The following is a 57,671-nucleotide window of genomic DNA, read 5'->3' on the forward strand; positions in this document are numbered from 1 at the left end:
CGTTAGGGTTTATTTCATATGCAAATCTTTAAATTTCCTACACGTAGCCTTTAGAAAAAAAAGCAACCTCTACTATGATTGACGTTGTATGAGCTTAGCTTGATAGCGATGGGGTAGCACCAACAAAACGCGAATTTCGTACGCTAAGCAAAATTTTATAAAGAAAAAGCCGATTTCCTATACCTTAAGAAACTGACTTTTGGGATTTCTATTAAATTAGAATTCTACAATTAGCAAAATCATCATTATTTACCCAATTGTTTATTATAAATATTAATTGAATGTACCTTTTCTGCTAATAAATTATCTATTATTTGCTTTAATACCCTTGGCTCGCGTAGTTCTTTATTATCAAATTTCACTAGCTCATTTATATCAATCCACTTACTATCTAAGATTTCTTCTTCAAGGTACAATGAACCACCAGTAACCTCGGCATTAAAATGAAATAGGACAACTTGAGTGTTTGTACTGCTGATAAAATTATATACACCAGTTGTGCTATTAAGTTTTACATCAAAGCCTGTTTCCTCTTTTACTTCCCTGCAAGCTGAATAGAAAATGTCTTCACCATATTCAATACGTCCACTTGGAAAATTCCACTTCTCAATGGCAGTTGGTTTATTTTCTTTTATTATTAAGACTTTATCATCTTTAAATACTGATATACTAACTACTAAAACAATCCCATTTTGAGTCATTTTATTTCCTCCAGTATTTTATATTTATTGAAACACTTTACTTTGTGAAGAAGTTAATTTTAAGAATTCATTAGCATCTTTAACACATAATTTTATCCCTTTTTCCCAAAAGGTTTCTAATGTGATATCTTCTCCTAAGTGTTTCATTACTAAATCTTCTGTCGACATACTTCCTGAATCACGAAGCAATTTTAAATAGTCTTTTTCAAATTCTTTCCCTTTTTCTTTTGCGTTTGCAAATATACTTAATACAAATAAATATCCAAATGTATAAGGGAAATTGTAAAAAGGAGATTGTGTAATATAATAATGTGGTGTCCATATCCATGAATGGAGTGAAGCATTATCAAGGGAACCAGCATACCCTATATCTATTGCTTCTTGCATTATTTCATTTAAGCGTGATGATGAAACAATTCCTTTTTTACGTTCCTCATAAAATTTCTTTTCAAACAAAAATCTAGAATGAATATTCATAAAATTCATGACGCTACGCTTTAATTTCTCATCAAGTAAAAACAATTTTTCATTAGTAGATTCCGCTTTTTTCATTGCAGCATCTAAAATAATCATCTCAGAAAATGTTGAAGCAGTTTCGGCAATACTCATTGGATACTGTTTATTCATTCCATTAATTGGTTTCATTGCATGGTTATGAAAGGCATGACCTAACTCATGAACTAGTGTTAATAGATTTGTAAACGTACCGTCATATGTCACAAAAACTCTTGATTCTTTCGAAAGTGGAAACCCGGCACAAAAAGCAACAGCTGACTTATTAGAGCGATTTTCTGATTCTATCCAACCTTTATTGAAAGCCTGTTTAGCAAAATTCTCTAGTTCCGTTCCAAACTGACTAAAATGCTCCAATATGAAATCAACAATATCTTCGTATTCTATTTTTTGATCACTCTTTGTAACAGGCGCCCAAAAGTTAAATGATTTCATTTTTTCATGACCATTCATTTTTGCTTTTTGATTTAAGTAGTTAGTGAAGGGGGCTTTGAATTTATTAACCGCAGACCACATTGCATTTAGTGTTTCCTTTTTCATTCGATTTTTCATTAAGGGTTCTTCTATTACATTATCTAAGCCACAATTTTTGTAAACTTATAATCGAAATCCTGCAATATGATTTAATATTTTCGCAAATAATTCTTCGTTTTCTCTCCACTTCTTTTCTAAAGCAATATGAGATTCTTTACAAACTTCTTCGTTAGGATGTGAACGTAAATTTATAGCTTGCCCCACTGATAATTCGTTTTGTTGACCATTTATTTGAACTTTAATTCTAATATTGCTCATAAACGAATTATAAAATTGCCCCCAAGCATGATACCCATCTACCATAAGGTCTGACACTAAATCTTGTTCTTCATCTGAAAGTTTCATTTTAGTATCCTTACGCCATTCATTTAGTATGAACTTGTAATTTGCTAAAACATCAGTATTAAGTAAGTCAGCCCACAAAAATTGATTCGTTTTTATTAAAGTATTTTTCACTTTTTTCAATGCAGATTCAAAACGAGTATGTATTGTTGTTATTTTTCCTTTTAATGTTATAGCATGTTGATCCTTAGGATTTTGAGCAAGAAGACAGGTTATAAAAGAATTAGCTTGTGATATATGAATTTGAATGTCTCCTATGTAATCAAGTAAATCTGCAACTTTTTCTGATTCATTTATGTTTCGTGGAGTATTAAAAAAATTCAGTTTTTCTTCAAATTTATTGACCTCAACATCTAAATCTTTTATATGTTCACTTAATTGAGATGATTCACTTCCACCTGGGAATAGGTTATCTAAGTTCCAAACTTGTGAATATTTCTCCCCCTTTAAATTATAATAACCCTACAACGACCGAACGTATATTCTTAATTTTATCATATCCTGGGTGTTTTTGCCCATCCCTCGAAAAGGGTGAATAAGACAAAATATACCAATTAAATACTAAATAGATTGGGATTCAGCCGAGATACGTGTAATAACGGATTATAAGCTGTATTATAATTTCATCATTAGTTTTTCAAGTAAAAATGCTACATCACGATAAACAAAAAGCCAATTTCCCGCATGTTAGGGAAATTGGCTTTTTTCTCATAGTTTACGAATAGGACTAGTAAGGGCGATAATAACTTCAATGATCTTTGTAGTTGATGCCAAAACAAATATTGCAACCGGATTAAAATCGGAAATTAATCCACCTACTAATGCTCCTAATGGCATAGCCAAACGAGTAAGCACACGCGAAAACCCTAAAACTCTTCCCTGCATATCGGTGGGGACTGTTTCCTGTCGGACGGATGCTACAATAGTATTCCAGGCTATATTACAAATCATAGCAAGACCAAATGAAATCCCTGGCGCAAGCCAATATTCACTCCATATTGCATAGGTCAATCCAATCGCTCCCACAGCAAGAAGGGTTGGAATAAGGATTCCCCTTCGAAAGCATTGTTCAAGTGGAATAACAATGATACCTCCTAAAAGACCACCTACCCCGATTAAAGTATAATTAATCCCACTTTCTTCAGCAGATAGATTTAATGTAGAAAGCAAATAATACATAAGCCCACCTAATACAGCACTAGCGCCAAAGTTTCCCACCATTGCTTGAAGAGATAAAGCAAGGTTAAGGCGATCATTCATTAACCATTTAAGCCCTTCTCTCATATCGTTCCTTATAGTTTGCAATAGTGTTCTTGCTCTATCTGTAGGTTTCTTCTTTTCTAATGTCGGCAATAGTAATACAGCAACTAAAGTAGCTATAAATGAAATAGCATTTATCCAGAGAGCATTAATCCCACCTATTATAGCAATTACAATACCTGCTAATGCGGGTCCTGCTAAACTAGCAATTTGATTAACCATTTGGTATGCGGAATTGGCCCTTGTTAACGATTGACCTGTGATTTGTGGAATTACTGTAATAGTCGCTACGTCAAATAACATCGATAGTACGGCTAAAATAAAAGAAACAACATATAGATGCCAAAGTTGAAGTACACTCAAGTTATACAGGATAGGAATTAAGGCTACTAAAATAATACATCCTAAATCAGCAACCAACATTAATTTGCGCCGATCAAAACGATCCACTAATACTCCTACGATTGGACCAAATAAAACAATAGGTAATACACCGATAGCAAAAAGTGAACTCATGATTATTGCTGATCCAGTTAACTTGTAGGCAATCCAAGGAAGAGCAAACGTATAAAGGGAATCACCCATTCTGGAAATCAGTAAACCAAAAACAAAAATTACGTAGGTACTAGGGAAATGTGTAATTGTTGAAACTAGATTTCTGCTTTGCGCATTCGATTTCAACGATGAATTAAAGTTTGTTTCTTTCTTCATTATTGACTCTAATTTACCTCCTTTTTTAATAGTGAAACTTATATTAACTGGCAGTAAGCCCCTTACTTATTAAATATTCAATAAGTATAAAATTCTTTGAAATACAAAAGTATTCCTTCTTTTACCCAATTATTCATTTTGCTGTAAGTGCCTATCTTTGCTAAGTTAACCGTTGTAATAAAAACGAACATTTCTGTTACATTTTTTCTTTTTACATTCTAAACTCGATCGTATTGAATTTAGATGTAACTTACACGTAATCTGGTATTAATCCCAAGTAGGAAAAAATATCACAATCTGAACAATGACGTTTAAGAGACCATTTCATATCTTCGAGCTGTTCTATGCTCCGAATTGGTTGTAAATCAATTAAATGTTTCTTTTTATCCATCTACTTTTCAATACCTTTATTTTCAGTGATTTGAATGTATAGTTTTTTGTCTTTTTTTATAACATCGATATAACTAGATAAAAGTTAATGTTTAAGGGGAAATGAAAGTAAACTTTTTGATAAAAGTTTACATTGGGAAATGGGTAAAAAATTTTGTATTCATATCATTAATAAACATAAATATTCAATAAAGATACTTAATTACAAATGCAATTATTTGATTTATAATTATATTTAGAAAATAGAATGGAAAGGTCTTGGTAATATGTTGGGTATTGATGTTATAAAAACAACAGAGGAATTAATTATTAAATGGCAATTAGCAAAAGTTAGTATTCCATTAAATGAAATTATTGAAGTTACTGAAGATGATACTTATGCTGGTGTTGAAAAATTAGATGCAATTCGAATTGGGACAGCTTATAACACAACTGATCGCATCGTAATTAAAACTAAAAAGCAAGATTATGTATTATTTACTACAAATAAGGTTTCAATCTTAAATAAAATAAATGCTTAATCATTCAATTGGTTTAACATGATTTTTTAGAAAAAGGGCGACTAATGTAAAGTTGTCTTTTTTTCTTTTAACAAATTTGAAAGTAAACTAATGGGTAAAAGTTTACATTGGGTTTTGAAAATTATTTATGGTCGGATTTCCAATATATTTCTCAATATAGATATTATATTAAAATCTAGAATGTATATAGAAATTCAGCTTTTAATATAATATTATGAATAATAAGATAGTTTTAATATTTTTCTCCTTGGGAAAAAGATAAGATCCTACTCTCCGATCTTATCTTTTTTTATTTGTTAATTTGTAATATGGATGTTTTTGCCCATCCCCCGAAAAGGGGGATTAAGACAAAATATTCCAAATTAGACTTAGATTAAACTTTAAAATATGCATTTCAAATCTTCTACAATTGGAATGACATGTTTCAAATATAGATAAGTTGTATTTTTGAAATAAAAAATTCTACATTTTTAGCTATGTCACAAAGTACACTTTTTGACATAGCACTTAACTTTCTTATGAATTAAGCTTATTCCCTTTTTTCGGTGGATGGGCAAAGTTATCCAATTTATATTTCTATCCATCCTATACCCATAAATAGGAGCAAAAAACCTATTATCAAAGAAAATCCTCCCAAAAGAAAATAAAATGGTGCTCCATATAGCGGATTATTAAATAATTCTAAAATACTTCCCCATACAATATCCCATTTATTTTTCTTTACTGTTTGTTCTTTAATTTCTTTTACAAATTTATAAATACTTAGACAAATAAAAATGAGACCTAACAATATTAATCCTACAGTTATTAAAATTCCCATGTTCATATCACTCCATTAATTATTCTATTAAAGGGTATTTTAAAACAAAAAAACAAATAGTTTCTACAAGAGAAGCCATTTAATGTATATCATATTTAAAACGGTTAACATAATGTATCATTATTAGGATTCAATGTATTTAGAAGACTATTAAAAGTCCCCCAGATCGTTTAACTGGAAGACTTTTGTGTTCACATAATCCTCTCGTTACCGGAAGTAAAAGATATGTTATTTCGTAAGTTGTAATTCAATGCTTAATTCTTTAGAAATTCTTTTTATTACAGCTCTTTGTGAACCGTATGATGTACTTCTATATTCCTTTTCAAGTAATCGTTTTGCTGTTTCAATTTCCCCAATCATAGCTAGTAATATGGCATAGTTAAGGAAGCCGCCTGGACTTAGTTTTTTATTTTGAATACCTTCAACGACTCCATGAAGTGTTTGATAGTCTTCAAAATATGGTAAAACTGTATTTTCCAAGTCGTCTTTAATTTTTTGAGAAAGCTGATCTATATCGGTACTTGTGTCGATTTGATACCAATAATCTTGTTTTAAGCTTTTTAATTCACCTACACTTTTTCGTCCTATACAATCATATTCTTTAGGAAACTTTGGCAAGGGTTGTTTCCACTCTAATTTATATAAAAAGGGAATAAAAATTCCAGTATTAATCCTCATTTCTACTTGTTCAACTGTATTCCATTTATTTGACTGAAGCTGCAAACACCAGCCCAACTCTTGTAATCCTTTATAAAAATTCTTTCCTGACTTTTTAAACTCTTCGTTTTTCATAGTAGGAACTATGGTGTGTTTAATAATTTGATCTAGTATGTTCTGCGTTACCATGTAAACTGTTATCTCCCCTTAAAGTAGGTATTTTTATTTTTATAATACCATGTTAGAAATAATGCATACTTTATTCATGATAGGTTAACATGACGTCTCATTCTCGGAAGTTAAATATCATCAACCAATATGTTCTTATATTTGTCTTGGAATATCTTAAATTGTTCTTCGTACTTCTTAATTTTCTTTAAATCAGTGTCAGAGTTGAGAAAAGGTTTACGCTTTCCAACTACCATTATGTTTTTATCATCAATAGAATCATCTGGAAAATTAATGTAAGGTTGAAAGAAATCACATTTAGTATTTTTAAGAATTACTGAAAGCCTTGCATACTCCTCAGTTGGAAACTGATTTGATATGTTTAGTTTTTGTAGTTGATACAAGTATGACAGGGGTTTTAAAGATTCATCTTTTACTTTAATATTCATTAAAGTAAGCTCCTTAAGGTTAGCCAGATATTTTAAAGGTTCTAATGTATAAATATTGAGTGATTTCCATATTCCTCCTGATAAATTAAGCTTTTTAAGATTTTCACAATGTATTAAGGGTTCTACATTGTCTAGTTTTGAGAAATCTTCTATTGATAATGAGATGAGTTTAATGTTTTGAGTCAAATCCCATAATGTTGTTGCTTTTGTATTCCAACACATGTGTAATTCTTCAATGTCAGTGAGTTTTTCAAGTGGTGATAAATCTTCTACTCTCATTTCATAAATGTAAAGAATTTTGGGCTTTATGTAATTGAGGATCGTCTCGAATTGTTTTTGATTCACTGTAAAAATCCATAATTTATTGATTTCAGAGAATGATGCCAGTTTTTCTAGATTTTTGGTTTTTCCATCTATCGCTAACTCATCAGGTATATTTTCTAATGTTTTTAAGTACTTAATAATTTTTGGCTGTTCTCCTATTGGAAACATCATATTATTTCCCCCCTGTAGAAATTGTTGCTCATTTAAAGTTTACACATGAATTTGTTTATAAGATAGTTCATTTTAATATGTATATTTTATTCACGATCGGTTAACATAACGTCCTATTATCGGTAGCAAGGATAAAGGAGGAACCCTACTCTAACAAGGGTTCCTCCTTTTTTTGTTCTATGGATCTATGCATCTTTTTATACATTCCTATTTTAGGGCAACTTTTGGCTTCCCTATAGTTCCCTATGTCTCCCTATTTTTTGCATAAAACTTTGTATACTCTTAGCGTGGTTTTTTACCGAAATGCTGGCGGGGCACCTTATATTATAGTTTACATAGTAAGTGTAGAGATTGCTTGTTTGTAGATTAGTTGTTGTTTACCATGAACCAAATTAATTAAAACATATTATTTATTTCCTCTGGTTTTATTATAGCCTCTTTTATAAGCATCGTAGGTTTCAATTGCATACCTTTCTAATTCATTCAAAGTATTAAAACCACTTTTTTCAAGAGCTATCATCTTGATTGTCCAATAATCTCCGTATTTGTAATCTGCATAAACATCTCCATTACCCTTTCCAGTGAAATGATTGTTCACTCGATTTAAAACCTGCTTTCCTTGTCCCACATAATATAAATCTTTAGATTTATTATGTAATATATACACTCCTGCGAAGTTATAATTATTAGAATACAACGCTCTTCCTTTTCCACCGAAACTTTTATTTCTCATTTCTAAAAATTCCTTAGTCGTTAACTCTAAAGTATTATTAGCTAATCCGAAAATTTGTTCTCTAATTTTTTTTTGCTGACGAACTTGAAATATAAACATTAAAATAACAAATACTATAACAATAAATGGTAATAAGTACAAAAAGTCCATATTTGTACACTCCTTTTGATTAATGCAATGATGACTTCTCTCTCTTTTCTCGCATATATACTGCAAATTGCATCATTTCTTTTTGGGTAAATTGTCTTCCTTCAGTTGCCCCTTGTTTAGCCGTCCCAATATATACTAAATCATCCCATTTAGAAAACGGTTCTTCTCCTTTAAAGACCATTTCACTATATCTTTTCCATTCCCCGTCAGTGTTTACTACATTATATCTTCCCTCATTAGCTAAGAAACTCATTGCAAACATTTTATCAGAGTAATAGAAATCACATTCCCTATTCGGATCGAGTAATTCTTCCCAACTAATATTAGCTTTTAAATCTTCTTCTGGAATTTCACGTTTCTCTGTTTCAATAAGTTCATAAGATGAAATTGGTAAATCGTCTAACTCATCATCATATACTTCTTTCATGATCCAACAGTCTTTACTTGCGCCTTCTGCATAATATTGATACCAGCTATTGTCATGTGTTTTAAATACATAAATAAATCCATTTGTAACTGTCTTACGATAAGTTTCAACGATATAACTGCGATCAAAATACCCCGTTTGGTCATATAGTGTATCATCATTATGATAAGTTTCAGTTTCAATAATGAGTTTCTTTTTCTCGCCCTCAATTATATATTCATAGCCGTCGACTACTGGAAAGTCTTCTGGATAATCATTCATACACCTTTTTTCCATTAAGCAATCCTTTACTTTGCTTATGGCTGCTTCAGGAATCTCTTCTAACTCTACGAACTTTTCAAATTCATTATTAATATCTATTCCATAAGGTTCTAATATTTGATGCAATTGTCTAGCAACCCTTGTTTCTTCATAAATCATATATTCATACTCTTTAGGATTGAATTCTGTTACTAAAACATATGTATCCAAAGGGTTTATCGTATATGTATTTACCCATTTATTAGGCTGATTGAAAACTCCGTGTGGGATTAAATATCCCCATAGCACCACATACTTCTGAAATTTCTCTTCTGGTACCACAAAATACGATGAACCTTCGTTTGTTTCTCTTTCTAGTACACGTTTTCCACTGAACAATTTACGCATATACTTCCCCCATGATTAGTACAAAATAATAAAATATAAGGCTCATACTAAGTGTAATACTATCATATTTAAATTGAAATACGACTCTAGGTAAATATTTCGCAAGAAATCTATCCAATATAAAAATAATATCGCCATTTCACATAAGATAGTATCCAAAATAGACGAGACTGAATCCATTAAGCATCTGAAAATTGTTAATGTTATGACTTATAATTGAATGAAAGTATATATCAGGAAATTTATTCGAGAGGTGAGTTGGAAAAATGGAAGGCATGACACAATTGGAATATTTAACAGCAATTGCAATTCGGGATAATTATAGAGATGTTATAGAAATCAAAAGAAATGATCCCTGCCCTTGTGGTTCTGGATTGAAATTTAAAAATTGTCATAAGGATTCAGGAGATAAATGGGTGAAAGGCTTTGAATTTGATGATGGGAATTTCTTGTATGAAAATGTGAGTTTAACTATAAATTTACTTGAAACTATTAAAGAAATTTTATTAAAATTGAAATACTGTAACTCTATAGATGAAGAGGTTGGTTTAGAACTCATCGAGGAGTTATACACAGTATATGATCCAGCAATACGACAATTACAAAAAAATGCCCCGTGTCAAAAAGGGTGTACTGCATGTTGTTTTCAGGATGTTGCACTTCAAAAAATAGAAGTACAAAGAATTAGTAGATATATGGATAAACAAATCAAAAAAAATATTAAGCATAATTTAAAAGAAAAGAAAGTCAGAGAGGAAATTCCTTCATCACTTTGGAGAGATAGAAAAAATTCTATGGAGCCCTGCCCTTTTATTAATATTACAAAGGGAGAATGTTCAATTTATAGCGTTAGACCTTTTAAATGTAAATCCCATTTTGTTGCAAGTAGTCCTAGTTTGTGCAATGAAATAGAGGGGAAAATTACTCGGTATGATGACGATAGATATATTATGCTTATGGAATTAGTAATAGCTTTAATTAATAAGCTGGTATATGATGATATCCATCCAACACTTATCCGAAATTTTTATCAAGAAATTTCGTTTAAAAAACGTTTTTTTGGAATTACTAAGGATTTTACAGGGAAAATAATGAAAGGGTTTTGATTTAGAATATCCAGTGCCGGATAGTCCTTATTTAGCTAAAAATTAGCCTTAACGTACACCAACGTCTCGAAACGTGTCAAAATTGTATCTAAACGTACAATTTTCTTTTTTTAATATGGTGAACCCATGCCCATTGACTTAAGAACGGAAATCCTAATTTCTTAAGTCGATGGGCATGTATGATGACCCCTTATAATATAATTTAACGGTATATAGTTTGGTGGTTCATAACTTCCATTAAGATATCTGCTATTAATTTTCCATTTTCGAAAATAATTTGGTTTTTAGTGTATGGATCTATATACTGTCCCAATCCTTTACTCAACATAATTTCCAGTTCATTATTATCTAAAATTCGACAAGATAGAATGGTAGGGTGTTTACTAAAAGCTCGATAAAAGTTTAATGTTTGACTTAAAGAAGCGGCAAGCGGTCTAAGCATTTCATCATAGTAAGGAACCATATCTTCAGCTATTTTTTCGTTTAAGATAAAATCCATTCCATCATCTTTTATGTCAAATCGAAATAAAAAAATCAATATATTCCTCTCCTTTAATAGCATACAATCATTTTTTATATAGCAAGTGTAGAGATTGCTTGTTTGTAGATTAGTTGTTGTTTACCATGAACCATCATTAAGAGGGTAAATTTATCTGTTGCAAGGATCTGCCCACGTACTGGAACGCCATTCTTTAAATATACAGTAACTTCCCCTTTTTTTTCTTTCAATTGTTCGTACATATCTTCTTGTAAATTAAACATGAAATGCGCCCCCCTGGTTTCTTTGTATTTACTTTTCTTCTAATACCTGTTGCTTTTCACTGTTGGATATTTGTGATTCCCATTCACTTTCTATTTTTCTAAACCATCTTCCTATTTTGCTTAGATAATATTTTTTTACTTCACCATAAGGAATCCAAATTTCACGTTCCTGTATTTGATTCATCACTTCATGAAGAATCTCATCATGTTCATACCTTTTAGGTTTTCTATGATGTGTTTTTACAAACTGTGTATATTCTCTACGTAACCAATTAGAAATATGTTCTTTTTGTTTTTGCTTGAGATGTGACCATTTTTTATTTGTTTGAAGGATTTTTCCATTTACTTTTATATGGTTTTTCATCGAAACTCATCCCCTTTTACTAGCAAAACGAATATATCACTATCGTATCACATTTAAATCGAAATACTGCTCTAGGTACATATTTCGCAAGAAATCTATCCCCAATATAATATACATTCTCCATTTAACTGATTAATTCTACACAAGATTAAATGTAGACTATTATTGTATTTTCTTGTTTTTTAAATTATTACGGTACGTGAAATTATTATATTAACCATAAAAAAAGCCCCTTGAAAGGAGCACTTATTTTACAAGATACTGTTCTATTTCTTTTAGTAATAGTTCTGCACCTTCTGGACTTAATGTTATCTTACCATTTGCTAATGCCATGTTACGATTTGACACTTCTCCTGTTAATGCACAAACACCACCAGGCTGATACTTCTGTAAAATAATATCTTCCCCTTCTACAAAAATCTCTAATGGTGATTTTTCTTTAATACCAAGTGTATTTCTAAGTTCCTTTGGAAGTACTAAACGTCCTAATTCATCTACTTTTCTAGTCATTCCGGTTGCTTTCATCTAGTATCTTTCTCCATTTCATTATTAATTTGTACCAAGTTATTCTTAACTATTGTAACAGGATTTCGCCATACATAAGAAACATAATGACCCAAAAACTGACGATCATAACAAGTACTTCTTTAACCCTTTGCTGAAAGGAAATACGACCTTCTTCCATTCTACATGCCCCTTTTCTCTACAACTTTTTATATGTTAAAATAAGAGGGAAAGAAATGTGCCAATTTCTTTCCCAGATGGTCACTCATGTCTTTGCTCTTTGTTTGCTTTTGCAAATGAAGAGCTTTTATTTTGCATACTTATACTTGCTTTCTAACATCGCATAACGCAATAACTTTAACTTTGTTTCTTTTTTCAATGCTTTCCATTCCGATACAGCAATCTTCATTTTCCATTCCTCCAATAATTAAATTTGTCATTTATATAACTTATAAGTTCCAGTTGTAAATCTTTCTAATTTGTTTATCACTAAATCCTTCATGGACAGCGAAGATTTCTGGAAAATCCGAGAGACACAAGTCAATAATTGTATTATCAGTTGTTCTTACATAGTAATATTGAACAGCTCCCTGGTAATCTGAATATAAATAGTACTTACGAATCTTATAATTTAATCCATTTTTCTCTAATACCTCATAAAGCTTATTTTTAGTTTCATCCATTACGTCAAAAATGGTTAACTGCTCCATTATTAACAGCTCCTCATTGCGTAAATTTACTAAACTACCTCTAAGAACAACGTTGTTTCATTATGTTCATTGGTATGCACATTAAACTTTTTTCCGGTAGCTTCTAATGCACTAAAAAGCATTCTTTGATAACCTAAATCCATAAAATCTACACTGATTTGACCATGATTCATAATAAATTGAAGATCAGCCATCATCTTTTTAACTTTCCGTTCCATATAATAACCTCCTCAATAAAGTTATATAACTTATAATTGTTTTTATAGGGGAGGTTGTAATATGGCTGTTAATAAAGACAAGTACACTCAAATTTTAGTTACTTTTACAAAAGAACAAGTAGAACAAATAGAAAATTATTGGCATGAAAATAAGCTGAAGAACCGAAACGAAGCAATTCGTCAGATCGTAGACAAAGGGTTCAGTCATAAATAATGGCTACCCTTTTTATTTTCCCTAAAAAACTTAAAAACGCATTTAAATCCCCTAATTCCCTTTACATGCATTTTTACAACGAAAATGACTTATTATATTAATAATTTCATCAAAACCCCATACAAGCAAATCTGAAGGGTTATTTTTTAGTTAAACTAATTTTTTCATGTATTCTTTAAGCAAATAAAAAAAGAGCCGGATTTTCCTCACAGCTCATGTATTGATTGGTTCTGTATGTGTACATGTAGGATATTGAGTACAACCAAAAAACTTATTTCCTGTTTTATTTGAATTACGAACGACTAAATCATGTTTACATGTTGGACATTTCCGTTCTGCAGGTTTTACCCCTTGATACACATCTTCAGCGGAAAATTCATTTACTTTCTTTTTTGTTTGAAATCAATAACTTTTACTCCACTTGGACTAACATTATAAGTTATTGTTACAATATGATTAGGTGGATTGTGAGCGTTGGTATACGTTCTATATTTAGCTACTACAATAAAGGTAAAGGTATATTTTTGAGAACGCTCAATTTTTATAATTTTTGCATCCGTTAAACTATACTGGTGATCTGGCCCAAGTTTACTTCGGATAGTTTTACTTGCGTATGGAGCTAATAAAGTATTATAAGAATCATAAAAATTTTTATTAGATATATTTTCAGCCTTTCCTTCTATTGGGGATGTAAATAAAACCACCATTATAACTCCACAAAATGCCATTAAAAGTTTCCGTTTAAACATAAAATTGACTCCAAACTTACTGCATAATATGGATTAGAGTGCGCAAATAATAGCGAATTATTCATTTGCAGTATTTTTAACAGAGCCTAAATAAAAAGAAATAGAGCTGGATTTTCATCACAGCTCATGTATTAATTGGTTCTGTATGTGTACATGTGGGATATTGTGAACAGCCAAAAAACTTATTACCTGTTTTATTCGAATTTCGAATGACTAAATCATGTTTACATGTTGGACATTTCCGTTCTGCAGGTTTTACCCCTTGATACACATCTTCAGCCGAATATTCGGGATTGATTTTATTAATCAATTTCTGAAGTTCTACACGATCTATTAGTTTTACATTGCAAGCTTCCGCTAATTCTTTCGCTTGTCTTGTATATACACTGTTTGTTACAACCCAGCTTTCGTGTGCTTTGTAATAGGCTTGTGCTGCATATATCTCTTGTACAGCACTAATGCCAACTCTATTTTTCATCCCGTAGCGTTTTGCCTGGATTACAATACGATTTTTCCCCTTTAACACCAGATCCGCTCCGAAATCATTTGACTGTTTTGTAACTGTTGGAGAATAACCCAACTCTCGAAAGAGAGCTTTTAGGTACACTTCGAATTGATGTCCGTCCATTTTGTCTATATAACGAATACCGGACTTAGCCATTCGCTTTAATATTCTTCGCTCCTGGATCTTCCGGTACATGAATTTACAAATACGAAAAAGAACATAAAGGATAAAACCATATATCAAAATTTGTAATATGTTTGGCATTTCTGGTAGATTAGACACTTCGCTCCACCTCTTTAATTGGTTTCATTTTCTTTGGTTGGGCTGTTTCTTTTGCCTGTTGCTCACTCACTTGTTTCTTCCGGACATCGTTCCAATCCTTTTCATTCGTTGGGATATCCTCTTTAAGATCGACAAAGCATTTCATTGTCTGAATGAAGTCTTTCCCAGCTTTATCATTATCAACTGCCATAATGACCTCTTTAATATCGTGCCCTTCTTTTTTCGCATCCATTAAAGATTGAATCACTGTTTTTGACTTCAATCCATGCATAGAAACCAGGCGAGCGTTTTGTATCTTATTTTGCTTGATACTCCAATGAGATAACATGTCGATTGGATCTTCATAAAAATAAATCTTATCGGGTTTACCTACATCAACCGTAAAACCGGCATTGATTTTTTCATAATTCGGGACAATTTGCTTAAAACTTCCCCTTTTATTCTCCATTTTGACCGTACCCTGGCGGTTCATTCCAATGATTTTCCCTTTGCCCCCTTCTTCCCTCCATTTAAACACTACGTTATTTTTCTTATCCTGGGCGATGAGATCCTTTTTAATCAACCAATTCACCAAGCGAGGATCTATTTTCCGTTCGTCAATTAAATATCGCTTGATTTCTGTTTGCTTCGGCACCTCTAAGTGTTTGGGATAACTAAACGGCTGCTGCTCTTTTTTGCGCTCCTCTTCCGCTTTTGAACGATCAAACTCTTTGTAATCCCCCTTCTGAATGTCCATCACGGCTTGTGGGAATGTCATGTCATAGTACATCATGGCAAAGCTAATCGCTCCATACCCTTTTTCCCCTCGGCTATTCCAGGCGTACTGATTCCCTTTAATGATGAGACTGTCATGTTCCGTATGACGATAATAGTTTCCTTCTTTCTTAAACGTTTCTCCTTTTGCTTCCAGATATGAAATCAAGTCAACGTTTCTTGCTTTCATCGCATCCTCCGCACTGACATATGCCATTACGGAATCCCCCCTTTACTCTATAAAATGAAATAAAAAAGAGGACTATTCCGTTTCCTAGTCCTCTTTTGCTACTTATAGTTGATATATTCAATTTTTAATTGCTGTCTTTATAAAAAAATCTTTACTAACAAGACGCTTAATCACCGCATTTTTGAATGAGTTTAGATTTTTTTATTTCTTACTATATAATTATCGTCGGCCTCAAATTTAACTTTTCACAGGGTTTTACTATATAGGGAAATGAATTGTTCTATTTAATATCTGTGATTCCCAACCATTGTCTCTATAAAATCATTAATAAAGTTTTTTTGATTTAATTTTAACCCAATGCGAACCCCTGTAGCTTCTGCACCTGGACGGAAATCAGCAATCGTTTGTCCTTTGAAAGATTTTACATCAACTTCTACTTTACGATACACATATTGAACAAAACTAGGATCAGCTATTGCACTCATTGCAACTACATCATGTAAAGGAGCCCCTTTAATACTTTTATTCAATTTTTTATAGGCACTGTAATAATAATCATAAATTGGTTTTATTAGTGATTTGAATGGACTATTTGTATATTCCACAATATAATTCACTTCGTTCGGGAGCAATACAGCCGAATTTGTTACATTTAAAGGAATCATTGTTAAATTTTTTGACTGATTAATTACAAACTGTGTTGAAACAGGATCACCATACGCATTGGCTTCCGCTACAGATGTGACATTTCCTGGTTGTAAGAACACTCCCGACATGATATATACTTCCTTTACACTTTGCATTAGTTCTTTCCAAATATTTAATACCATCGCAAGGGAAGTAGATCTTCCTACATCAATAATTGTTAACTCTTCCTTGTACTTTTCAATAATTTTAGGGATTAAGCTAAAATCATGAACAGACATAGTTTTTATACTTTCAGGGGGCCGAATAGGACCAAGCCCTTCTGCGCCATGGATTTCTGGATAATAAGTAGTAAACCCATTGGAAAATGGCAAAGTTGCACCACTTATAACAGGGATATCTTGTCTTCCAGCCAATTGCAAAAGGTATAAGGCATTTCGAGTTGTTTGTTCTTTGGTAACATTACCGTAACTTGTAACAATTCCAACAATTTCAATCTTAGGATTTAGTAGACCATATATGATAGCTAGAGAATCATCAATACCTGGATCGCCAAATAACAATACTTTCTTCAAGGTATATCTCCTTTCTTGCAAAAACTAATTTTATAAGACAAGCCTTATACCATTTATATGTAAGAAATTAGTGTATTTATGACGCATGTTTTGAGATACTCCCTCTATAAGTAATTTTCTACTTAACCTCGTATAATATGAATGATAATAGGTTTGTCATGTGTGCTTTTGCGTTATTTTTCCTATATAGTAAAGAACTCTTTTATCTTGTTACATTTATAGTTGATACATTTCATTTTTATTTGCCGAATAAGAATTTTAATCGCTTCTCCTGTACGCTGTATGATAAGCGAGCGTCAAATTTCTTTCCGTTTTTGTTCGAGATAAACCCTTTAATCTGATCCGTTACATTCTTTTCTAATAACTTTTTCACATGGTTACTACTTAAATTTTTACCAGAGAATGTACCAAAAATAATGAAGTCACAGCCTTTTTTGTATTTCTCACATAAGTAGTTACTTTTCCCTACAAGAACCCTACTCTTACACAATGGACATTTACCAATGGTACGATCTTCAGTCGTTGGAAAACGGAATTTCAAACTTCCGTCCGCTTCCATATAGATAGCTGCTGTAAATTCTCCCTTTTCTCCTTGAAAGCCGTTGATAAAATCTGTTGTTTTATACTGAAGTAGCTTCTTCATTTGATTACCAGGGATTACTTTCCCTTTCATTTTGGCTGGTAACATAAAATCACATCCATTTTTATGCTCTGTGCATCCATAAAATGTTTTACGATGAAGCATATCCCCTTTTTTACATTTTGGACATTTACCAAATGACAGCTCTTCTTGTGTTGGGAACTGAAATTTAACTTTTCCTTCATGTAACACTAAATAAGCGGAAAACTCCTTCTCATTGGACTTAAATCCTTTTAAAAGATCTGTTTTTTTATCCTCAAAAAGCTTTTTCGCTTGCGCTTCTGGAATCGCTTTTTCTTTAATTTTTTTCGGTAAGGAGATTTCACATTCCGGATAATTACTGCACCCGTAAAAGTTTCCTTTATGAAGGATTTTTCCTTTTCTACAAGGGCATTTGCACACCTCAATCTGCTGATTCCAGGTATTAATAATGCTATCCGACACCTTATCATCCATTGCGCCTAATTGTTCCACTGTGTCTTTTACAAACGTATTTGTTTTCTCCACAAATTCCTCATATTTCATTTCATTCTTTTCGATCATGTAGATCATCCCTTCCATTTCAGCCGTATAAGCTGGATTTTTGATTTCACCTACCGGAAAAGCATCTATAAACGCACGACCAATATTAGTAGTTCGAATCTGACTGTTGGTAACATCAATATAGCTTCGCTCTAACAGTTTTGGAATAAACGTTTCTTCCGTTGCGACTGTCCCAATCCGTTTTCCTTTCATAAGTTCTTTCAAATGTTCATCATCTAATTTACGCCCTGCCGTCTCCATAAAGGTTAAAATGGAACTTTCCGTATGAAAGGCTGGTTTCTTCGTTCGAGACTCAATCAAGTCATACTGAACGATTCTGAAAGAATCTCCTTCTTGTAAAATAGGTATCTGGAATGCTTCAACTGATCCCTCTTCTATATCCTCTTGAAACACACTTAGAAACCCTTTCTCTTGTAGGATCTTTTCTTTTGTACTGTATGTGTTGCCCTCTTGATCTATAAAATGCACTTCTCTTACCAGGTAGATTGCTGGTTTCATAAAATTCCCGATAAATCGTTTTACAATTAAGTCATATAACTGTTTTTCTAATGGTTCTCGGTTGGTTCCGGCATATAACTTTGTTGTTGGGATGATAGCAAAGTGACTACTGACTAATTCATCATTAAATGTAGTGTGTTTTTTTGTAATAGAAGATGGGATTACTTGTTGTACGAGATTTGCATAGGTGCTTTTTTCTAATGCTGCCATTACTTCTTTCACTCGATCCACTTGCTCAGTAGGTAAATGCCTGGATGAAGAACGAGGATAAGTAATAAAGCCTTCTTCATACAAACTCTGAATGTGTTTTTTTGCTGTTTCCGCATTTATCTTCAGTTTGGCGTGAGCATCTTTGTAGATATCCGTTAAGTTATATAATAATTTTGGTTTCTTTTTTCTCGTACTCTCTTTAAATTCCGTTACAATTACATTCGTTTCTTTCAAGCTATCTCCAAGCTTTTGTAGTGGCAATGGATCTATCAGTTGATCTTCTGTTTTCATTACTGGTGATAAACCGTTTTCCGTTAGTAGCTTCAAATTGTAATAGGTTTGTTCTTTATAATTTTGAATAGCGATTTCCCTCTGACGGATTTCATTCAAGATACACATTTGAACACGACCAGAAGCCAATAAAAATTGATTTTTTGCTAGTTTGGATGTACATCCTCTTGTAACATTAATCCCTAGAATATAATCCAGGTATTGCCTTGCTTTAGCCGACTTTGCAAGCCCATCATAATCCGTTAATGGTTCTAATCGATTCAATGCTCCTTCTAATTCTGCTGCCTCAAAAGATGACTTGTATACACGAGATTGCTTTTTATTTACCCCAGCGTACTCGTATACTTCCCTATAGATTAATTCTCCCTCTCGATCAGCGTCACATATGTTTACCACGTGGTCAACATCATGACGCTGCAACAGTTTAACAAGTGTTTGTAGTTGCTCAGCATACTCTTTTTTTACTTTATAAACTGGCTGATAAATTAAGGGTAAATGTTCCAATTTAAATACCTTATACTTGGAATCCATCTCTTCCGGATGTTTTAACTCTAATAAATGCCCCCGGCACCAACTAATAATGTAATTTTCATTTTCATAGTAGCCATAATACGGCATACTTCCCGAATACTTTTGAGAGTTTCTAAATCTAGGTGATTTTAATAATTCAACAGCTACCTTCTGTTTTTCAGCAATAAATAATGTTTTCCCCATAAGTACTACCTCCTATTAATCTGCAATTTCAGTTTCACGCTTCCATTTCTTATTTCTCCGCTTTTTCATCATTCTGTGACCAAACAATAGAAACATGTTCAAAAAGACAGCTACAAGGAACATACAGCCCGCAAACAACCATGCATTCATGGCATTCTCTCCTTTCCGTTCTATAAATAAGAAAGAGGGCTTTTTCTTTTGCCCTCTTTCATTTTTAGATATAAAAAAATCACTCTCTGTTATCTCAATTGAGTAACAAAAAATGATTTAATCTGGTGTTCCTGTTATAAAATTTTTCATCGTTCCATTTCCATTGTTTCTTTTTTTCTACCCGATTTCTTTGTAGACTTCGACTGATCTACATTACCAGGAGCTATTTCCTTTTCTTTTTCTTTATCATTCGTTTTTTTTCCATTCACCGGCTGAAACTTTTTATCAAAATCCGTTTCCTTTGAAGTTGTAGACTGATTCACCGTTATTCCCTCTTTCCCAAGTTTCTCATCCACCTGGTTTTCTAATTTCACTATATGTTCCTGGCTTACTAGCTCATTATCAATCGAAACATACTTTGTTGTATAATATCGCTCTTCAGCTTTTACACGAGTGACAATGCTATCAATATTATCTGGTGTCTCTTCATATTGTGAACGTCTGTATGCTTCGAATTTTCGGCTTAAGTCCTTATCTAAGTTAGCTGATTCTTTTTCTTTTGAAGGCTGAATTTGTTGATCTAAAGAGACAATAGGTGCATATCCTTCCTTTTTCATTTCTTTATACAATTCCACTTCTTTTTCATTAAACGAGTAATCTTTTTGTGCTTCCGCTTTATCAACTAAGTGTCCATATCTTTCATCTTTTACCAATTCATCTAGACTCATATTTGCATCCTTTTCATAAACAACAAATGACAAATTTCCTCTCCCGTCAAAGATAGAACTTTGAACCTTTTCATATAAATCTGGTTTCAAAATGTTATCTAAATAGACATTTTCTCGTTTCCCGTTCTTTTCCATGAGGGAAACATATAAATCGTCCCGATTTGTTTTATCTTGATTCCATACAGACAAATGATTTATATCTTTCGTAACGGCATCCATCATGTGGATTCTTGCCAGTTCTTCATCTTGCATACCATTTGCTAATACTTCAATTGTAACTAAGTGGTTGGGTGTCTCTTTTGATTTTTCTAATGGATTTTCTTGTACTTTTTCCATCGGTATTTCTTTGTTATTTCTATGATTCACTACCTCATCTCGTAACGCTTGTTTTACTTCATCCGATAAATACCTTTTCTCGTTTAATACTTGTTCATACGGTGTCTTGTAGTCCCCATCCCCCATATTCATACGATCCATACTCACAAGCTCCATTCTTCCAAAATCTCTATCGACTTCTTTTGGAATGGCAATATGATAACGAGCTTGATCGTAAGGGATGGTTTCACCTCTTTTTCTAGCTTCTTCCCTTGCTTTTTCAATACTTGCAATAACTTCAGCCATTTTTTCATTGGCTTCTCCAAATGGAATCAGTTGATTATTCTTAAAAGTTTCATTGTCGCTCCATTGAACTAGCATAGTTGGACGATTAATTTCATTTTGATTTATTGCTGCAAACTTTTCTTGATTCGCCTCGTTAAATGCATCAATAAATTCTTTATCACTCAATTTTTCTGCACCTTCTATTGGTTCAAACGCATGATTCCTATCTGCTTGTTCCCTTAACTCTGCAACAGAAACAAGCTCTTGTGTCGTATTACTTAAACTCATGTATTCCACCAATAAAATATTTTTTTCATTCTGTTTTTCATTTGCAAAGCTAGGTCGAGCATTTTTTTCTAGTCCAATTGGTGCAAGTATTTTTTCTTCAACCTGCTCATATTCAATCGTTGTATAATACCCATCCTCTTTATCCAAACCTTTAAAACTTGCCTCTTCTGCTACTGTATATCCATGACCCTCGACATGAAAAACTTCTTCATTGTGCTGTAATGGCTTACCTGTTTCTTGGCAATAAATCACTTCTGATTCAGATTTGGGATATAGTCCTTTATATTCAATCTCATTATTCATTACTTCTTTATGTGCTGTTGAAATTCGATGATTAATTACATTCAAAGCCAAACTCACTGAATTTTGAAACCAAAAATCCTTATGATTTTCTTTCACATGCTCATTAACACAATCGACTTTTAAACGCTTTTCACGATCTAATGAAACCTTAGCGATTGGTATATCATTGAAACTATCTTCTAACAAATCAGCTTCATAATATGGCTCTAATGTATCCACAATTTTTTTAAATGTATCTTGTTCTCTGTTTGTACCAAATTCATAAACAATCTGTTCCATCTCCCCTAAATTCAAACGAATATTAGGATTTATTTCTTCTAATACACGATTATCTTCTGAAAGTTGAATTTCATAGTTTTCCCAATGTTTTTCAAAATTTAATCCAAGCCTTTCATTGATAAGTCGCTGCGCATTTTGTTGGATGCCTGTTAAAACTTCGAAATTGTCTCTTACATTTCCATCTTTATTTTCAAACACTTGTTTTGCCATATGATCTACTCCTTTTTCGTTTGTTTTTTCTTTTTCCAACGAGCTTTCAATTGTTTCAATAAATTCAATTGAAGTTTCATGTACTTCTTTCAACAACTTCGTTTTATCTTTCATTTCTTTTCCTTGTGTCCAGCTCGCTAAATACCCTAACGAATATTCACTTGTATCAATCCCAAAATAAGAAGAAACGGCGTAAGCTGTCATTTCTGCTTGAAACTCTTTTTCTGGTGCTGTGTAATTCATACGTGTCTCTGCTGTATGAAGTTTGGCATGTGCCAATTCATGAAGAAGTGTTTTTACATTTTGTAATTCACTATTTCGTGGATTCAAAGCGACCTCTTTTGTTAGGGGGTAACTTACGCCCTTTGCAACGCCCAACTCTGATTTTGGTGCAATAATTTTCACTCCGTTTTTTTCCGCAATGGCTTCCATTCCCTTGTACAAACTCTGGTAATCTGTAACGCTCCCTTCTAGCCAACGATTCGGAAAAATACGAGGAAGATCTTCCGCTTTTGCGTTCGTTTGGGACACATCAAACACATGACCGACAGCAAAATATAAGCGACCAGGCATCACTTCTACGCTTTTAGATTCAATTTGTTTCTTCTCTTCCTCATTTGCTTTAGTTACTGTTTTCCAAGTGCCTTCTTTGTCTTTAAATTTTGCTACAGTTCGGTTTGGAACAAGAATTTTAATTCCTTTCTCACCCTTCTTAACCGGAAATCCTTTTTCTTTCCAAAAAGAAAAGGAACCAACTGCATTGGCTCCCTGGAATTGACTCTGTATTAATGAAATATTAGATGGTGAATAGTGATAAAACTTTGCCATAAACGTTAAGTACTCTTTTAAATCTCCCGGTGTACGAAAATAACCTTCTACGCTTTTTTCCATCTTTTTTGTTAAAGCTTGCACCGCTTCTTTCTTTTCTTCTGGTGATTTCGTTTGATACTTTTTCTTATAACTTTTACTCATGATCTTCTCCTACTCTTTCACTCGCTTTTTGTAATTCCTCCATTTCTTCTTCATTCCATCTCTCAGCTGTATCAAAGAAAATCTCATGAGTTTTTACATTAACCGGAACTAACATATTTTCTTGATTCATAACATGGACTGCAAGTTCTTCCTCTTGTTCTCGTGTAATTTTGATTGTTAGTTCTTCCTCTTTTACAAGTAAAACAAGTTCACCTTCTCCAACCTCTTTAATGACTCCTAATGCGATATCTTCACGAAATAATAACATCCTACTAACCTCCTGTTTTTTTATAAAAAGAAACAATGTAGCTTACGTTACATTGTTCTTTGATGCCTCATGATCTAAACGTTTTTGTCTTGCGTTACTAATCCGTTCCGCTACGACTTCTTTTGCTATCTTCACACTTCCCATCTCTTGTTTATCAGTCGTAATAAGACTATCTACACCCTCTAAAAAGAAATAACCATTTAATAACTCAATTAAAATTTGCGTATTTCTATCCGCACTATTTGCACCAAGACGAATTTTTGTTAGTTCACTTTTCAACACATCGTGTAGATTCTTTGATACAATTTCGGAAATATAATTCAATGACCATTCTGAACTTTTTGATGCTTGATGCTCCATACAAATTTTCGATATAGCATCACCAGGATGAGTAATATTATTTTCATCCATGTAGTCTTGAATGTATTGATGGACATTTTCATTCAACGATAACTTCATTCGTATTTTTTTATTCTCCATGATCTAACTCCTCTCATTTTCATATGCATTTTCCCTTTGCATACGCTCATAATACTTTTGATTTTTCCAACTTTCATATTCACTTTTAAAAGCGCCTTCCACTTTTCTCATAGAATACTGAATAGATACATTCTGCTGAAATTTTCGAAATGACTTTGATTTTTTCATGTGATGGATTCTTTTTTGTTCTTTATCATATGCCTTCATTTCTTGTAAAAAGGCGTTACCCATTCTTTTATATAGGTCATTAATTTTATTCGTTTTATAATTTTCATATTGCTTCTTATCATACTTTCCTTCCCCATAAGCTTCTTTAAAAACTTGCACCTCTTTATCTAACTTTTTGAGAAACTGATCGTAATCTTTTTTATGATGATGTTGAATATACCGACTGCTTAATTCATCAATTTGCGGCTTTAATGGTTGAATCGTGTTGTAGCTATATTGCCACTGTCTTTTATCACTTGGTAACTGTTTATAGATTTGTAAAAACAATGGCTTCAAATGTTGATTACGCCAATCAAAAACGGAATCTTCTTTTTTCCTTCCCACCATATTGTTTCGAATTAGATCATTAATTTGTTTTTGTTCCTGCTTACGATCTAACAAATTATTTACGACTTTCCCCTTCATCGCATCTAACGTTTTGGGTTTTCTTTTGCCACGTTCTCTCGTTGGAAATGGCTCAACAGTTGCGACATGAATATGAATATTATCCGTATTAAAATGAATGGCTGCCGACCAGATAGAGCTTTTTTCCAGCCCCTCTCTTTTTTGCATTTCTTTCATCGCAAGCCGTGTTACATCCATTAACTTTTTTTCATCCAACGTTTTTGTTTTCTCATCATAAATCCCTTGTTTTTCTAACCAGGGATTATGAAAAGAAATGACATCTTGCCACATGATACTTCCATTCTCATGAGCGGTTTTAAACATTTCCTTTAAGGACTTTTTTTCACTTTCTGTTAAACGATTTGCGTGTTCCGTAAATAGTGCCGAGGTCTTTTCTGAATTCCCCATATAGTCTTGATATGTTTCGAACATTTTCGGATTCAACTTCACTTCACTTTTCGCTTCCTCCCGATCTACATAATCAATATAGTTCTGAAACGCATCGGAACTTGGTAACACAAATTTCGTTTTTAAAACAACACCCGGTGTGACGGAAGATTGAACAGGAACCGCATTACTCATTTTCAACATCCTGCATCATCATTTGAATAAACTCATTCATTTTTTCCATTGCGCTATAACAATCACTCATCATATGGATGTTCTTTTCAATGAGGTTTTCCAATTCCATTTCTCTTTTATTTTGCTGCTGAAAAAATGCCAGCATTTCAATTTGAGCTTTCAAAAATTTTTGTCGGGATATTCCCTTTCTCTTTGCCATTTCATCTATTTTCTTTACGGCAATTGGATCTACTTCTCTAATTCTGATTTCCACTTTTCCCTCTCCTTTCTGTAAATCTGGGTAGAGATCAAAAAATAGTGAGAAGAGCATAAGGGGTTTTTGTTCCCACCTAAGGTGTGAAGCTAGGCGGAGCCTAGCAAAACGATGGGAACAAGGAAAGAAGTTGAATGTCCCCATTACGTCCCTATCTTTTTTATTAATGTCTCCATCATGTCCCGTTATTTTTTCTTAACGTCCCTTTCATGTCCCCTTATTTGACCTCAATGTCCCCATTGTGTCCCTATATCTTTTTTCACTTTTTATTAATTTCTTGTTCCTTTTGCTCTAACTTTTTGATCTTATCTCGTGCAATTTTTTGTTCTCCTTTAAACAATTCCACGTTCTTTTCTGATGATTTTATTTTAGATTCTAAGGATGCTATTTTTGATTGTGTTTCCGTTTTTTCTGCTTCCGTTTGGTACTTCATTTCATCTTGTAATTCTTTTACTTTTTCATAAACTGTCTTCGCATTTTCTTCTTCTAGTTTAATTGCTTTCCCATAATTTTTTATCTTTGTTTCGATATCCTTTTTGTCTCTTTCTATAAAATCTAGCTCATATGTTTTTTTATCTTCAGCTAACAATTCATCATTTGCTTTTGTTTTATTTTGATCGGTAAAAATCGTCTGAACTAATTTATTCGGACTTTTTGTTGCTGCATTTTCTTCTTCATATTCGTTCACATCTTGTGTGAATTTACGAATATCCATTTGCTCTTTCTCACCGTTTTTATTGTAAATATCGAAAGCTAACGCTCCCCAATTCGGAGATAACTCTTTTACTTCTACAACGTATTTCCCGTTCTCTTCATACAATACTTTGACAGGTAACTGAACATCTGGATTTGTTTTTTGCTGTGCCTTAAATGTATATCCTGTTTCCTCATATCCTTCTAATCGAAAGTAAATTTGTATAAAGTTTTTGTGTGGATTGTATTCCCTTTTTTCTACAATCAATTTCCCCATACCCGACAACTTAATTACTTTATTTGTCTCTGTATGGAATAGTTTTTCATCGTTTGGCATGTAAATTTTAGATGTCAAGAAAGCGAAAAAACCAAAAAATAGAAAGCTGATAATTGTTAGGTAGACCCATGACTTATTTTTTCTTAGATTGATTCTTTCACTCTTCTTACCAATTGCACCTATCACACTCTCACCCCACCTTTTTCGTTATAAAACTTTCATATTTAGTTCTTCCACACTTGTAACTCGCCATGTTTCCTTATCCTTTTTCATGATGATTCGCAACACATTGTTTACTTTTTCTTCTCGATTTTGCGTTGAATCTGTCGTGACATTTATAAATTCAGCTAGTACATTTACCTCCTCTTTATTGGGTTCATTTTCTTGTAAATAAAACTTCATTTCTATTGGTTTTGTTTTATACGTATCTCCTAATTCGTATTTATCTGTTGGATAAAATTGTTGTAAAAGTTCTTCGCTCATAATCGTTTTTGCCTTTTCTTTTCGCTCACTGTACCCTTCTTTTTCTCGGTGAAATGATAATTGTATAAACGTTTCGGCTGTCAATAAGTACGCCCTTCTTTGTTGTTCCTGTGCGGAAGGAAGTACCTTATCTAGTCGTTTTTTTAAGTCTTCATTTTGTTTTGTTAGTAATTCATTTGAAAGTTTTAACTGTTTTTCTTTGCCATCACTCATTGACTTTTTGCTCAAATAGATATTAAAAGCTGTCACACACACAACTAAAATGACAAACACAATAAACAAAGATTTTCGTTTATCTTTCATTCTTACAGTCTCCTATTCCTTCGGTTTTTAGAACCTTCTTACATGACCAGAAAAGACTTTTTTCCAATACGGATTATTTAAATCTTCAATAGAAACACCTTTATTCGTTTGGCATCCTATGAAAGTATTCTTATCAATTACAATGCCAACGTGTCCGTCATGTTTGTAGGTATCAAAGAAAATAACATCACCCGGTTTCATATCATTTACTGATACTTTTGTACCAATTTTGTTTAATGTTTCCGTACTTACAGCTCCTATCGGACTGGTATACATCCCTACTTGTTCGAATGCCCAGCGTACAAAACTTGAACAATCAAAAATCCCTCTTGCGATGTCATTTGTGTTACGTCCTCCACCAAATACATAGGTAGAACGCCCTATCCATTGGCGACCTACATCGGCAACTTTTGAACCGCTACTGCCTCCACTTCCTGGATTTCCTCCTCCACCAGAAACGACAGAACCCGGCTGATAATATTTTAAAACTGCGTCAACGTACAAAATATCGCCGTAGCACGCTTGATATGGTACGGCTTCTGGTCTAAGACAATGATACATGCCAGTATGTTTTACTTTTTGATACTGTTGTTGTGAAAATTTAATTGCTAATTTTTTCGTATACTTGCCACCATTTGCGCCAACAAAATCAAAAAATCCTGTTCCAAAATTGTACGCTTGAAGGGCTGTTTTGATATGATCCATGTCCCCTGGACTCGTTACACCAGCTCTTTCTATCGCATGTTTAAACTCCTGTACACCTGCCCAAATACTGTAATCTGGATCTGTAATACAGTTTGGTGATTTACAATACTTCGTATTAAATGCGCCTTCGGAACTCTGCATTGGATCGCTGCCACGTCCTCCGCTTTCTTGCATCATTTGAGCAAGCATTAAAGCGACAAACGGTTCCACCCCAAAGGCTTTCGCATGCTTACGAATCGTAGGTTCCCATTTTAGAACTTCAGGCGAAACATTCATGACTTGCCCTTCACCTGTATACGTAATATCACCTGCGTCTGTTCCGCTATCGCTCCCCATCGCTGCAATAAAAATGCTTACGATTCCAAGTAAAAGAAAAGAAAAAAGACCCATCACAAGTAGTGCTAAAGTGATGAGCCATTTCTTTGGTATAACCTTTAAAACTAGATGCATGGTATTAAGCACCTCCCCCGAATAACATCAATTCTTCATCTGTTACTTCTACATGGAAGTGAATGTTTTTTACAGCCCCAATACTTAAAATCACATCCCCTGTTGGCAAATGTGGAATCGCTGCAATTTCACTTTCACTTAACTGTCCTGCAAATACTTTTCGTAACATATCTAAACTATTATTATCTTGCTGCATGATAAATTTGTACTGTGTAAGTTCAAATAGTTTTTTAATTTCATCAATCATTTCTTGTGAAGATCCTTCCGGTACAAAATCTCGAATCGTGTGACTTGCATATAAAAGCCCTGCAAAGTATTTTCGATCTTCTCGGCTAAGTTTCGTTAAAAATTGTAGAGCATGAGCGCTTTCTTTTTTCGTGTTTATGATATGATGCGCCTCGTCAATAATAATGAAATAACGAGTTACATCTTCAAAAGCAAGTTGCTTTTTGTTAAAGGCTTTTAATTGAGGCGCACCATTTGAAATCATTTCATTCCAAAGGAGATTCAACACATTAAAGATCTGTGCCTGGAATACCTCTGGTTTAAAACTGGATATATTCCGTAAAGAAAAAGATACAACCTGTTCTTTCTTGAAATCTTCAATGGTAGTATGCCCATCAAATAATTCTGCATATGCTTCTACTAAATTCGTAAGATTTAATTCAATTAATTCTAAACGATGAAGTCTGCTGTCCCCTAAATTATCATGATGCTTTCTAGCTGCTACATCTTGATATAACTCTTTGCGAACAAACTTTAAAAAGTCAGAGAAGATCGGATATTCTTTCGATTTTCTTGTTGTAATTTCATTTTTCGCTCCTTTTTCGTCATTCCATAATCCCATACGAATATATAATTTACGAAGTAAATTTTCATATTCTTTAATTTCATCATCTTTTGCTTCTGGCGCAATGAACCGATAAATAATTGTCAGTTTAGATAAATGCTGAGTAAAACTAACTTCCTCACTTTCTGCCGTCTTATATACTTGAAGTGGGTTAATCTGACCTTGTGAACCATCTAACGCAATTGTCTTTCCACCTAGCTCTTCTACCGTATCTGTAAACTCTTCTACAACATCAAATACCCGAACAAAGTGACCCTTACTTGCATAATCCACCGTTTTCTTTTTTAACAACGTTGATTTCCCCGCACCAGACTTTCCAATCATTACACCGTTATAACTCTTTCTTTGATTGTCTTTATGGAAGATATCAAAAATAACATTTCCTTTTGTTTTCGTTGTTCCATAATACGTACCGTATGGATCGTGCAAATAGGAATAATGAAACGGACACCCACCAGCCAAGCTGACTGCCGGAATTTCTTTCCCTTTTCTTCGGTTCACATAATTTTTTTGTGTATCAAAGCTCGTTACGAGTGCATCCCACTCATACTCTTGTTCATTTAAAAAGACAGCTCCTCGAAAGTTATAAGATTCTAATGTTTCCAGGATCTCTTTTACTTGTTTTTCTAGCTCATCTATTGTTCTAGCGGAAACATAGATACGGATATGAATACGTTTCATGACCTCACCTTGTTTCAAATCCGTATAGAGAGCTTCCAGCTCTAAAAATTCATTTTTCGCATCAATCCGATCTATATTATCCTTTGCTGTATCATGCCGAACACTTTGTTCACTCATGGATTTATTAATAGATTCAACGACCTCTTTTCGGTCATCACTCATTACATCTAATGTTGTGATCACATTTGGCATATTCATAATTTGCTCTAACCAAAAATCATTTACCTCTGTTGGAAAGTCAAAAACATGAACACAAGTACCTAATCCATCACCTGTTTGAAAATAACTTTCTTTAAAACTAATTCCCCCTTGTGGCTGAACTCTAGCCACTAAATAAGGATTGTAACCTTTCTTCTTTTTTAGTTCTTCTTGTTTTTCCTTTTTGGATTTTTTACTTTTGAACGCAAACATATTGTTTCCCCCTTACTACCATATATTTTTCGTTCCTAATTTTGCATTTTGATTGAACAATTTAAACATAAGCTCTAACTTTTTCTCTTCATCCACCTCTAATAGTTCAGTAGAGCGCTTGATATATCGTTTTGCTGCATCTACACGTTCTTTTACGATTAATTCCGTTTCTCCATAAATAAATAAGAAGGCTTCCCGATTTGTTCTGCCCCATTCTAAAAACTGAAGTTCTTTTAACTTCTGATTTAAAATCCGTTCATACAAAGGACTGGTACATTCTTTAATTTTCTTCTCTATATAACGTTGTTGTTCGGTTGTTTGACATGGGAAGTTTAAAAAAACGAGTTTAATGGACTGTTTGTAGGCTTGATAAAAATACGCATGTGAGAATATAACAAATGCTTGTTCATCGCTATTCTTAGAAAACATATCGTCACCTTCTACTTGAAGAATTTCTAAAAACTCCTCATTTTTCAGTTCAAATATGCCATCCTCCGTCATGTCTACAATTTGCATAATTTCCGCAATACTTTTCTTTACCTTTGGTGGCGCTTCTTTCTTTTTTCTAGATAAAAAACCAAACAGTTTTGGATTTTTCTTTTTCGAAACGTCTTTCTTTGGCTTTTCTTTCTTCTGTTTTTTTACTTTTGGTTCTACCTTTGGTTTCTCTTCTTTCTTTTTGCTTGGTACCACCTTCACAATTTCTTTTGGTTCAGAAATTGATTCTTTTACATTTTTTTCGTTAAATCGAAATGCATTTTTCTTCGGTCTTTCTAGTTGTTTTGGCTCTTCTTTCTCTACATCTTTTTCGCTGAATAACGCCATATGTGATCCCTCCCTTATTGATCGTTATCAATGGCGCAATATGCACCTTTTCTTCTTAGCAATGTAATAATCAATACTTCATACATTCGTTTTTGAGGATTCGTACTTGGTCGCCAAATCATGATAATTGCAATAACTGCCATGAAAATAACAAATGGTAATTGAAAGGAATCATGTACAAAATTCCTAAGAATCATCGTTACAACTAATAAGCCAATTAATAAAAAGAAATCTATTAAATAAAGCACTTTATTAATCCGTAATTCTGTACTGATTTCCTTCGGAATCCGATAGCTTCTCATCGGGATTCCCTCCTTTTCGACAATAAAAAATAAGCGTAATCGTACGCTTATTTTTTATCTGTATTATTTTTATTTTTGTTTACAATATCTCTCCAACTTTTACCCGTGTTTTGCCCCATCTGATAAAAACGCTTTGTATTTTGTACCGTTTCAGAAGTATTAATTCGTTCTTGTACTCCTCTTACTTTTTGTTTCACCGATGATGTCGTATTTTTAACTTTATCGGTTGTATATTGTCCTAATGTCCGTGTTTCTTGACTTCTACTTGCTGCCACTTCTTTATCACTTTCATAAGGAATAATTGGGCTACTATGTGTCACCGTTACGATGTCGGCTGATGCCGGACTTCCTCCGCTTGGTGCTGATTTTGGCGCTTCCACTGGTGCCGGGCTTCCTCCACTTGGTACTGATCTTTGTGTTTTCACTGGTGCTGGGCTACTTCCACTTGGTACTGATCTTGATGTTTCTACTGGTGCCGGACTTCCTCCACTTGGCACTGGTCTTGATGTTTCTACTGGTGCCGGGCTTCCTCCACTTGGCACTGGTCTTGATGTTTCTACTGGTGCCGGGCTTCCTCCACTCGGTACTGGTCTTGATGTTTCCATTGATGCCGGGCTTGATGTTTGACATCCTTCACTCGCTCCCTGTCTTACTGTTCCTGGTGTTTGACCTCCTTCATTTGCTCCCTGTCTTACTGTTCCTGGTGGTTGATTTCCTTCATTTGCTCCTTGTCTTACTGTTCCCGGTGGTTGATTTCCTTCATTTGCTCCTTGTCTTACTGTTCCTGGTGGTTGATTTCCTTCATTTGCTCCTTGTCTTACTGTTCCTGGTGGTTGATTTCCTTCATTTGCTCCTTGTCTTACTGTTCCCGGTGTTTGACTTCCTTCATTTGCTCCATGTCTTACTATTCCTCGTGTTTGATTTCCTTCATTTGCTCCTTGTCTTACTGTTCCCGGTGTTTGACTTCCTTCATTTGCTCCATGTCTTACTGTTCCTGGTGTTTGACTTCCTTCACTTGTTCCTTGCCTTACTGTTCCTGGTGTTTGACCTCCTTCACTCGCTCCTTGTCTTACTGTTCCTGGTGTTTGACCTCCTTCATTTGCTCCATTTGATTTTCCAGCTTCTTTCATTTCATCTTGAAGACTTGTTGTTCCCAATTCTTGCCCATTCGCTCCCCCTGGGTTTTCGTTCCCTCCTTTTTTCATGTCTTCTTGAATAGATGGCGTACCACCATTCTTTTTATTTTTTTCCTTATTTAAGTTACCTTTTTCTTTTTCATTTTTTGCTAAATCATTACCATTTGCTTTTTTCTGATCCGCTTTTTTCATTTGATCTTGCAAGGACTCTTTATTTTCAGACTCATTCCCTTTTTTCAAACCGCTTATAAGCCCTGCCACGCCACCTGTTGCCATCGCTGCCGCACTTGCTGTTTTAGCTGCTGCAACACCAGTTCCTTCTGCTGCACCTTTCGCTCCTTTTCCAATCATATTTCCGAGACTCTTCATTGGTTTTGAATTAGCGAGACTGCCAATTCCTTTACCAAGTGCGAAACCACCTACTAACATGCCCCAACTGCTCTTTAATCCAATATCTATTCCAAATAACCTTTCTACGACTGCCGTACCATCTAGAACTGCCATACTAAATGCCGCTAATGCAATCAGATACGGTACACCATTTAGTTTGTCATGGAGGAATGCCGTACCCATTAGATATAGCTTCAAAGATAGGAATATCATAATCGTTGCTACAAATATATTGATGATATTAGACAACACGGCTTTTAACTTTTGACCATTCGCAACATCGGCTGGTGCTAATATGTTCGCTAACAAATAGTTAAATGCCAATTCATAAAATAATCTAGCTAACTTAATACTTACTAATAACAACGTTAATCCTGTTATCAGCAAAGTAAAGAATATATTCCAAAAGTTCCAATGCCAGCGATAATACTTTTCGGGGAAGAAATCAAACCATCCATCTTTCAATTCTGCAAGAGATGCAACTCCCATCCCATCCATTACTCTTTTATTTTTCAATATTTTTTGTCCCTCATCTGATAACTTTTTATCCTTTGCAAATTCAAAATCTTTATCTATTTTTTCAGTAATATCTATCTGCCTGATGTTTTTTTCTGGAATATGATTCTTCGGATTCATGTCTTCTTTCTTTTTCCATTTATTTTCATCTATTACTGCAATATCCGTTATGTTCTTCTTAATAATTTCATCACTCAAAGAGCTTTTTTGTTCTGATTTTACAACTGCTATTGCATCATCGGTGAACTTATCAACCTTTGTCATACCCGTACTTAACAAACAAAGTACACTCAGTGTTACAAAAATATTGATGATAATCTGAGAACGATTCATTTGTTTGTTCATAATGAACATGTAGCCAATATATAAAAATGATATGGCTAAAAGAACGACAAACAATGGATATAACATATCAACAAAATTTTGTATTTCCGGTGAATTAAAGAATCCTTTAATCCCTAGTATGGCATCTGTCACACCTTCTAAAGCATCTACAACTAAAGATAAGCCTACAATTAGGAACCATCCTAACCAACGTAATACATAATTCACGATATCTCCTACTTGAAGATAATCCGAGAACGCTTCTATAGTTTTTAAAATCTCTTCATCTTTCACCATTTATCCTCCTCTCTTGTTTACTACTGCCCTAATACTTCCTTTGCTGTCCAATTCACCCTTTCATTCAGTCTATCAATACGAATAATCAATTTCCCTTTTTGTTCCCGATCTACTGAAAGGAAAAGAACCGCATCTTCTAGCCCAAGAATGATCTCATTTTCCTCTGTCACAAATGGCGAGTAGCTATCTAAAATCAATTGCATTTTATCCGTTATTGTCGGTACACCCATTACCTCTTCCCCCTTTATATTTGGATTCAAAAAAGCACTCAATCATTTGAGTGCTTTCTAACTTGTTACTTGTTCTTTTTCTTCTAAATCACGCAAGATTCGATTAATCTTATTTTCGACTGCTTGATAAACACTTTTGTCGATGTGGTCATTGTGAGCCAACATTTGAAATTCACTGTAAAACTCGCCCATTTCTTGATTTTCAACTTCATCTAATGACTTGCCTAACTGCGCTAAAAAGAACTTATCAACCAGTTTCAAAACCGCTAAATCAGATTCAAAAAATTCATTAACCGTTTTTTCCTTCCAATTTTCAATGGAAAGGGAATCAAACGGGCTATCTTCCTGCTGAAACGCCTCTTCCAGAATCTCTTCATCAATTCCCATCATTGTTGGTTCTTCTACTGGCTGCGGTGTCTCTATTTGGGAAGAAGCTTCTTGTTCTTGTACTTGTTCTGGTTCTGATGTTTTTTTCTCAATTTGTTCTGCTTTTCTCTCTCCTAGAAAATCTACAATAAGTGATTTTGGATTTACATCATCATGTAGAGAATCAATATCTATATCTAATATAGATTTATCTGTATCGAATTCTACTCCTAAGTACTCCCATCTGTATTTTAAAGCTGTTTCCCCCGTATTATAGATCGGGCGAGGTCTGATCCGTTTTCGGTTATTATCCTGACGTTTTATGACACGAATAACGGCACTTTCTCCTTCTTTAAAATTCATAAGTTCATTTGATGTTAACAGTGGTCGTTGATCTAGACTTTCCGTTTTATTTTTATCAGTAGAAAGACCTTTTCCGCTTCGGGAAGATAGATTAATCGTCTGATTCCCTAGTTTTTTGGACACTTTTTCGGCGGTTTCTTGATCGTTAGTTAGAATGTAAATTGTATTCCCACAGTTTCCGTCAATCGTATCTGCATCCTCACCATACTTATTTTTCAATTGTGCATATGCCTGGATTACCAGGTTAAAGCGAACATTTCTACCAAGACAGACCGTAATAATATTTGCCATTCCTTCGATACTCGGCATATTGCCAAACTCATCTAAGATAAAAACCACCTCACGGTGACATTTCCCACCACGGGCAAGGGATGCACCTTTGGCTAATATAAAATAGAGTTGTCTTACAAATATAGAAGCTATCACATGATTCGAAGAATCAAAGTCTGGTGTAATCATAAAAATAGCGACTGGTTTATCGAAATAATCCACTGTTATTACTTGTATATCTTCATTGTCTTCTATTATTTTAAATTCTGTATGCCCCGTTTTTTCATCTATTTTTATAATAGTAATAGATGTTTTCGTTTGAGGATTTTCCTTTTCATTACATTGAATAGTATCTCCAACTTTTATTACTTGTTTGAAATCTAATGCAAAACGCCCTGTAATATCAGCCTTGATAGACTCCTTTGAGCCATCCGGAAATATAATTTCTACTCGTTTTCTAGGTGTTACTTTTCCTTTTATCGTTTTTCCAAAACCGACACGTTTTAAATCTACACTATTTTTTGCGGTCATTTTAGCGATTTCATCAAATGTAAAAATAGAAAGTCCGTTCATTGTTTGGGTGAAAATCCCGCCTCTTGTCGTTCCTTTCGAGAAGTTTGAGGTTGCGTATTGCATTTTCGCAACACTATCCGCTGGTAAGCCTTCAAAGTATAAATCTAATGCATTTTGTGGATCAGCTTCCGGGTCTACGATTACCTCTTTTGAACCAAGTTCTGATAACATATTTGCAACTGCATACATTGTGATTTTTTCTTCTGTACCTTCCGCAATGCATTTATCTGTAACGGCTAATATCATGGCGTTACACAAACTCATAGCGCACTGTTGCCAAAAAGGATCTTTTACAGTTGGGTTGTAATACAATGTGTGAGAAAGTGTTTTACATAATGCCTGTGCTGTTGAATAGTCTCCATCTTTATAGGCATCTTTGACAAGCTGCAATAAGTTATAGCTCATAGAATCGAGTGGGTTTAACAAATTCAAGACTTCAATGTGATACCCTCGTTTTTCCAACGTTTCTTTTGAGGCACTAAATAGCTCGCCCTTGGGGTCGTTCAGTATTAATGATGGTTTATGTTCCGCTCTAGAATAGACATCAATTGTAGGAAATACATAAGTTTCCCCTTTACCAGAGCGAGTTGTACCAATGATTAAATTGTTTACCGGGCTATCATCAATAAATACCTTGTCACCTAATCGGGAGATAACAACACCACCGCCACCTTTAAATGCTTCCTCTCGATCCGGTACAGCTCGGTACTGCTTTTTCAGCTCTTCAACTGTTGTAAAACGACTAGATCCTTTCTCATGATTATTTAAGTTTTTAAAGGAAGATTTCAATTTGTACACTGTTCTCGCTATAGTTCCAATCACTACAAGGAAAACAAGCAAGTAGTATATTGGATGGTCTGCAATTGGCATCCGAAAAAGAAATCCTATCTCCATATGAAACGGTTTGGGATGTAATAAATCACTAAAAGTTGTTTCTATCAGCTCTAATGATAAGTTGAGTAAAAAATTAGCAATCAATAACATTCCAACAAACAAAAAAGCACTCAATGGAATGAGTACTTCTTTTTCAGCTAATTTATATTTGATTGATATTTTTTCACTATACATATCAAAGCATCACCTCTGTTCAATCTAGCTTCAAATTAAAAAGGTACTCTTTTTATGAGTACCTTTTTGGCAATATCAGTTGGTTTTTCTTTATTTACTCGCTACCATCTTTTCATTTTGTTTCAGAACTGGCTTTTCTGGATTCGTTGTTTTCTCTGGTTCTGTTGGTTTTTCTGGATTTGTTGGTTTTTCCGGTTCTGTTGGCTTCTCTGGGTTTGTTGGTTTTTCCGGCTCTGTCGGTTTCTCTGGGTTTGTTGGTTTTTCCGGTTCTGTTGGTTTCTCTGGGTTTGTTGGCTTTTCTGGTTCTGTTGGTTTTTCCGGTTCTGTTGGCTTCTCTGGTTCTCTTGGTTTCTCTGGTTCTGTTGGCTTCTCTGGTTCTGTTGGCTTCTCTGGTTCTGTTGGTTTCTCTGGTTCTGTTGGTTTCTCTGGTTCTGTTGGTTTACCTGGCTCTGTTGGTTTTTCCGGCTCTGTTGGTTTTTCCGGCTCTGTTGGTTTTTCCGGCTCTTTCGGTTTCTCTGGATTTGTTGGTTTTTCCGGTTCTGTTGGTGGCTTTGGTTTTTCTGTCCCTGTATTTTCCGTATTACCATTCTCACCCTCCGTTATAATTGGTGGGTTCACAATTGTATCTGGTTTCTTCTCTGGTGGAAGAATATCACCTATACTCGCTACTGAAGAATCAATATTTTGATCACCAAATGCAAAATGATCTCCCTTCACGGTGACTTGTGGCTTATTATCTGTAATAGCTGCAATCCCATTATCTTTTGTTGTATCTTGAAGTGTTTTATCTGTTGTTTCTTTATCAAAGAGTGCTAGAACACGAGAAGTGGTGTCATCCCCATTTTGAAGATTACTTACAATAGATTTTTCTTTAAAATTAATTTTTGATTTATCCAGCTCTTCGAGTACATAAGCAACTTCATTATCCTTACTTTGAATTGCATTCTCTGTAATTGCTTCAAAATCTTGTTTGTTCAGATCTTCTTTCTTTTCCTCCGGCTTATTCTTATCTACTTTTTTTGTAATAGCTGATCTACTTTTTGATGATTCCTTACTTCCAAACCAACTGCAACCTGTCGTACTTAATATCAATGAACCACCAAGAAAAACAATTCCCATTTTTTTGTACAGATTCTCATAATTTAAAGGCATGTTATTCTCTCCCCCTTAGATGTTCTGTAGATCTTTATCAATTTTTTCAATCTTAGCTTTCTTTTCCTCTTCACTTATCGTAGATTGTTGAATATCTCGTTTCTCTAATTCTTTGACCTCTTTCATTACATTTTTATTTCCTTGCGTTTTAGCAAAGGAATAACACTCTTCATATTTTTTTAGATTTACAAAAGCTTCAACAATGAGTTTTTCACGTCTACCGTCCATATTGACTTTCCCCTTAAGCTTAATTACCTCCTCATATTTCTTATTAAGTGCTGCCTTTTCAAAGTCGATTACATCATTTTTGACATCAATTTCATTGATTTTATTCATGTTGTCTATCCCAATAAAATAAGCAACCACACTTTCTGCAAATTTCGGCTCATATTGTAATGCTTTATTTGCCTTTCCGTTTAATAAATAAGTAAATAAAACTGCCTTCTGACTATCTTTATCTAATTCTGAGTAATTGACCTTATCGAAGTATTTAACGGCTTCTCCATACTGCTGAATAGCTGCCTGTTGTAACCCTTTTACTACATATTGTTCCGAGCCAGCATTTGCACTCGAAACTGGCTCGGAAGAGAATAACTTAAAGGCAAATATGGCACCAGCTCCAATTAACACGACGCTTCCTATGACACTCGCAATAATCTTAAATCCTTTTCTATTTTCCTTTCCAGGCTTTACTTGTGGCTCTATTTCATTCGATGGACTGTAAGAGGGTTCTTCCTTTCTTACTGGTAATTCTTCTTGATATTCATATTCTTCATGAAAGGGAGAATCATTGATTTCCCTTTCTAACGTTTCTAACAGCTCCTTTTTTTGTTCCTCTTGTTCCGGATCTAATTGCATCACATTCATTTTTTTAGAAATGTGATCAAAAATGTGATCTGCATATCTCGAACCAAGTGATAACGTACCGTTATAAATTTCATTAGAATGACCATCTAACAAATCGAAATCAATATGTTCTTGCCGCCCTGCCTCTCTATAAACTCGTTCTAATCGCTTTGTTAAGATATAAGCTTCATGAAACGAATATTGCTTACCCGACTCAATTTCTGTTCCATTGCTACTCTTAAAAATGACAAACATGGCTTCTCCTTTCTTCCGTTTAATTTAAATTCACTTCCACTGATTTCTTGAATTATTATTTTCTGCTTTATTGGTTGCGTACTTATGATAGATACAAAAAACAGAAATCAATACCCAAATAACGATGAAGAATATCAAAGCTCTTAACAGCCCTTCTGTTGTTGGTACTGTCATAATCGGTTGTATATCACCAATAACCGAAACGCTCTCCAATACACTTGGTAATCTCATAATTAACACCCCGATTGCTTAATAAAACTAAAATTCCATGAAAAAAAGGCAACAAAAAAAGCCATACCCTTTGCATAGCCTCCTCATTGCCTTAATTATATTTTTTCACTATTTCATCCAAAGAAATGGGAATAAGATTTGACCAAATTTTACATTGCTATTTACGCTCTCTGCTAAGTATTGGCATCCCATTACAATAACGAGTCCGGCTGCCCCACCAAGAAACCACCAAATACATTTATGTCTTCCTCGTTCACCGCCCCAAATTAATAGATAAGCGCCCCAGCAAAATACAATCGCTGTACTAACCATTGCCCCTCTTTGCATCCATGCAATAAAAGAATTACCTGTATTAATTAGACCATCCATCGCATCACCTAACACTAACATTTGAGATAATGTTTCCAACATTGACATATACATTCACTCCCTTTTCATTTTTAAATGCTATACGTTACTAAGCTGACTTGATTCATTCGCCTTGCTGTCTTCTTTTACTTCTGTTGATGTTGCTTTATAAGCTTGTAAGGCTTTCATTACTAAATCTTGATTTTCTTCAATGTATTTCTGATGATGTAAATGAAGCCAATGGTTATAATCCTGACCATTGGCTCTTAGTAGGTTTGCTACCATATCTTTTTCTTTTTTTAATTCCCTCTGTGTAATCGCCACTATATCACCACCTTTCAATGATTATGTAATTACTTCTGATATTGTTCTTTGCAATTTCGGATGAAATAGGTAACTTCTTTTTCAAGTTCGGATTCTTTAAATGTGGAAAAATCAATATCTTTTTTCAATTTTCCTTTTTCATAATAAGCAAGCGCATCTCTTCTTTGTGATAATCCCCAATCATAAGGATTACTTGAAGGTGGAACCTCCTCACTTTCTTCATCTAACTCTTGTATCTGTACTTTTTCTTGCTGCGCTGCTTTTTTTATAATATGAAGCCAATTCTCTCTTTTCTTCTTAGTGGAATTTAGCATAACAAAACCTGTTCCATCCTCACTCATAAATTTCTTCATTTCTAACGGACTAAGTTCCATTACTTCCCCTTTTCCCGAACCAAAGACAAATGTTGAACCAATACCAATTGCAATTAACAGTCCAACAACAGCGGAAATGATCCACCCTTTTCGACTCATGCATGTTCCTCCCTATGTCATAGTTTTATAAGCGATTTTGAAGTGTGATGAGACACTTTTAAACTCCAACATCTGTCTTTATTTTATAACATTTAAAGGAAAGTGGGATAGAAAATGGAAATATCATTTATGGCTGGAATGACGAACCCTGTATTGGCATGCGTATAGAGACTAATCCCGACCTAGTTTCTATATGCCCAATACCGCACTACGTATTTTGGCGTGAACGTAGAACCTTATGTATCTACTGTTGTGATGTTCCTCGCTTCTTCAGAATGTCAAAATGGGATATTCCTCACGAGTACTGACACAAACAGGTCTTTGATACAATGCATTTCCCAGTGGTCACAGATGAGTTTTACGATCTTACTCACCCAACGATAATCGTATACCTAACCCCCCTAGTGACCTTTTGAGGGGAGGCACGCATATATATTGTATATTTCACCTTTCTACATCATTACTGAAAGGAAGAGGTACACAATATATATCTAAATTGTCAAAGAGCAACTTACTTTATGCTTTGTGCTATGTTCTCAGCACACTTCAAAATCGCTTTTTTTATTTACATTTTTGTTTTACAGCTACTAATTCCGCATGTTTATTTTTTCGTTTAGCAATTAAGTTTTGATGTTCATCTCTAACCGAGCGCACTTGATAATAAATTTGAGCTACCTTTTCGATGCTTCCTGTGCTATTTTCAATTGCGATGGTACCTTTCAGTTCGTATGTTTTTCCATCAAAAGTTTTAACACTATGAGCTTGTGATGCGGCAATATCATAAAACGTGAGTCTTTTTTCTTTTCCCATATGAACGCCTCCTATTTTTGATAAAGAAGGGAGAAAAACGCTTCTCCCTTGTCTAGTTTTCTAGCCATCTATATAGGATGAAATAGTGAACGAGTGCTTCATATCATGCTAGGATTGTTGTGTTATACGAGGTTATGATGCGTTGTGCTGCCTCTTTTCCGTATATGTGTTGTAATGCGGATTGAGATTCAACTACGATTGAATGCTTAATGTGGTATGTTGCGCTTTCTTTCAAAAACTGCTCCATATGAGGGATCGGGTACAAATCATATTGATGAAATACCAGGTGAATTGGTCTTATATTCTTGCATTCTGTTAGATACTGAAGAAATTTAGATAATGCTTCTCCTCTCTCTTGATACGTACTTATTTCCGTTTCTACACTGATGTACACAACGGATTTTTGTTTTAGATCCATTTGTAGCGTTTCATAACCAGTTAATAAATCATGTTTGATGATGCGATACCCTTGTTCTCGTTTTTCATGATGTGTATCTTCATAAAAGATGCCTTTTGGATCAAAAATAAAAATAAAATCATTGGTTGTTTCCTGCACATCTTCTATGACCGATTTGTAAGCTCCAAAACGAGCTTTTATGATACCTGCAACCTTTTCTCCTTCATTCAGTTCTTTCAACGCTCTAATCACCTTTGTATACTTCTTAGCTACGCCTAACATGTATTGCACTCCTTTCTATTTCATTTCCCTCTTCTGACTACTACTGAAACCAAAAATACTCTTTTTGTTCCCCTTGCTTTTCACGTTGATGTTTTTCAAGAATGTATAGCAAAGTGATAGTTAACGTATCCCTTGTTTCTTTTGAATAAAGACCTAGCTCATGGAAGATATGATAAGCTGGATGCTCATTCTCGAGCGAATCCACTACTTCTACCAAGTTCGCTTCGCTCTCATAGATTTTTTCCATGAACTGAATAACTTTCTTCACATCTAGGTAGTATAAGTTTTTATGCCGTTGATTCAAATATAAAATACTTCCTGCTAATAATTTCGTAGCGGACTCTATCCAATAATCATGTTGTTTTAATGGTTTAATTACAGTTTGAGCGATTGAAATTGCTTGCATCAATTCTTCAGACAACCAAGCACTCTTGCGCCGCACAACGCCTTCCCCAGGTTTCCCTAAATTTTTCATTTTACCGACGTAGATTTCTGACATTTCATTCCATCTCCCTCTCGGTTTCTTATATCTTGCTCCCTATCCAAAGAACAACTGTCCAAATGGGAATTACGAATATACATGCATTTCGACATCCAATAGCGAAGCCTAACGGATTTTCATCAATTTCGCTAAAATGAGCTTCATATTCTTTCATATTAAGATTGAGCTTTCTTACGGTTTCTTACTGCAAATAGGGCTCCTATTAAGCCAAGTACGACACATGCAAGACCAATCCATTTTATGTATGGATTTTCGGCTTTACCGCCTGTTGTCGGAAGATACGTTTCAATTTTCTTTGGCGTTTGTTCTTGTTGTGGTTTCTCTAGTTGTGGAATGACAGGTTTTTCGGTTACTTTTGGTTGTTCCGGTACCTGCGGTTGTGGTGCTTCTGGTTGCTCTGGCTTTTGTGGTATTTGTGGTTGTTCTGGCTGTTCTGGTTTTGGTGTCTCTGGTGTAGGTGATGTCGGTTTCTTCTGATCCTTCACCGTGTGCTTAATAATTTGACCATCCTCTTTAATTTCAAAAGAGAATATTTCTTCATTCAGTAAATAGCCGTCTGGTGCGAATGTTTCTTTATACGTGTACTTTCCATATGGAATCTTGAATTTTGCAATGCCGTTTTCATCCGTTTTTCCTTTTGCAACTTCTTTTCCTTGCTCGTTAAAGATAGTAAATTCAGCGTTCGGAAGCTTATTGTTGCCATCTGCAATATCTACCTTGCTAATCTCTAATTCTCCTGTGATGTGCTTATTTTTCGCTGTTAGCATGATTGTCTTTTCTTGTTCCGAAATACTAAAAGGAATAGATTCTTTCGTTAAAACATAGCCAGTTGGTGCTTGCTTCTCAACAAATGAGTATGCTCCAAATGGTAAGTCTTTCACTTCAATCAAACCGTTTTTATCACTTTTGTGTTCACTTATTTTCTTCCCTTTACTATCTTGAAGAACGAACACTGCACCTTCTAATTTTTTATCTGGATTCTCTCCATCTACTTTTAGAAGTTGCACGTTTCCTTTTACTTCTTTATTTTCGACTGTGAATGTTAGCGTTTTTCCTTGCTCTTTAATCTCGAATGGATATTTTGTTTGATTAAGAAGGTATCCTTCTACCCCTTTTGTCTCAACAAAATAATACTTTCCATACGGAAGATTCTTCACTTGTGCAATCCCTTGCTCGTTTGTAGTTGTTTTTGTGATTTCTTTTCCCTCTGCTGTGAACACTGTAAACTCTACTTTTGAAAGAGTTTTTCCGCTGTCACTTAATTTCTTAATCTCGATATTCCCTATTACTTTATTATTTTGTACTGTAACTCTTGCAATCTCACCTGTTTTAACTTCAATCTGTTGTAGCTGTTCATTCATTACATAACCAGTAGGTGATTTTACCTCTTTAAGAGTATAAGTTCCGATTTCTAAACTAGAAAGGCTAGCAATTCCTTGTTCATTTGTAGTAATAGTACCAACCTTTTCATTCATACTATTAAACACATCAAATACAGCATCTTGTAATACCTCTTTTTGTTCTCCTACTTTAATAACTTCTAATTGACCTACTGACTTCCAATTCATATTTAAATTTGCACTTACTTTTTCTTCATTACGCTCTAATAGAACGGTAGCATCTTGAATTTTATCAGTTCCTTTGTAAGCAACTGCATGTAAATTGACTAAATTAGAATTAATATTTAAGGAAAGGTTACCTGTATTGGAGGATTTCGGAACCAAAATACGGAATTTCTCTCCTAATTGGAATTGTTTTTTCATTTCTCCATTCTCGGAAACAATTTTTGTACCATTCGGTTCATTTGTAAGGTTTACAGCGAATACACCATTTTTAGCGTTACTTTCTACTTGGTACAAACTCGTTTCAAAGTACTCACCATAAAGTTTTGCTTCTTGATTATCAGTTGGAATTACATTCATGTAAGTTTCTTGTGTTGCGTTACTATGATTGGCCGCATAAATAATTCCCTTAGCTGCTTTTTCAACATTAGCATTACGATGCTCAAGCTCCGAAATAGATAATTGTCCTAATGCATTCCAAACCGCTAATTGCGTTGCATAATGAGCTTCCTTCCAATTTGAAACACCTAATTCTTGTGGAGATTTCTGTGGGTATCCATTCATCAAAACTCTATATACCACATTATCTGTTCGCCCTACTTCTGGAAGATCCTCACCATTCGGTGAACGTAGTCCATATGTAAGACAGTACGCAATTTGCCCATTAGAATTTTTGAGGAGTTCCGTTCGAATATCTTTCCCATATTGATGGCTATAACTCCAATCCAATTTATATTGCTCACGCTGAATTACTTCAGCACTTACCTTAGTAAACGGAAATAGGAAGTTTATTGCTACAAGAAGCGTACTCATTGTAATGAGTAGCATTTGATACGAACGTTTCAACATGACTAACAGCTCCCTCATATGATATGCAGTTTTCAAAGATCACTAAAAACAAAATTTTCAGTCTTATTAACTTGAAAAATACTAATTAAGTTATCCCTTTTCTGTATTGTTCATTTACAATATAGATGTATAATTATTGTTTAACGAGTAAATAAAATTTGTTTCATTCTAATCTTGCTCGATAGTACGTAGCAAAAAAAAGTTTTTCAATTGGTTCATTGAAAATATCGGCAAGAAGTTTCGCCCTATTTTCAATAACTCCTTTTGTACCAGTTTCAATGTGATACAGAGTTTTCACGGGTATTTCAGAAGCCTCCGACAGCTCTTGAATTGTTAACCCTTTTGATTCTCTAATATTGCGTATAACAGTCAATTTCTCACCCCCTTAATCACATTCTATTCTCCTTAAAGTAGAATGTCAATCCTTTCGGGAAACTTTTTTATCCCAAAGGTGAATATATCGATTGGAGTGAAATATATGATACAGAATTATTTCGGGGAAAATGTTAGAATTCTAAGAACACTTAAAGGATTAAATATGAAGGAACTTGGTGATGTTTTAGGAGTCGCTAGTAGTACTATTTCCAACTGGGAAAATAACAGGAAAGAGCCAAGTTTTGAAACGCTCCAAAAGATTTCCATTTATTTTAATGTAAGTACTGATCGACTCCTAAATCATAAAATTGGTGATAGTGAAGCTCTTACAACAGAAGATCGAAAAATAATTGTAGAACGTTTAGCCCAAGATTTGTACGAAAGTTATAAAAATGTTCCTGATAAAGATAAACCACTATTAGAAAATGAATTGATTGAGTATGCAAAATATTTAACGCATAGAATTGAGACTAAAAATAAACTAAAAGATAGCTGAAATCCATTATTCTTCTTGGAAGTTTCCAATTAACAGTAATAATTCACGATAAGTTTCTAAAATTTGATTGTCCTGGTCAATCATTTCATTAAACCATTCTTGATTAAGATTCATTTTGTAACCCTCCCGTATTTACGTGAATTTTTTATATTTTCATGTGTTAGTGGCACGAAATTTTTACGCTTTTAAATAATGAACCACCATTATAAAGTACGAAAGACGCTACCTTTTAGTAGCGTCTTTCTTGCTTAAACGGCTTAACCACCGCCGGGGTCGACCATTCTTTGCATAACATATTTATTTGTATCTTGCACTTTTGCATGTTGTGAATCTGGTGTTTCTAATTGAAAAAACGATGTCAATAGCATTACGGTATATAACGTAACCGCTAAAAATTTATTCACTTGACTTCACCTCTTCTTTTAATAGCTCTTTCTTGACGTATTGCGAATAAAAAATATTACCTGTCAATTCGAAAGATTCTAAGGATTCTTTTAATCCTATTATATCATTATTTATTTTCGAAAACGAATACTGTTGAAAAGCCGTAAATTTTTTGCCATCTTTTCTCAGTTCTTCATATAGCTTAATTCCTGTTTCCCTATCACCATGCATACATTCAAAAAAAGCCTTCTCAGATAAATGAATAAGATCAAATCTTATCTTATCCAAATTAACACCATTTTCTATATATAAATGCGCTAGTGTAGTATGAAACGCTACATATTTTTGTGTTTTTTGTGGAACTTGAATACTTTCACAAAGAAAAATAGCTTTCTTAATATACTTCTCAGCTGTAGATGGGCATTCAAATGTGAAACTTTCTCCTAAACAACACCAAGCTGTAGCTTTAATAATAGAAATATCTAATTCAGAATCTAGAATTTCATAGCATATATTGCGACATCTTTCTAAGTCATTTCTCATTAAGTATATATAAGCCAAACGCTCTTTATATTTCATTTCCAAGCATTGCTTAACGTACTCCTGTTTTACTTCTTTTAAAATAACATCTGTGCGATCAGCATAAGGGATAACAGCATTATAATTTTGCTTATCATACATAGCTTCCATATATAAAATGTTTAAGGCTGCTTGGCACACCGTATCTGAAGAGAAATCTTTAACATACATCTCATCCAATAGTTGCTGACCTCTTGCTATGTTTTGATTCCTTTTGTTCTGTATTTTATAAACCGCTAAGTACTTCTTTAATCCTTTTGTATCTGAATGTTTTTCTATAATATCTGCTATTAATTTATATTCTCCCATTGCTTGGCAATAGCATAATGCTTTTTGCACATTTAATGGTGTTTTACAAAGAAGAATATATTCATGAATGATTTTTCCTTGCTCCTCCGAACTATCACAAATGGCTTGAACTAACTTTATGAAAATCTCAAATTTAAACTCTTCTGTTTTACATTGAAGTCCGTTATCAATTGTTGTTTTACTTGTTCCAATTTCCTTTGCTAGTTGTCTACTACTTATTTTCTTTTCAGTTTTAATTTTTGACAATTTCCCCATTAAATTCTTCAATGTAAAGCCCCCTTCCAAGCACAAGACACATCACCCAATATAAATTATTAAAAAGACATTTTAATCTATAGTTTAGTATTTCGATATATTCTTGGAGGTTAATAATTAATTTTTATAATCGGGTAATCAAAACTTGTCATTATATTATATAACTTAATATTTTTCTCATAAATTGTATAATTAGAAATATTTTAACACGAAGGTCTTATAGTTATGTGTAAAGTGCCCATTATAAAAATTTTATATTTATTTATCGGAAAATTAAAAATTTAATAAGAAAATACAAACTTTTAAATTCAGATATGCTTTTAGAGTGAATAAATTCACGTGTTTTTTACAGATGGGATAACAAAAGCTACTTGAGGGGATTGATATTATTTTAATAACAATATAAGATAAAAAGAAAGATTGTATTTTGAAGAAAAAATGTTTTTTTTAATAGTAGACAGAAAAAAAACCCCACTATACTCAGTTTTAAATTGGTCTCTAGTTTGGCGACATGAACCAATTTAAAACTCCTAGAATAGCAAGGGTCTTATTTAACATTTTTAATGTTCACTTATGACGATAATTATAACATAAGGTGAATTTAATGTGAATAAGAACCTCTATTTTTCCATGTTTTTTCTGTATGTGTTTAGTGGGAGAAATAGGAGGTTTTTTTGTGATTTCACGAAACTTTTTGTTAAGTCGAGCAAAAGCGGAACTAAGTCCCCACATTCATCACTTATCTAAAACTCCTGGAGCTATCAATCAAGAAATCAAGAAAATAATTTCTTATATCAATAGTATTGTCCTAGAGTGTGAAGGTGCTACCACAAAAGATTATCTTACCAAAAGGAAATACGAAGCTTTAGAGACTGTTTTATCTTATTTAGTACAAGAAGGATATAGTCAAGTTAGACAAGAACACATCAGCAAAAAATCTGGAATTTCAAAACCTATTATTAATTACGTTTTTAATTGGCTGCAAGATTTAGGAGTATGCCAACAAATAAAGGTAAGACGGCATGGAAAGATTGCTCCCTCTGTTTACATCTTAACAATACATAATAACTATTTAAAAATTGTTGAATATTTCAAGATAAAATGGGCTGTAGCAATTGATGTTTGTGCTACTTTTACTAGATTTTTAAAGAACAAAATTAGTAAAAAGTCTGATGTAACAGATCTTGAATTTATGCAAAAAAACAATTTTAAACCTTCAACTTCCTTAGATTTTTTCGGCATTGAAGAGCAATCAAAACCTGCTGTCAATCATGAGAAACAAGGGAAAAATAATAGATTACAAGACTTAAATGATTATTTGAGTGAAGATCAGAAAAGAGCGTATTACTACATTTTGAGTCAAGAGCTAACATACCTATCTGAAAATGATGCGTATACAATTGCTTTAAGATTGCCACCAGATATTGATCGCTACACAAGATGGGATTTTGAAGAATGTGTGCAATGGTTCCAGTTTAATAAAGCTGAAAACAGTAATCCTGCACATTTCATAAAAATGTTTAATCAAAAGTCTAAACAGAAGCAAGAACGTAGAAAGCGTAATGCACAAAATACAAGCTCACTCTTAGATACAACTAATAGTCATACATTTGTATTCTATAATTTTTTAGAAGAACACGATTAAAATCAAAAAAATCCAATTACAAATAGCCTTGCTGAAAAAAAACATATACAGCAAGGCTATTTGTAATGTCTTCCTATAGTTCTTTATAACCTTATTGGTCTTCAATAAAATAATTCATAAATCATATATATTTTCTATGTACTATAATTTTTTCTTTTTAATTCAACTATAAAATTTAAACCTTATGAATCTAGTATATTCAATTATTATTTACTAAACTATTTACTTAGAAATTTACTAAGCAAAAATCTCCAATACCTTGATACAATAACTATTATGGCCCAAATATTAATTCTAATGTTTTTATTTATTTTAATTTCTAAAACAAGATTTATTAAATATAGTACTCTGCATCTATTTGTAACTTTTTAGGGAGGCTTAGCATATTTTCTAAAAGATTCCCTAATTTTTTATATAATTTGGCATAATTTATATTTTAAACAATCGATTAAAATATGATTCTATCAGTTATGTCAATACAGTGGTCTTTTGTTATTCATCAAAATTGATCAATAATATTGAATTGATTTTTTCTAAATTATCTATGTTCTTTAAAATCTTCGTACTCATTGATTTCACTCTTTAAAAGGTATAATAGCTTATTTCACGCACTGTCTTAACAACTGATTTCATTATACAAGCGTCTTCGTCCCCTTCTTCAACTATTGTACAATCTACATTTTGTTCTAACATCTGTTTTATTACTCTTAACGACTCTTGAAATCCTTCACCCTAATTACTAGTAAAATTAATAAACGTCTAGATAGATCTATTGCCCCCCTTTTCATCTTCCTATACACATCTACATTTCATATCAAATTTATGATGTATATTATTCAGAAATCTGGTCCATACTAATACAAATAAAACTTCAAATTAAATTTTTTTAGCTATAATTATTTAATATTTAATTAATATATTTCATCTCCCAATATCCTCATTACTTTTACTTGTAAAAATAACCCTGTTCGAGATTCAAAACCCAACAAATAATATCAGCATCTTTTAAAAATTCAAACAACACCTATGCAAGATTCTATACAACAATAAAACGCTACTTTAACGCATAGCGTTCACATAAAAAAAGCTTTTTATTTGCTTTTTAGGCATATGTACTATAAAAACCGTACTTAATTGCTAATTCTATTAATGAAAGCTTTGATTCTATTGCAAATATCTAGTAAAATTCTTATATCAGCAACAAACTTCTAATATTAATAGTTAGTTTTAAAATAGTTTCCTATGTACATTAATGTTGTATAAATACTTGTTCATTTCCAACAATGAACGCTATTAGAACGAATAGCGTTCATTATTGAAAAAACATTAACGCTAGATGTATAGACTGACTTAATATATAAGTATGTATACAAACAAACTGATATGAGTACAAATGATTAGATGGCTGCCTATAAAAATTTCTACTCTTAAAGGAAAGATCTTTTCAAGAACGAATCAATATCTAACATACAAATAATGGAGGTGTGAAGTTTGGAATATGGATATTTTGCACAAGAAGTAGCAAAACAACTAGATATAAACACCAATACACTTCGCAGATGGTCAATTGAACTAGAAAAAATGGAATATATATTTGAAAGAAATGAGCGTAATCAACGAATTTACTATGAGAATGATATAGATATCTTAAAGCAAATGAAAGAATACTTAAATCAAAACTGGAAACTAGAAGAAGCTGCAACAAGAAGCATGGAAAGCATGGAAAATACTGAAGAGAACGCTCGGAAAACGGATAGCGTTCATGAGGAAAATGAAGTTCAAGTAACGCTCAGAAAACGTTCAGAAACTGATATTTTGATGATTCAAGAAAAATTTTCTCACATGCTTGAGCAACAAGACAAAATTGTACAACAAAACCAAGATATCATTAAATTGTTATTACAGGAACGCTCAGAAAAAGAAGACAAAGATCTACAGATTCAGTTATTACAAGAAAAACTGGATAAAGCAATTGAACTATTAAATGAAGATCGCCAAGAACAGCAAGATAACACCAAAAAAACGTTCATTCAACGTTTATTTAATTTAAATTAAATCAGATATACGTTTTTTATCAAATATATCTAATTGAGCAAAAAAAAAAGCGGTAGCTACCGTTTTTTTTTGCTCATCTTTACAACACGAATATGTAGTTTTTTACAACATGTGTTACTAATCCTAACTAGAATAAATAGCCTGTGATACATGATGCTATTATAAGGGTTGATTAATTACATAAACTTTCTACTAAAATCATCAAAAAGCATCATGTCATTGGTAAAGAATACTTATAATTCAGTGGTATGCTCAAAAATAGAAAGCTTGTAAAAGCGATTAGTGACATGTCTTGGTCACAATTTCAAACAATGTTGAAATATAAAGTAAAGTGGTGTAGTGAACAATTAGTTGTAATATCTAAAACATTTGCTTCTAGTCAATTATGTTCCAATTGCAACTATAAAAACATAGATGCTAAAAATCTAAACATTCGTGAGTAGGATTATCCTTATTGTGGCACACGTCATGATAGAGATCGTAACACAGCGCTCAATCTTAGAAATGAAGCTAAACGTAAGAACTATCGGGATAGCCTACTGAATTAGAAACCGTTTGGCTTCTGTACTTAGGTATCCATTACCTCAAGGATACTAAGTACTCAGTTGTCCAATATATTTTTCTTAACATATCTTATTGGACCTTTCTTATGGATTCCAAAAACTCTCTATATCGCTAATAAAAACATGTTAATCCTATTTCCTAAAATTAGCTAAGTGTTTACTTTGTCAATTTTCAGGGAAGATTGACAAATCCTCTAATTTCTTAACCACATAATAAACCTGTATAGGAAACTCCATGCTTTTTCTAGTCTCCTTTAATTCATTTTGCCAGACTAAATTTTTTCATATAAATGCCATCAATCACAGCATTCATTATTATTAAATCCTATGCGTTATAAACGCTATTATTAAAGGCCATATCTTTACTTCTAAAGTTACATTATGTCGTCCTTAAAGGAAAACTACTATATTTATGCACTAAATCTCTAATGAACGCTATGCGTTCATTATTTACAAAACGTTAAATTAACGTTTTGTAAGCGCTCATATCGTTTTTTTATTGTATTACAATACTTGCCATCTAATATCCTTACAGATCGTTTCAAATTCAAAACACTAAACACAGAAAATTTTCCATTCTTTAATTTGTTAGGCCGCTATCACATAGCTCCTAGGCCTTTTAGACGATTCTTATCGCTCTTATAATTTAAAACTTTGCTAATAAGATATGTACCACAGGAAGAACACGCCAATTAATGTCTATATTTCCGTAATCATACTTCGAACATAGTCTACTAACATCAACTACCTTATTTCATACCACTTGCTTAAAATACTTTATGACATATATAGCATAGTCAGGGTCGTTATTATAACGTTCATTAATTAGTACAACATAGAAACATACAACTTTATTATGGACTATAAATTGATACACCCTATCAGATTTTATATATTGCTTTAGCATAAATTGTATCCTTTAAACAACTCAGGATATTGATATTAAAGAGGTAAACGCCAAAAAAACGGGTAGTGTTCACATAAAAACACTCAATAAAACTTAAGTTAAAAAAGATTTTAGCATAATCACAACTACTTATCTCTTTGTCCTGCCTTATGGATTCCAAAGATACTTCATATATCTCCAGCCTACTTTAATAAATTTATCAGATTGTATTTGTTATATTAAGCTTAACATTAACTTAGGATAAATCTTAAGATTTGTAATAATAAAAAAGCACCATACCATCGCAGCATTCATTATTACTAATTTATACGCGTTATCAACACTGTTAAATAAGACATATCTATCCTAAAGCCACATTATACGTTTAGATATAAATATATCTAAACGTATAATATTAATGTACCGAATTCCTTGTGAACGCATAGCGTTCACGTTTCGCAAACCGTTAAATTAACGTTTCGTAAGCGTTCATTTTTTATTCCTACAGTATTAAACATCTTGCGCCTCAAACAGCCTGTAAGGATGTTTGGAGGCGCAAGATTACTAAATAAAAAGACACTCCATTTCTTATTTGTTAGGTGGCTATTCTCGTAATTCATATACTTTATAAATAAAATACTTCGTTCTTATGATTTAAACTTGTGTTAATACCTTTATCATAATGTGTGTTATAAGAATGAAACTCTCATGAACATCTATAACACGGCTAAAATTAGGAGATTTCTTGAAATACGCCCTTAGAAGATTATGCTTTGCTTCTTGCAAGTTGATCCCTGTTTAAAGAATTTAATACGATATATTTTTACTTCATTTAATTGAAATTGTTTTTATAACATTTAGTACTAGTTATAAAAACAATATATTATATTATAATAATTAAACAATATATAATACTAATTTGTATATAGATATATTTTATTTTTATCATTGAAATGGAACAAAACATCATATGAATACTTATTTTATTTATTCATACATCTGTTAGTTATAACGCTCTTTAAATAACTCCTAACGTTGTAGTTAAGGGATTAGTCGGTAAAATAACGGATAGCGTTCACGTGAAAATAAACACTAAAATAACACTTTGATAACGTTTAGATTCTCCAAGAATCCCGATGCCTTAAAATATTCACTTAACCTTTATAGATTATAGTTAGGATCAATAATTTAAATTTATAACGTCTTCGATTTGGTAACATCATTTAAAAGCATAGTTGCTTAAAAGTAGCATTCTCAAAATTATTGCATAAATTTTATCAATCTCTGACAAAGAACTATTTCCTCAAAAATGTGAACGTGGTAGGTGTATGCCAATTGACGTAAGCCAAAATGCTTGGCTTGTTATCATATAATTGTAGATATTGCTTTTTATGAATTCTTAAGATAGGATGTTGGTTGCAGAAAACTCATTGCAATTGTAAACTATCGTCCCATGCTTGACGAAATTATGAAAAACAGGATAAAACAGTAATCTCATATATTAAATAGATCGCAATATTGTTAAGAGGTCACAGTTTCACATAAATAGTATTCTCATATTAAATACATCCTATACAAAAAATTGTTAGTAGTGTTAAAAATATTTTCTGAGGGTTTCATGACCGTTTTTATAACGTTCATGAAACCCTCAGTGTGTGATAGTAACTTTCGTTACAATCATAAATCCCATTATAAAATTTTTCTATTTTTTTATAATTATATTGTAAAGCTAGAAATGAATTGATTTATTTTTTTTAGTTAATCCTTGATTAATATATCTATTATGGAATATGCCATAATAATGAACAATTCATTCGTAAAACCTCTAAAATAAGTGCCTAAAGCATGCGATTAAATACAACTATAACTTTCTCCTCATTACATTTTGCCTTCGACTCCAACGTTATTGAAATTATATCTAAGATACATCAAAAAATTATTGCCTTCTTTAGACTACATATGCCAGTTCAAAGTATCATTCGTTCTTCTGAAAAGAATACGTTTTGTTTTTATTAGCTAGTTTCTACTGTTGGAACAAATTTAGCTTTTTTATAAATAAAAAGACTTCTTTAATTCCTAATCCCACATCATTCTCAACAGAAGTACCAATTTTCATTAATTCTTTTATGTATCATCTAACAGTCGTACTAATTCATAGGCTTTGCAAACAGCGTTCCACTATAGATTATAGATATTTTTGTTTGATCACCTATTATAACCATATTTCCGTTCGTTTGTTTCTTTTGTAGAATTTTATTTTGTTTGGACTAGAGTAATTCATTTCAAAAAACATATGCTTATATCCATCGTACTTCTCTCCGGACTAAGATTTCTATCTTGAATCTCCTTATATAAAAAAGAAGATTCTTTTAAATTACACTCATATTATCTCTTTACCAAAGCTTCTGCTCTATCCATCAAAAACATCCAATTAATTAATATGTAAATATGCAACTAAAAATTGATTCAAGTAGACCCCATTACAAAATAACAACGCCTAAATAACACTTCTAAAACGTTCATATAATAAAACTATTGTATTCAATGTAACTTAAGAAACTTAAATATATAATTTTGGTTAAAAAATTTGATGTCTTACCATAAAAATTTAGAGTTAATTTCAAAAATAAAACAAGAGCAATAAAGGTTATTCATTATCTATTTAAATATCTTACTTTTAAACTTTAAGCCAGCATTCCTGCGATTCTCCGTGAACGCATAGCGTTCACGGAGAATCAATTACTACATTCCTACTATAAACAGTAAAAGTATACCAACCAATCAGCAGCCTAGATATATAACCAATCCTAAATCATATTATATTAGTTCCTTCAGAAAGAAGTTTTATTTTTTAAAGTATGTTACCAATGGATCTCCTAAAAAAACACCTTTTCAACATAGCTTTATATTGCCACTATGATCTAAGTATGTATGTAGAGACTACTTTGATATCTATGTGATTTTTTATATAGAAATACTTCAATTGAAATTCTTTACAGCCTATACAAACTACTTTTTTTATTATTGAGCTCGAAAAATAAATTTATAGGTTTTATCATTACGTAAATCATTTTCCCTTTAAAACCACCTTTAAATGTTGCTATTACAATGTTTAACGCTTTAAAAACGCCTAGTGTTCATCTGTTAAGTTCGCCAGATAAACACCATAATAACGTTTGTTTAGCGAATAAATATGAATCTGTAATTAATTCTGTTCAATTTTTATATTCAAATCAAATTTCATAGATTCTCTATTCTTTTAAAGGAGTGCTGCAGATACAAATAGAACATATACAACAAAAATACATATTGTAACTTGATATATAGAGGGGTAATTTGCATACTACTTTTTAGTCTTTTAGTTATAGTTATCATCAAAATAGCCAAAAACAAACTTACTATAATAAAGATCTCAGTTTAAAACCGTCTTTCAATGCGTTACTACACCAAAAAACATCTAATCTTCCAACCTCATTTCTTTTATCAGCTATTGGTTTATAAAAAATATTAAAATCATTGATATAGAGGGGTTTAACGCATTAATAACGCCTAGCGTTCACATAATATCAAACACTGAAATAACACCTTTATAACGTTTATTCGGCTAACCATTTTAACTATTCAAGTATGTATAAGTCATATTTGTAATTAATCTTATTTGCATTCTAATTTTCTTTGTCCTGATTGAAATGTATACCTCATTCCACTAGATATCCCTTGGATCCCCAAAATATATCATCAATAGTCTATCCATAAACCATAGAAACAACATGATATTTTAAAAGGCATCTTCGACAAACGTATTCCTCCAACCAATAACGCCTTTTATATTTTATTGATTTTTAAAAGATATCTAATATATATCTATAAAAATAAAGGGTCAGAAATGTCCTGAAATAACCCAACTCACCTTGATTTATTATCTATTTCATATTTATTTTATATCTATTTTATATTTTAATTATATTTTACATTCATAAACCTTATAAAACCCTTGTTGTTAAAGGTTTTATAGGTTATAATATATTTATTAGATATAAATTAGAAATAAATTTCATAGAGGTGATGTATAATGGCAAGTTTAAAAGGCAAAACTCTTCATATAGACATAGAAGGTGATATTGGAAACGATTCATTTAAAGGTTACATCAATGGTGAATACATAAAAATGAAAAATGTATATCAAAATGTTTACTCAATGCCTAATGTTACAGAGACAAACATCCAAAAAAACGTAATTAATTTAGTAGATAATATGTTCGTGAATATTGCTAGTAAATCAATTCGAAGATCCGGGATGTATTTCATTGGAAATCGTGCGATGTTAACAGGGAAAAACCCTAAAAACATGAACATTAAAGTCGGTCAAAAATACAATGATGATTTACCACTAATTAATATGCTAGGATTAATCGCAAACAAATCAGTTCAACTTGAATGGGAACGAACAGAACAACTGCCACAATCAATCAATGTGACTGTTGACCTTATTTCAGCTATCCCAGCAAGCCAATGGACACCTGTAAACGCTAAACATTTAGAACAACGTTTTACTAATTCAAATCATGTTGTAGTGGTTTATGTAGGAGAAGAGCAGGTAACGGTTAGCTTAACATTTAATAGTGCAAACATTACACAAGAGGGTGTTCCTCCGTTATTTGCAATTCTTGAAGGGGAAGAGGAGATGTTTACTGATTTCACTAAACTATATGCAAAAAAACTTGAAATCAAAAAAATTGACGGCTCTTTCTTTAAAAACAAAAAAATTCTACATTCTGATATTGGGGATGGAACAACTGAGTATATCTACACAGTTGGCGTAAATCCAGTAATTGATGCTTGTAGCGGTGAAAGACGCGGTGT

General features: G+C 33.0%; 53 protein-coding genes and 4 pseudogenes (1 of these 57 running past the window's edge). 8 read left to right on the forward strand and 49 right to left on the reverse strand.

Going from position 1 to position 57,671, the window contains the following annotated elements; translation table 11 throughout:
- Positions 1–245 precede the first annotated feature (245 nt).
- The 4 genes and pseudogenes from ACTFN4_RS25870 to ACTFN4_RS25885 all read right to left on the reverse strand — a co-directional run.
- Complete coding sequence (locus ACTFN4_RS25870) at positions 246–701, reverse strand: NUDIX hydrolase (protein ID WP_439962963.1); 456 nt, start codon at positions 699–701, stop codon at positions 246–248.
- 24 nt (positions 702–725) lie between these two features.
- A pseudogene (locus tag ACTFN4_RS25875) lies at positions 726–2,204 on the reverse strand (M3 family oligoendopeptidase).
- A 594-nt stretch (positions 2,205–2,798) separates the two neighbouring features.
- Entirely contained in the window at positions 2,799–4,061 is a 1,263-nt protein-coding gene (locus ACTFN4_RS25880) for an MFS transporter (protein ID WP_439962964.1), read from the reverse strand.
- A 248-nt stretch (positions 4,062–4,309) separates the two neighbouring features.
- Positions 4,310–4,452, reverse strand: a pseudogene (locus ACTFN4_RS25885) (tyrosine-type recombinase/integrase); the annotation flags it as partial.
- 265 nt (positions 4,453–4,717) lie between these two features.
- On the opposite strand from ACTFN4_RS25885, the gene ACTFN4_RS25890 reads away from it, so the two are divergent.
- A complete protein-coding gene (locus ACTFN4_RS25890) occupies positions 4,718–4,972 on the forward strand; it encodes a SunI/YnzG family protein (RefSeq protein ID WP_087966600.1) in 255 nt (84 codons plus the stop codon).
- Positions 4,973–5,540: 568 nt separating this feature from the next.
- Here ACTFN4_RS25890 and ACTFN4_RS25895 read toward each other — a convergent pair.
- From ACTFN4_RS25895 to ACTFN4_RS25915, 5 genes are all read right to left on the reverse strand, one after another.
- Positions 5,541–5,792 (reverse strand): hypothetical protein, encoded by a 252-nt coding sequence (locus tag ACTFN4_RS25895; protein WP_439962965.1) that lies wholly within the window; start codon positions 5,790–5,792, stop codon positions 5,541–5,543.
- A 228-nt stretch (positions 5,793–6,020) separates the two neighbouring features.
- Positions 6,021–6,638: a DUF4304 domain-containing protein gene (locus tag ACTFN4_RS25900; protein ID WP_439962966.1), complete on the reverse strand. Its 618-nt coding sequence runs from the start codon at positions 6,636–6,638 to the stop codon at positions 6,021–6,023.
- Positions 6,639–6,748: 110 nt separating this feature from the next.
- Positions 6,749–7,561: a leucine-rich repeat domain-containing protein gene (locus ACTFN4_RS25905; protein WP_439962967.1), complete on the reverse strand. Its 813-nt coding sequence runs from the start codon at positions 7,559–7,561 to the stop codon at positions 6,749–6,751.
- Positions 7,562–7,967: 406 nt separating this feature from the next.
- Positions 7,968–8,444, reverse strand: coding sequence for a GIY-YIG nuclease family protein (locus ACTFN4_RS25910; protein WP_439962969.1), 477 nt, complete (start codon positions 8,442–8,444; stop codon positions 7,968–7,970).
- 19 nt (positions 8,445–8,463) lie between these two features.
- A complete protein-coding gene (locus ACTFN4_RS25915; protein WP_439962970.1) occupies positions 8,464–9,519 on the reverse strand; it encodes a hypothetical protein in 1,056 nt (351 codons plus the stop codon).
- A 266-nt stretch (positions 9,520–9,785) separates the two neighbouring features.
- On the opposite strand from ACTFN4_RS25915, the gene ACTFN4_RS25920 reads away from it, so the two are divergent.
- The gene (locus ACTFN4_RS25920; RefSeq protein WP_439962971.1) at positions 9,786–10,625 is read left to right on the forward strand and encodes an SEC-C metal-binding domain-containing protein; all 840 of its coding nucleotides are present in this window, start codon (positions 9,786–9,788) and stop codon (positions 10,623–10,625) included.
- Between the two features lie 202 nt (positions 10,626–10,827).
- Here the strand turns inward: ACTFN4_RS25920 and ACTFN4_RS25925 are convergent, their stop codons facing one another.
- The 6 genes from ACTFN4_RS25925 to ACTFN4_RS25950 form a co-directional block, all read right to left on the reverse strand.
- Positions 10,828–11,163 (reverse strand): hypothetical protein, encoded by a 336-nt coding sequence (locus tag ACTFN4_RS25925; RefSeq protein ID WP_080990965.1) that lies wholly within the window; start codon positions 11,161–11,163, stop codon positions 10,828–10,830.
- A gap of 35 nt (positions 11,164–11,198) precedes the next feature.
- Positions 11,199–11,387 (reverse strand): RNA chaperone Hfq, encoded by a 189-nt coding sequence (gene hfq, locus ACTFN4_RS25930; protein ID WP_086401219.1) that lies wholly within the window; start codon positions 11,385–11,387, stop codon positions 11,199–11,201.
- Positions 11,388–11,415: 28 nt separating this feature from the next.
- Positions 11,416–11,751, reverse strand: coding sequence for a transposase (locus ACTFN4_RS25935; RefSeq protein WP_439962972.1), 336 nt, complete (start codon positions 11,749–11,751; stop codon positions 11,416–11,418).
- Positions 11,752–11,997: 246 nt separating this feature from the next.
- Positions 11,998–12,276, reverse strand: coding sequence for an AbrB/MazE/SpoVT family DNA-binding domain-containing protein (locus ACTFN4_RS25940; RefSeq protein ID WP_439962974.1), 279 nt, complete (start codon positions 12,274–12,276; stop codon positions 11,998–12,000).
- A 428-nt stretch (positions 12,277–12,704) separates the two neighbouring features.
- Complete coding sequence (locus tag ACTFN4_RS25945) at positions 12,705–12,965, reverse strand: hypothetical protein (RefSeq protein WP_439962975.1); 261 nt, start codon at positions 12,963–12,965, stop codon at positions 12,705–12,707.
- 29 nt (positions 12,966–12,994) lie between these two features.
- The gene (locus tag ACTFN4_RS25950; protein WP_439962976.1) at positions 12,995–13,183 is read right to left on the reverse strand and encodes a hypothetical protein; all 189 of its coding nucleotides are present in this window, start codon (positions 13,181–13,183) and stop codon (positions 12,995–12,997) included.
- Between the two features lie 61 nt (positions 13,184–13,244).
- Between ACTFN4_RS25950 and ACTFN4_RS25955 the strand changes: the two genes are divergently transcribed.
- Positions 13,245–13,397, forward strand: coding sequence for a hypothetical protein (locus ACTFN4_RS25955; protein WP_439962977.1), 153 nt, complete (start codon positions 13,245–13,247; stop codon positions 13,395–13,397).
- Between the two features lie 213 nt (positions 13,398–13,610).
- Here ACTFN4_RS25955 and ACTFN4_RS25960 read toward each other — a convergent pair.
- The 32 genes and pseudogenes from ACTFN4_RS25960 to ACTFN4_RS26115 form a co-directional block, all read right to left on the reverse strand.
- Positions 13,611–13,784: pseudogene (locus ACTFN4_RS25960) on the reverse strand (topoisomerase DNA-binding C4 zinc finger domain-containing protein); the annotation flags it as partial.
- The gene (locus tag ACTFN4_RS25965; protein ID WP_439962978.1) at positions 13,778–14,146 is read right to left on the reverse strand and encodes a DUF3888 domain-containing protein; all 369 of its coding nucleotides are present in this window, start codon (positions 14,144–14,146) and stop codon (positions 13,778–13,780) included. The gene ACTFN4_RS25965 and the pseudogene ACTFN4_RS25960, both read right to left, overlap by 7 nt.
- 124 nt (positions 14,147–14,270) lie before the next feature.
- Positions 14,271–14,933: a restriction endonuclease gene (locus ACTFN4_RS25970; RefSeq protein WP_439962979.1), complete on the reverse strand. Its 663-nt coding sequence runs from the start codon at positions 14,931–14,933 to the stop codon at positions 14,271–14,273.
- Positions 14,926–15,903, reverse strand: coding sequence for a DUF3991 domain-containing protein (locus ACTFN4_RS25975; RefSeq protein ID WP_439962980.1), 978 nt, complete (start codon positions 15,901–15,903; stop codon positions 14,926–14,928). The genes ACTFN4_RS25970 and ACTFN4_RS25975 overlap by 8 nt, the downstream gene beginning before the upstream one ends.
- Before the next feature lie 257 nt (positions 15,904–16,160).
- Entirely contained in the window at positions 16,161–17,096 is a 936-nt protein-coding gene (locus ACTFN4_RS25980; protein WP_439962981.1) for a nucleoside hydrolase, read from the reverse strand.
- 238 nt (positions 17,097–17,334) lie between these two features.
- Positions 17,335–19,992: a DNA topoisomerase gene (locus ACTFN4_RS25985; protein WP_439962983.1), complete on the reverse strand. Its 2,658-nt coding sequence runs from the start codon at positions 19,990–19,992 to the stop codon at positions 17,335–17,337.
- A 15-nt stretch (positions 19,993–20,007) separates the two neighbouring features.
- Positions 20,008–20,142 carry a hypothetical protein gene (locus ACTFN4_RS25990; RefSeq protein WP_439962984.1) on the reverse strand — a complete coding sequence of 45 codons (135 nt, stop codon included), beginning with the start codon at positions 20,140–20,142 and terminating at the stop codon, positions 20,008–20,010.
- A 146-nt stretch (positions 20,143–20,288) separates the two neighbouring features.
- On the reverse strand, positions 20,289–23,522 hold the full coding sequence (locus ACTFN4_RS25995; RefSeq protein ID WP_439962985.1) for an LPD25 domain-containing protein: 3,234 nt from the start codon (positions 23,520–23,522) through the stop codon (positions 20,289–20,291).
- Positions 23,515–23,790: a hypothetical protein gene (locus ACTFN4_RS26000; RefSeq protein ID WP_439962986.1), complete on the reverse strand. Its 276-nt coding sequence runs from the start codon at positions 23,788–23,790 to the stop codon at positions 23,515–23,517. Before ACTFN4_RS26000 ends, ACTFN4_RS25995 begins: the two co-directional genes overlap by 8 nt.
- Positions 23,791–23,832: 42 nt before the next feature.
- Positions 23,833–24,270, reverse strand: a complete 438-nt coding sequence (locus ACTFN4_RS26005) for a hypothetical protein (protein ID WP_061664321.1) — start codon at positions 24,268–24,270, stop codon at positions 23,833–23,835.
- Between the two features lie 3 nt (positions 24,271–24,273).
- Positions 24,274–25,464, reverse strand: a complete 1,191-nt coding sequence (gene mobP2, locus ACTFN4_RS26010) for a MobP2 family relaxase (RefSeq protein WP_368936596.1) — start codon at positions 25,462–25,464, stop codon at positions 24,274–24,276.
- Entirely contained in the window at positions 25,457–25,717 is a 261-nt protein-coding gene (locus ACTFN4_RS26015) for a hypothetical protein (RefSeq protein WP_065486300.1), read from the reverse strand. The genes mobP2 and ACTFN4_RS26015 overlap by 8 nt, the downstream gene beginning before the upstream one ends.
- A 259-nt stretch (positions 25,718–25,976) precedes the next feature.
- Entirely contained in the window at positions 25,977–26,873 is an 897-nt protein-coding gene (locus ACTFN4_RS26020; RefSeq protein WP_439962988.1) for a hypothetical protein, read from the reverse strand.
- A gap of 21 nt (positions 26,874–26,894) precedes the next feature.
- Complete coding sequence (locus ACTFN4_RS26025) at positions 26,895–27,473, reverse strand: MerR family transcriptional regulator (protein WP_439962990.1); 579 nt, start codon at positions 27,471–27,473, stop codon at positions 26,895–26,897.
- Between the two features lie 27 nt (positions 27,474–27,500).
- Positions 27,501–28,628, reverse strand: coding sequence for a bifunctional lytic transglycosylase/C40 family peptidase (locus ACTFN4_RS26030; protein ID WP_439962991.1), 1,128 nt, complete (start codon positions 28,626–28,628; stop codon positions 27,501–27,503).
- 4 nt (positions 28,629–28,632) lie between these two features.
- Positions 28,633–30,570, reverse strand: a complete 1,938-nt coding sequence (locus ACTFN4_RS26035; RefSeq protein ID WP_087949768.1) for a VirB4 family type IV secretion system protein — start codon at positions 30,568–30,570, stop codon at positions 28,633–28,635.
- 15 nt (positions 30,571–30,585) lie between these two features.
- Positions 30,586–31,395 carry a hypothetical protein gene (locus tag ACTFN4_RS26040; protein ID WP_439962993.1) on the reverse strand — a complete coding sequence of 270 codons (810 nt, stop codon included), beginning with the start codon at positions 31,393–31,395 and terminating at the stop codon, positions 30,586–30,588.
- Between the two features lie 14 nt (positions 31,396–31,409).
- Positions 31,410–31,697 carry a DUF5592 family protein gene (locus ACTFN4_RS26045; RefSeq protein WP_001258275.1) on the reverse strand — a complete coding sequence of 96 codons (288 nt, stop codon included), beginning with the start codon at positions 31,695–31,697 and terminating at the stop codon, positions 31,410–31,412.
- Between the two features lie 47 nt (positions 31,698–31,744).
- Positions 31,745–34,357, reverse strand: a complete 2,613-nt coding sequence (locus ACTFN4_RS26050) for a pLS20_p028 family conjugation system transmembrane protein (protein ID WP_439962994.1) — start codon at positions 34,355–34,357, stop codon at positions 31,745–31,747.
- Between the two features lie 23 nt (positions 34,358–34,380).
- Complete coding sequence (locus ACTFN4_RS26055) at positions 34,381–34,590, reverse strand: hypothetical protein (protein WP_048567227.1); 210 nt, start codon at positions 34,588–34,590, stop codon at positions 34,381–34,383.
- 57 nt (positions 34,591–34,647) lie between these two features.
- Positions 34,648–37,230: a VirD4-like conjugal transfer protein, CD1115 family gene (locus ACTFN4_RS26060; RefSeq protein WP_439962995.1), complete on the reverse strand. Its 2,583-nt coding sequence runs from the start codon at positions 37,228–37,230 to the stop codon at positions 34,648–34,650.
- A 90-nt stretch (positions 37,231–37,320) separates the two neighbouring features.
- A complete protein-coding gene (locus ACTFN4_RS26065; protein WP_439962996.1) occupies positions 37,321–38,382 on the reverse strand; it encodes a hypothetical protein in 1,062 nt (353 codons plus the stop codon).
- Positions 38,383–38,397: 15 nt separating this feature from the next.
- Positions 38,398–39,483, reverse strand: a complete 1,086-nt coding sequence (locus ACTFN4_RS26070) for a hypothetical protein (protein ID WP_439962997.1) — start codon at positions 39,481–39,483, stop codon at positions 38,398–38,400.
- 30 nt (positions 39,484–39,513) lie between these two features.
- The gene (locus ACTFN4_RS26075) at positions 39,514–39,714 is read right to left on the reverse strand and encodes a hypothetical protein (RefSeq protein ID WP_439962998.1); all 201 of its coding nucleotides are present in this window, start codon (positions 39,712–39,714) and stop codon (positions 39,514–39,516) included.
- 108 nt (positions 39,715–39,822) lie between these two features.
- Positions 39,823–40,131, reverse strand: a complete 309-nt coding sequence (locus tag ACTFN4_RS26080) for a hypothetical protein (RefSeq protein ID WP_000062188.1) — start codon at positions 40,129–40,131, stop codon at positions 39,823–39,825.
- Between the two features lie 30 nt (positions 40,132–40,161).
- A complete protein-coding gene (locus ACTFN4_RS26085) occupies positions 40,162–40,386 on the reverse strand; it encodes a hypothetical protein (RefSeq protein ID WP_001018798.1) in 225 nt (74 codons plus the stop codon).
- Positions 40,387–40,415: 29 nt separating this feature from the next.
- Entirely contained in the window at positions 40,416–40,859 is a 444-nt protein-coding gene (locus ACTFN4_RS26090) for a hypothetical protein (RefSeq protein WP_144573069.1), read from the reverse strand.
- Between the two features lie 561 nt (positions 40,860–41,420).
- Positions 41,421–41,669 (reverse strand): hypothetical protein, encoded by a 249-nt coding sequence (locus tag ACTFN4_RS26095; RefSeq protein ID WP_000514061.1) that lies wholly within the window; start codon positions 41,667–41,669, stop codon positions 41,421–41,423.
- Positions 41,670–41,772: 103 nt separating this feature from the next.
- Positions 41,773–42,348, reverse strand: a complete 576-nt coding sequence (locus tag ACTFN4_RS26100) for a TraM recognition domain-containing protein (protein ID WP_098676339.1) — start codon at positions 42,346–42,348, stop codon at positions 41,773–41,775.
- A gap of 40 nt (positions 42,349–42,388) precedes the next feature.
- Complete coding sequence (locus tag ACTFN4_RS26105; protein ID WP_439962999.1) at positions 42,389–42,847, reverse strand: TRAG family protein; 459 nt, start codon at positions 42,845–42,847, stop codon at positions 42,389–42,391.
- 158 nt (positions 42,848–43,005) lie between these two features.
- Complete coding sequence (locus ACTFN4_RS26110; protein WP_439963000.1) at positions 43,006–45,261, reverse strand: SpaA isopeptide-forming pilin-related protein; 2,256 nt, start codon at positions 45,259–45,261, stop codon at positions 43,006–43,008.
- Between the two features lie 163 nt (positions 45,262–45,424).
- Positions 45,425–45,634 (reverse strand): helix-turn-helix transcriptional regulator, encoded by a 210-nt coding sequence (locus ACTFN4_RS26115; protein ID WP_000216138.1) that lies wholly within the window; start codon positions 45,632–45,634, stop codon positions 45,425–45,427.
- A 105-nt stretch (positions 45,635–45,739) separates the two neighbouring features.
- Here ACTFN4_RS26115 and ACTFN4_RS26120 point away from each other — a divergent pair, with 105 nt between their 5' ends.
- Positions 45,740–46,132, forward strand: coding sequence for a helix-turn-helix domain-containing protein (locus ACTFN4_RS26120; protein ID WP_000615757.1), 393 nt, complete (start codon positions 45,740–45,742; stop codon positions 46,130–46,132).
- A gap of 257 nt (positions 46,133–46,389) precedes the next feature.
- On the opposite strand, the gene ACTFN4_RS26125 is transcribed toward ACTFN4_RS26120, so the two are convergent.
- Together ACTFN4_RS26125 and ACTFN4_RS26130 are read right to left on the reverse strand one after the other, a co-directional pair.
- A complete protein-coding gene (locus tag ACTFN4_RS26125) occupies positions 46,390–46,536 on the reverse strand; it encodes a hypothetical protein (RefSeq protein ID WP_001031951.1) in 147 nt (48 codons plus the stop codon).
- The gene (locus tag ACTFN4_RS26130) at positions 46,529–47,659 is read right to left on the reverse strand and encodes an AimR family lysis-lysogeny pheromone receptor (protein ID WP_439963068.1); all 1,131 of its coding nucleotides are present in this window, start codon (positions 47,657–47,659) and stop codon (positions 46,529–46,531) included. The genes ACTFN4_RS26125 and ACTFN4_RS26130 overlap by 8 nt, the downstream gene beginning before the upstream one ends.
- Positions 47,660–48,335: 676 nt before the next feature.
- Here ACTFN4_RS26130 and ACTFN4_RS26135 point away from each other — a divergent pair.
- The 4 genes and pseudogenes from ACTFN4_RS26135 to ACTFN4_RS26150 all read left to right on the forward strand — a co-directional run.
- On the forward strand, positions 48,336–49,304 hold the full coding sequence (locus ACTFN4_RS26135; RefSeq protein WP_439963001.1) for a Replicase RepFR55: 969 nt from the start codon (positions 48,336–48,338) through the stop codon (positions 49,302–49,304).
- 1,491 nt (positions 49,305–50,795) lie between these two features.
- Positions 50,796–51,359: a MerR family transcriptional regulator gene (locus ACTFN4_RS26140; protein WP_439963002.1), complete on the forward strand. Its 564-nt coding sequence runs from the start codon at positions 50,796–50,798 to the stop codon at positions 51,357–51,359.
- A gap of 176 nt (positions 51,360–51,535) precedes the next feature.
- Positions 51,536–51,907, forward strand: a pseudogene (locus tag ACTFN4_RS26145) (RNA-guided endonuclease TnpB family protein); the annotation flags it as partial.
- 4,973 nt (positions 51,908–56,880) lie between these two features.
- Positions 56,881–57,671: the 5' portion of a ParM/StbA family protein gene (locus ACTFN4_RS26150; RefSeq protein ID WP_439963003.1), read on the forward strand. Its footprint extends 397 nt past the window's final position; 791 of the gene's 1,188 nt are visible here — the first part of the coding sequence; its start codon is at positions 56,881–56,883; its stop codon lies off the right edge, out of view.

Origin of the sequence: Bacillus cereus group sp. MYBK95-2 (assembly GCF_051915225.1) — a bacterium.
Classification (GTDB): Bacteria; Bacillota; Bacilli; order Bacillales; family Bacillaceae_G; genus Bacillus_A; species Bacillus_A cereus.

Excerpts from the sequence above, each read along its gene's own strand:
- ACTFN4_RS25870 (WP_439962963.1), bottom strand. The coding sequence starts at position 701 with ATGACTCAAAATGGGATTGTTTTAGTAGTTAGTATATCAGTATTTAAA.
- ACTFN4_RS25880 (WP_439962964.1), bottom strand. The coding sequence starts at position 4,061 with ATGAAGAAAGAAACAAACTTTAATTCATCGTTGAAATCGAATGCGCAA.
- ACTFN4_RS25890 (WP_087966600.1), top strand. The coding sequence starts at position 4,718 with ATGTTGGGTATTGATGTTATAAAAACAACAGAGGAATTAATTATTAAA.
- ACTFN4_RS25895 (WP_439962965.1), bottom strand. The coding sequence starts at position 5,792 with ATGGGAATTTTAATAACTGTAGGATTAATATTGTTAGGTCTCATTTTT.
- ACTFN4_RS25900 (WP_439962966.1), bottom strand. The coding sequence starts at position 6,638 with ATGGTAACGCAGAACATACTAGATCAAATTATTAAACACACCATAGTT.
- ACTFN4_RS25905 (WP_439962967.1), bottom strand. The coding sequence starts at position 7,561 with ATGATGTTTCCAATAGGAGAACAGCCAAAAATTATTAAGTACTTAAAA.
- ACTFN4_RS25910 (WP_439962969.1), bottom strand. The coding sequence starts at position 8,444 with ATGGACTTTTTGTACTTATTACCATTTATTGTTATAGTATTTGTTATT.
- ACTFN4_RS25915 (WP_439962970.1), bottom strand. The coding sequence starts at position 9,519 with ATGCGTAAATTGTTCAGTGGAAAACGTGTACTAGAAAGAGAAACAAAC.
- ACTFN4_RS25920 (WP_439962971.1), top strand. The coding sequence starts at position 9,786 with ATGGAAGGCATGACACAATTGGAATATTTAACAGCAATTGCAATTCGG.
- hfq (WP_086401219.1), bottom strand. The coding sequence starts at position 11,387 with ATGTTTAATTTACAAGAAGATATGTACGAACAATTGAAAGAAAAAAAA.
- ACTFN4_RS25935 (WP_439962972.1), bottom strand. The coding sequence starts at position 11,751 with ATGAAAAACCATATAAAAGTAAATGGAAAAATCCTTCAAACAAATAAA.
- ACTFN4_RS25940 (WP_439962974.1), bottom strand. The coding sequence starts at position 12,276 with ATGAAAGCAACCGGAATGACTAGAAAAGTAGATGAATTAGGACGTTTA.
- ACTFN4_RS25945 (WP_439962975.1), bottom strand. The coding sequence starts at position 12,965 with ATGGAGCAGTTAACCATTTTTGACGTAATGGATGAAACTAAAAATAAG.
- ACTFN4_RS25950 (WP_439962976.1), bottom strand. The coding sequence starts at position 13,183 with ATGGAACGGAAAGTTAAAAAGATGATGGCTGATCTTCAATTTATTATG.
- ACTFN4_RS25955 (WP_439962977.1), top strand. The coding sequence starts at position 13,245 with ATGGCTGTTAATAAAGACAAGTACACTCAAATTTTAGTTACTTTTACA.
- ACTFN4_RS25965 (WP_439962978.1), bottom strand. The coding sequence starts at position 14,146 with ATGTTTAAACGGAAACTTTTAATGGCATTTTGTGGAGTTATAATGGTG.
- ACTFN4_RS25975 (WP_439962980.1), bottom strand. The coding sequence starts at position 15,903 with ATGGCATATGTCAGTGCGGAGGATGCGATGAAAGCAAGAAACGTTGAC.
- ACTFN4_RS25985 (WP_439962983.1), bottom strand. The coding sequence starts at position 19,992 with ATGGGGAAAACATTATTTATTGCTGAAAAACAGAAGGTAGCTGTTGAA.
- ACTFN4_RS25990 (WP_439962984.1), bottom strand. The coding sequence starts at position 20,142 with ATGAATGCATGGTTGTTTGCGGGCTGTATGTTCCTTGTAGCTGTCTTT.
- ACTFN4_RS25995 (WP_439962985.1), bottom strand. The coding sequence starts at position 23,522 with ATGAGTAAAAGTTATAAGAAAAAGTATCAAACGAAATCACCAGAAGAA.
- ACTFN4_RS26000 (WP_439962986.1), bottom strand. The coding sequence starts at position 23,790 with ATGTTATTATTTCGTGAAGATATCGCATTAGGAGTCATTAAAGAGGTT.
- ACTFN4_RS26005 (WP_061664321.1), bottom strand. The coding sequence starts at position 24,270 with ATGGAGAATAAAAAAATACGAATGAAGTTATCGTTGAATGAAAATGTC.
- mobP2 (WP_368936596.1), bottom strand. The coding sequence starts at position 25,464 with ATGAGTAATGCGGTTCCTGTTCAATCTTCCGTCACACCGGGTGTTGTT.
- ACTFN4_RS26025 (WP_439962990.1), bottom strand. The coding sequence starts at position 27,473 with ATGAAAGATAAACGAAAATCTTTGTTTATTGTGTTTGTCATTTTAGTT.
- ACTFN4_RS26030 (WP_439962991.1), bottom strand. The coding sequence starts at position 28,628 with ATGCATCTAGTTTTAAAGGTTATACCAAAGAAATGGCTCATCACTTTA.
- ACTFN4_RS26035 (WP_087949768.1), bottom strand. The coding sequence starts at position 30,570 with ATGTTTGCGTTCAAAAGTAAAAAATCCAAAAAGGAAAAACAAGAAGAA.
- ACTFN4_RS26040 (WP_439962993.1), bottom strand. The coding sequence starts at position 31,395 with ATGGCGTTATTCAGCGAAAAAGATGTAGAGAAAGAAGAGCCAAAACAA.
- ACTFN4_RS26045 (WP_001258275.1), bottom strand. The coding sequence starts at position 31,697 with ATGAGAAGCTATCGGATTCCGAAGGAAATCAGTACAGAATTACGGATT.
- ACTFN4_RS26055 (WP_048567227.1), bottom strand. The coding sequence starts at position 34,590 with ATGGGTGTACCGACAATAACGGATAAAATGCAATTGATTTTAGATAGC.
- ACTFN4_RS26060 (WP_439962995.1), bottom strand. The coding sequence starts at position 37,230 with ATGTATAGTGAAAAAATATCAATCAAATATAAATTAGCTGAAAAAGAA.
- ACTFN4_RS26065 (WP_439962996.1), bottom strand. The coding sequence starts at position 38,382 with ATGCCTTTAAATTATGAGAATCTGTACAAAAAAATGGGAATTGTTTTT.
- ACTFN4_RS26070 (WP_439962997.1), bottom strand. The coding sequence starts at position 39,483 with ATGTTTGTCATTTTTAAGAGTAGCAATGGAACAGAAATTGAGTCGGGT.
- ACTFN4_RS26075 (WP_439962998.1), bottom strand. The coding sequence starts at position 39,714 with ATGAGATTACCAAGTGTATTGGAGAGCGTTTCGGTTATTGGTGATATA.
- ACTFN4_RS26080 (WP_000062188.1), bottom strand. The coding sequence starts at position 40,131 with ATGTCAATGTTGGAAACATTATCTCAAATGTTAGTGTTAGGTGATGCG.
- ACTFN4_RS26090 (WP_144573069.1), bottom strand. The coding sequence starts at position 40,859 with ATGAGTCGAAAAGGGTGGATCATTTCCGCTGTTGTTGGACTGTTAATT.
- ACTFN4_RS26095 (WP_000514061.1), bottom strand. The coding sequence starts at position 41,669 with ATGGGAAAAGAAAAAAGACTCACGTTTTATGATATTGCCGCATCACAA.
- ACTFN4_RS26100 (WP_098676339.1), bottom strand. The coding sequence starts at position 42,348 with ATGTTAGGCGTAGCTAAGAAGTATACAAAGGTGATTAGAGCGTTGAAA.
- ACTFN4_RS26105 (WP_439962999.1), bottom strand. The coding sequence starts at position 42,847 with ATGTCAGAAATCTACGTCGGTAAAATGAAAAATTTAGGGAAACCTGGG.
- ACTFN4_RS26110 (WP_439963000.1), bottom strand. The coding sequence starts at position 45,261 with ATGTTGAAACGTTCGTATCAAATGCTACTCATTACAATGAGTACGCTT.
- ACTFN4_RS26120 (WP_000615757.1), top strand. The coding sequence starts at position 45,740 with ATGATACAGAATTATTTCGGGGAAAATGTTAGAATTCTAAGAACACTT.
- ACTFN4_RS26130 (WP_439963068.1), bottom strand. The coding sequence starts at position 47,659 with ATGGGGAAATTGTCAAAAATTAAAACTGAAAAGAAAATAAGTAGTAGA.